Consider the following 57,075-nt stretch of genomic DNA (forward strand, 5'->3'; position numbering starts at 1 on the left):
GGTCCGATATCCGCTCACTCGCAGGCGCCTTGACCTGCCCCACCCTCGCCACACCACAACCAACGAGACACCGACCACAAAGTCACCGGCATTGGATCTAGGCCGGACAGGCCTGGGCCCCCGGCCCTCCGGGCCGCCTACGCCAGCCCCCGGCGGGCGACCGCCGGGGGGCGGGTGCCCCGGATCGAGGCGACCATGTCCAGCACCTGGCGGGTCTCCGCGACCTGGTGGACCCGGTAGACCTGCGCGCCCAGCCAGGCCGAGACCGCGGTGGTGGCCAGGGTGCCGAGCAGCCGCTCGTTCACCGGCCGGTCCAGCGTCTCGCCGACGAAGTCCTTGTTGGACAGCGAGACCAGCACCGGGAAGCCGGTCGCGGTCATCTCCGGCAGCCGCCGGGTGGCCTCCAGCGAGTGCCGGGTGTTCTTGCCGAAGTCGTGCCCCGGGTCGATGATCACCGCGTCCCGCCGCACACCCAGCCCCACCGCCCGCTCGGCCAGCCCGACGGTCACCCGCAGGATGTCCGCCATCACGTCCTGGTAGCCGATCCGGTGCGGCCGGGTGCGCGGCTCGGCGCCGCCCGCGTGCGTGCAGACCAGCCCGACGTCGTGGCGCGCGGCCACCTCGGCGAGCTTCGGGTCCACCCCGCCCCAGGCGTCGTTCAGCAGGTCGGCGCCCACCTCGCAGACCGCCTCGCCGACCTCGTGCCGCCAGGTGTCGACGCTGATCACGGCCTCCGGGTGGCGCTTGCGCAGCTCGGCCACGAAGGGCACGGTGCGCCGCAGCTCCTCCTCCACCGTGACCTCGTCACCGGGCCCGGCCTTCACCCCGCCGATGTCCAGGATCGCCGCTCCCTCGGCCATCGCGCGGTCGGCGGCGGCGAACGCGGCCTCGTCCGCGAAGGTCGCCCCCCTGTCGAAGAACGAGTCCGGCGTCCGGTTGACGATCGCCATGATCACCAGCTCGTCGTCACCGAATTCCCGCGGTCCCAGGCGCAGTGCCACCGATGTCTCCTCCACAGCTGCTGCGGGTGCGATGATGGCCCCCGGCCTCACAGGGACCATGCTGTCATGATCAGTTTGGTCGGGGGCACTTCGCAGCAGGCCGGCCGGGAGTTCGGGAGGACAGCTCGTGTTCTGGGTGATCGTGGTCGCCATGGCCGTGGTGGTCGGCGGCGCCGCGCTGGTGGCGCTCGGCGGGGGCGGCTCGATGCCGGAGGCGGTGCAGGACCGCATCGCCGCCCGGCTGCCGCAGGACCGTCCGCTGAGCAAGGCGGACGTGGACGACCTGCGGCTGCCGATGGCCGTCCGCGGCTACCGGATGGACGAGGTCGACGACGTCCTGGACCGCCTCGGCGCCGAACTCGCCTACCGCGACTCGCGGATCGCCGAACTGGAGGCCGCCGGGCACCTGCGCGGCGCGGTCGAGGCGACCGACGGCCCGGACGCCGGCGCCGAACCGCTGCCCGGCCTGGAGGAGTTCGCGAAGGTGGTCGAACCGGCCGTCGCGCTCACCAAGGAGCGGCCCGAGCAGGAGCGGCCCGAGGACGCGAAGCCGGTGAACGACCGGTGACCGCTCCCGCCGAGGGCGCGGTGCTCGGCGCGGACGGCCTGCGCCGCTGCGCCTGGGGCGAGTCGACCGACGACTACCGCGCCTACCACGACACCGAGTGGGGCCGTCCGGTGCACGGCGACGACGCCCTGTTCGAGCGGGTCTGCCTGGAGGCGTTCCAGTCCGGGCTGTCCTGGCTGACCATCCTGCGCCGCCGGGAGGGCTTCCGGTCCGCGTTCGCCGGCTTCGGGATCGCCGCGGTCGCCGAGTTCGGCGAGGCGGACGTGGAGCGGCTGCTCGCCGACACCGGCATCATCCGCAACCGGGCCAAGATCGAGGCCGCCATCGCCAACGCCCGGGTCGCCCGCGACCTGGACGGCGGGCTGGACGCGCTGATCTGGCGGTTCGCCGGAGCCCCGGACCGGCCGGCCCCCCGCACGATGGGGGAGGTGCCGGCCGTCACGCCCGAGTCGACCGCGCTCGCGAAGGCCCTGAAGAAGGAGGGCTTCCGCTTCGTCGGCCCGACCACCGCCTACGCCCTGATGCAGGCCTGCGGCCTGGTCGACGACCACCTGGCGGACTGCCACGTCCGCACCGCGCGCCCGGTGTGATCCGAAGAGGGCCGCTGGGCGCGCCCTAGCGGCCCAGGTAGGTCGGCTTCTCCTTGGCGATGAAGGCGCGGACCGCGATCCGGTGGTCCTCGCTCTCGCCGGCCAGGGTCTGCAGCTCGTCCTCCTTGTCGAGCAGTTCGTCCAGCGAGTGCGAGGCGCCGTACGCCAGCGACTCCTTGATGGCGCCGTAGGCCACCGTGGGGCCCGCGGCCAGCTCCCGGGCGAAGGCCCGCGCGGTGGTGGCGAGCTCCCCGGCCGGCACCACCCTGGTGGCCAGGCCCAGCTCCAGCGCCTCGGCGGCCTTGACCGTCCGGGGCAGCATCAGCAGCTCGGTGGCCCTGGCGTGCCCGACCAGCCGGGGCAGCGTCCAGGAGGCGCCCGAGTCGGCGGTCAGGCCGATCCCGGCGAAGGCGGTGTTGAAGCCGGCCCGGTCGGAGAGGACCCGGAAGTCGCAGGCGAAGGCAAGCGAGGCGCCCGCGCCGGCCGCCACCCCGCCGACCGCGGCGACGGTCGGCTTGCGCATCCCGGCCAGCGCCCGCACCAGCGGGTTGTAGTGCTCGGCGACGGTGCCCAGCGGGCTCTGGCCGGTCTCCTCGGCCCGCTTCAGCGCCGTCAGGTGCTCGTTCAGGTCCTGCCCGACGCAGAACGCGCGCTCGCCGGCCCCGGTCAGCAGCACCGCCCGCACCGCCGGGTCCGCGGCCGCGGCGGCCACGGTGTCCCGCAGCGCGACCTTGGTCGCGACGTCCAGGGCGTTCATCGCCTCCGGGCGGTTGATGGTGATGACGGCCAGGCCGCCGTCCAGCTCGTACAGCACGGAATCGGACATGGGCGAGGGCTCCCTGTGGTCGGCTCGGTGTCGGTCGTGTGCCAGGATGCCGGAGCGGACGGCCGGGTGGGGAGTGTGAGGTATCGCACCTTTCGACGGCCCGCGCGCCGCCGCCACGCCGGGGCTTATGACGGCAATTGCGGCGCTTGGGGGCGGTCCGGCCGATGTTGCACCGAGAGTGATGTTGGTCATCAGCCCGTGGCATGCGGGATAATGGCTTCCGATCAATGCGTTCGATACCGGCGGTGGACGGACTGCCGGTGCGTAGCTGAGCGGTTGCAGGAAGGGGAACGAGCATGGCGGCCATGAAGCCGCGGACGGGTGACGGCCCGCTCGAAGTCACCAAAGAGGGACGGGGCATCATCATGCGCGTTCCGCTCGAAGGCGGCGGACGCCTTGTGGTGGAGCTCACACCTGACGAGGCCGACGCCCTCGGCGAGGCCCTGAAGAAGGCCTGCGGCTGACCGCAGCGGGTGCTCGTCATCTCCTGGAGATGTGCTGCCGGGCCCGGGTACGACGTCATGTCGGCCCGGGCCCCGCGGCGTTTGGGGCCCTGCGCGTCAGGTGCCCGGTGGCCGCCGTCCGGGGCGGCGGGGCCGCCGCCTGACGGTCCGGCTGCCTGACGGCCCTGCCGCTCGACGGTCCTACCGCTTGATGGCGCAGAGCAGCCCGTCCGAGACCGGCAGCAGCGCCGGCAGCAGCGCCTCGCTCTCCCGGACGTCCCGGACCAGGTCGCGCACCGCGCCCGTCTGGGGGTCCTGCAGCTCCGGCTCGGCCAGCCGGCCCTCCTGGAACACCCCCTCGAAGCAGACCATCCCGCCCGGCCGCAGCAGCCGCATCGCCTCCAGCAGGTACTCCCTGGACTCGGCCGGGTCGCCGTCGCAGAACACCAGGTCGTACTGGCCGTCGGCGAGCCGGGGCAGCACCTCCAGCGCCCGGCCCGGTATGAACCGCGAGCGGTTGGCCGCGAATCCGGCCGCGTGGTACGCCTCGCGGGCCAGTTGCTGGCGCACCGGCTCGGAGTCCACCGTGGTGAGCACGCCGTCCGGCCGCATGCCGCGCAGCAGGTAGACCCCGGAGACGCCCGTCCCGGTGCCGATCTCGGCCACCGCCTTGGCGTCCAGTGCCGCGGCCAGCAGCCGCAGGCACGCCCCGCCGCTGGGCCCGATCGCCCGTATCCCGGTGCGCGCGGACTGCGCCCGGGCGTAGGTCAGCACCGCGTCCTCGCCGACGTAGGTGTCGGCGAGGGCCACACGCGCGGGCCCGAACTCGCTGATGGCTGCCTCTTTCGGAGCCCCGGGTTACGGCCCGGTGCCGAGGGAAGTCGATATTTCCTGGCACAGATTACTGGCCGACCGGGAACCGCGTACGGCGGCGGGCCGTTGTCACGAAGGACCGGGTACGGGAGACCTCCCGGGCACTTTTATCCGGGCTTGACGGGTGAGGTGGATATGGTGGTGGCCCTGCTGGGCAGAAGAGCCGACCGAGGAGGTGTGGCCGAGGGCGACGTCCCCGTGCGGCGGCACTCCCGCGGCACCGCGTCGGCCCGTACGCCGAAGCCCGTGATGAACCAGCCTGCGCACTCCGACCTGGACCAGCCCGCCGCCGCGACGCCGGCCGCCGGTACCACCGAGGCCCCCGCCCTCGCGACCTTCACCGAGGGCCCCGACGCGCAGACCTGGACTCCGCCCTCCTGGGAGGAGATCGTCGAGGCGCACAGCGCCCGGGTCTACCGCCTCGCGTACCGCCTGACGGGCAACCAGCACGACGCCGAGGACCTCACCCAGGAGGTCTTCGTCCGGGTGTTCCGTTCGCTGTCCACCTACACCCCCGGCACGTTCGAGGGCTGGCTGCACCGGATCACCACCAACCTGTTCCTGGACATGGTCCGCCGCCGCCAGCGCATCCGCTTCGACGCGCTCGGCGAGGACGCGGCCGAGCGGCTCGCCTCCCGCGAGCCCAGCCCGGCCCAGCACTTCAGCGACACCCACTTCGACGCCGACGTGCAGCACGCCCTGGACACCCTCGCCCCGGAGTTCCGCGCCGCCGTGGTGCTCTGCGACATCGAGGGACTGTCCTACGAGGAGATCGCCGCCACGCTGGGCGTCAAGCTCGGCACCGTCCGCAGCCGCATCCACCGCGGCCGCTCGCACCTGCGCGCCGCGCTCAAGCACCGTGCCCCCGGCTCGGCCCCCGGGCGCGAGCGCCGCGGCGGCTCGGAGGAGCCGGTGCCGGTCGGCGCCGCCGTCGAGGGCGCGCTCGCGCCGGGTGCGCGCGGACGGAGGCGATCGTGAGCGGAACCGGCCGGTCCGGGCCGGGCCAGCCGGATCCGTCCGGCCGGTCCGCGGCCAGGCGGGGCTGGGCCCTGCCCGGCCGCCGCGGCGGCGACGAACCGGGCGAGCCCGTCCTGCCCGCGCTGCCGCTGCCGGGCGAGACGGCGCTGCGCGCGGTGCCGGTGCGCCCCGCCGAGCCGGCCGCCGAGGAGCACCACCTCGGTGAGCGCCTCTCCGCGTTCCTGGACGGCGAACTCGGCCACGACTCGCGCGATCGCGTCCAGGCCCACCTGGCGACCTGCCCGCAGTGCCTCGCCGAGGTCGACGCGGGCCGGGCCGTCAAGCACCTGCTGACCCGCACCGGCACCCCCGGCCCGTCCTCCGGCCTGATGGCCCGGCTGATGGCCGTCGGCGGCCTGCCCGAGGACGATCCGGCGGACGCCGACTGGCCCGTCCGCCGCGGCAGCCGCGGTGACGACGACGACCTGCCCGGCGGCGGGGTCGCGGCCGGCGGCACGCTCGGCGGCAGCCGGCTCACCGGCGGCTCCTTCGGCCGCGGCGCAGGCGCCTCCTTCGGCGCGGGCGCGCTCGGCGCCGACACCCCGGTGCCCGGGGTCGACCCGCGGGCGTTCGGGCGCGGCGGCGCGGTGCTGCGGCCCCTGATGGGCCGGCGCAACGGCCGCCCCGAGGCCGCGGCCCGCCCCGAGAGCACCGTCCGGCCCCGCCCGGCCGCCGCCGTACGCTCCGCCGCGCCGCGCGGGCGCCGCTTCGTCTTCGCCGCCGCGGGCGCCTTCTCGGTCGCCGCGGTCACGCTCGGCGGGGTCGGCGGCCTCAGCGCGCAGAGCGAGGACCAGCACGGCAACCCGGTCAGCACGGTCGGCAACAGCGGCGGCACGGGCCGCAGCGGGGGCCTGGTCCCGATGACCGCGCAGATCCCGGTGGACTTCCCGGCCCACCCCGTCGCCGCGACCCGCGACGCGACGCCGCCGCCGGCCTCGGAGCGCAACTCGGGCGGCCTGCCCGCACTGCGCCAGCAGACCCGCTAGGCCCTGTCCGTACCTAGAGCCGCTAGGCCCTGTCCGTACCTAGAGCGCCGCTCGCGCCCCGGTCGCGACGATCTCGGCCATCGGCAGGTCTTTACCACGGCTTCATCGCAGCGTGGACCATGGACCCGCCGATGGCCATTACCCTGTAGGGACCGTCGTCCGACGAGCTAGGGAGCTTAGGTGTTCAGCGATGTAGGCGGGCTGGAGATCCTGACCCTGGCCGTGATGGCGATCATCATCTTCGGCCCCGACAAGCTGCCGAAGCTGATCCAGGACACCATGGGCTTCATCCGGAAGGTCCGTTCCTTCGCCGACAACGCGAAGGAGGACATCCGCAGCGAGCTGGGCCCCGAGTTCAAGGACTTCGAGTTCGAGGACCTGAACCCCAAGACCTTCGTCCGCAAGCAGCTCATGGGCGGCGAAGAGGACCCGTTGGGCCTCAAGGAGATGAAGGACTCGCTCGACATCCGCTCGGTCCTGGACGACAAGCCGGCGGCGCCGGTGAACGGCCGCAGCGGCAGCGTCAGCTTCGAGAAGGCCGCCGCCCCGGTGGCGGCCTCCACCGGGGCGCCGTTGCAGCCCGGCGAGCGGCCCCCGTTCGACCCCGACGCGACCTGACCGGCCCCCGGTCACACCCCGTACGACCACGCCACCGCCCCGCCCGGCCGCCCGGCTGAGCGGGGCGGCGGCGTGTGCGCCGCTATTGTGCTGATTGTTCCCGCTGAGCCGTCCGTCACATTCCGCGCTGTCGCGGACCAGGAACGGCTCCCGGGAACGCCGCGGTACGCCACGATGGGAGCGCGCCACGGCAGGCAAACGTGTGTTTGAGGAGGCCCGGGGATGGACGCGACGAGTCAGGCGGTGGGGACGACGGCCACGGCCGGCGGCCCGGTGGTCGGCGGGCAGGCCGGCCCGGCGGACCCGCTGGTGCCCTACCTGTCCGCCGACTTCCCCTGGTACGGCCTGGACGACGGCTGGACCGGCCGCCGCTACCTGATGCAGGCCGGCGCCGGAGGCCCCCGGGCCGGGGCGCCCGGCAGCGTCGATTACGGCAGCCTCGGCCACGGCGAGGAGCCGGCCAGGCAGTACGAGCCGCGCGACATGCGCAGGTTCGCGGTCGTGGTCACGGTGGCCCGCCGGGACAGCCGCCGCAGCGCCGACAACACCGGCACCCTGGAGGCGACCTCCGCCTCCTCCGCCGCCTGGCTGGCCGGCTCGGGCCTGCTCGCCTCGACCTGGCCCGGCCAGCTCGACCGCGCGCTGCGCCAGGACTGGCTGGACCAGCAGAGCACCCTCGCGTGGGACCTCGCCGACGACCTGGCCGGCCCCGGCTGGTCCACCCTCAGCCTCCCGGTGAACGGCCTGCCGCAGCCCTTCCGCTACCGCGAGTCCGAGTACGGTTGGGTGCTCGCCGGCGAGGCCCCGGGCGTCCTGCTCGGCGCCTACGGCCGCGGCGTCAGCGCCTACGGAGCCGGCTTCGCCACCGCCCCCGACCTGACCGCCTACACCCGCCCGTAGGGCGCGAGGGCGCGGCGACGCCGAGTACGCCGAAGGGGCCGGGTGGTCGAACCACCCGGCCCCTTCGGCGACGCGTCGTCAGAACTTGTTCTTCGGGGTCAGCCCGAGGGAGAGCCCGGAGAGGCCGCGCTGGCGGCCGCCGAGCTTGCCGGCGACGGCGCGCAGGGCGGCGCCGGCCGGGGAGTCGGGGGCGGCGAGCACGACCGGGCGGCCGTCGTCGCCGCCCTCGCGCAGGCGCACGTCGATCGGGATCGAGCCGAGCACCGGGACGGTCGCGCCGACGGTGCGGGTGAGCGCGTCCGCGACGGTCTGGCCGCCGCCGGTGCCGAAGACGTCGATCATCTCGTCGCAGTGCGGGCACGGCATGCCGGACATGTTCTCGATCACGCCGACGATCTTCTGGTGGGTCTGCACCGCGATGGTGCCGGCCCGCTCGGCCACCTCGGCGGCGGCCATCTGCGGGGTGGTGACGATCAGGATCTCCGCGTTGGGGACCAGCTGGGCCACCGAGATCGCGATGTCACCGGTGCCGGGCGGCAGGTCCAGCAGCAGGACGTCCAGGTCGCCCCAGTAGACGTCGGCGAGGAACTGCTGGAGCGCGCGGTGCAGCATCGGGCCGCGCCAGACCACCGGGGCGTTGCCCGGGGTGAACATGCCGATCGAGATGACCTTCACGCCGTGCGACTGCGGCGGCATGATCATGTCCTGGACCTGGGTGGGCCGGCCCTCGACGCCGAGCATGCGGGGCACGCTGTGGCCGTAGATGTCGGCGTCCACGACGGCGACCTTCAGGCCGTCGGCGGCCATCGCGGCGGCCAGGTTGACCGTGACCGAGGACTTGCCGACGCCGCCCTTGCCGGAGGCGACGGCGTAGACCCGGGTCAGCGTGCCCGGCTTGGCGAACGGGATCTCCCGCTCGGGGGCGCCGCCGCGCAGCAGCTGGGAGAGCTCCTTGCGCTGCTCGTCGCTCATCACGTCGAGCTCGACCTCGACGCCGGTCACACCGGGCACGCGGCCGACCGCTTCGCGGACCCGGGTGACGATGGTGTCGCGCATCGGGCAGCCGGAGACGGTCAGGTAGACCGCGACGCGCACCACGCCGCCCTCGGCGATCTCGACCGATTTCACCATGCCGATCTCGGTGATCGGGCGGTTGATCTCCGGGTCGTTGACGGTCGCCAGCGCCTGGCGTACGGACTCCTCCGTGACGCCGGCCGCGACCTCTGTCTCGTTGGCCATGCCTTGATGGTACGGCGCTCGGGGGATCCCCCAACCCGACGGTGGCGTGCCGCCGGTCACAGCGTCTCGGAGGGCTCCCGGCGTTCCTCGATCTCCTTGAGCAGGGACTGGAGTTCGGAGCGGATGAAGTCCCGGGTGGCGACCTCGCCGAGCCCGTGCCGCAGTGCCGCGACCTCGCGGGTCAGGTACTCGGTGTCCGCGATGTTGCGGTCGCTGCGGGCCCGGTCCTGCTCCATGTTGACCCGGTCCCGGTTGTCCTGGCGGTTCTGCGCGAGCAGGATCAGCGGGGCCGCGTAGGAGGCCTGGAGCGACAGCACCAGGGTGAGGAAGATGAAGGGGTAGCTGTCGAAGCGCACGTTCTCCGGCAGCAGGGTGTTCCAGGCCACCCAGATGATGATCACCACCGTCATCCAGACGATGAAGCGGCCGGTGCCCAGGAAGCGCGCGATCCGTTCGGAGAGCTTGCCGAACGCCTCCGGGTCGTAGGCGGGCAGCGAGATCAGCCCGGGCCGGGCGGTGCGGGGCTGGTCGAGCCGGGTGCGGGCCGGGCCGGCCACGGAGATCTCGGCGCGCCGCTCCCGGCCGCCCTCCCGGCCGCGCAGTTCGCGCAGCTGGCGCAGTTCCCGCAGTTCGCTCTGGAGGCGTTGGCGGGGGGACTCGTCCCGCCGCCCCTTGCGGTCAGCGTCCACCGTGCACCTCTTCCCTCGTGCCGTCCGTGTCGTCGTGGCCGTGCAGGACGGACTCGCGCCAGTCCTCCGGCAGCAGGTGGTCGAGCACGTCGTCGACGGTCACCGCGCCGAGCAGGTGGTCGGCCTCGTCGACGACCGGCGCGGACACCAGGTTGTAGGTCGCCAGGTAGCTGGTGATCAGCGACAGCGGGGTGTCCGGCGGCAGCGGGTCCAGGTCGTCGTCGACCAGCGAGCCGACCAGCACGTACGGCGGCTCGCGCAGCAGCCGCTGGAAGTGCACGGTGCCCAGGTACTTGCCGGTCGGGGTCTCGTTCGGCGGTCGGCAGACGTACACCTGCGCGGCGAGCGCGGGCTTGTGGTCGGAGACCCGGATGCGGGCGAGCGCCTCGGCCACGGTCGCGTCCGGCTCCAGCACGACCGGCTCGGTGGTCATCAGACCGCCGGCGGTGTTCTCCTCGTACGACAGCAGGCGGCGGACGGGCTCGGCCTCGTCCGGCTCCATCAGCTGGAGCAGCCGCTCGGCCTCGTCGGCGGGCAGTTCGGAGAGCAGGTCGGCGGCGTCGTCCGGGTCCATCGCCTCCAGGATGTCGGCGGCGCGTTCGTCCTTGAGCTTGCCGATGATCTCGACCTGGTCGTCCTCGGGCAGCTCCTCCAGGACGTCGGCGAGCCGCTCGTCGTCGAGCGCGGCGGCCACCTCGGCGCGGCGCTTGGCGGACAGGTGGTGCATGACGCTGGCGAGGTCGGCGGCGCGCAGCTGGTCGAAGGTGGCGAGCAGGTTGGCGGCGCCCTGGTCCTGCTCGGGCAGCGTGAAGCCGGTGACGTCCTGCCAGTCCAGGGTGAGCCGCTCGCCCTTGCCCTTGCGCAGCCGGCCGGCCCGGCCGATCTGGACGAAGACCTTGCTGATCTCCCACTCGCGCATCCGGGTCTGCACCATCCCGACGTCCAGCACGGTGACGTTCTCACCGGTCTTGGACCAGGTGACGGTGCGGTCCAGCAGTTCGGCGAGCACCAGGGTCTCGGACGGGCGCTGCTCGAAGCGTCGCAGGTTGATCACGCCGGTGGCGAGCACCTGGCCGGACTCCAGGCTGGTCACCCGGGTCATCGGCAGGAAGATCCGGCGCCGGCCGACCACCTCGACCACCAGGCCCAGGACCCGCGGCGGGCGGCCGCTCAGCCGCAGCGAGACGACGACGTCACGGACCCGGCCGACCTGGTCGCCGTTCGGGTCGAAGACGGCGAGGGCGGAGAGGTGGGAGATGAAGACCCGGGTGCCTGGCCCTGCCATGAACTCCCTCGACTCGTTCGATGCCGTGCCGGGTACGCCGGGGCGCACCTGCGGGCAAGGCTACCCGCGTGTCGCGAGCCCGGCCCGACGAGGCACGGTACACAGCCGAGGAGTCCCGGGCGTGAATCTTTAGCGGCGCTTGAACAGCAGTTTGGGCAGGCCGGCCGGGACGGGGCGGCGGGTGGTGGCCGCGGTGGGCATCGGCCGGGCGGCGTGCGAGACGTCCGGCATCGCGCCCGGACGCTCGGTCAGCGCACCGGCGGGCTCCAGGCGCAGCACGCGGCACTCGCGGGCCCAGCGGTCGGTGATGGTGTCGGTGTCGGGCGCGTTCAGCCGCTTGCCCTTGAGCTCCTCGACGGCGCCCAGCCAGGCCTCGCCGCCGGGGGCCAGCTCCGAGACCCGGGCGCTCCAGCCGGTCAGCCGGCCGCCCTTGTCCTTGCTGCGGACGGTCACCACCGCGCCGGATCCGGCGGTCAGGCCGTGCAGCGGCTGCTCGCCGCCCTCGCCGACCACCACCACGGCGCCGTCGTGCCAGGCGTGCCAGAGCGGGCGGGCCTGCTCCTGGCCGTCGGCGCGGACCCAGAGGAGGCCGGACTTCTTCGCGGCCTCCTCCAGCAGGGCCTGGTCGAGGAAGTCGTCGGCGGTCGCGGCGGCGGGCGTACGGTCCATGGCGCCCAGCGTACGACCTCCGCCGTCCACGAGTTGTCTCAGCCGTCGGGCGACAGTTCCATCGGATCGCCACGGGCCTTACCGTAGGAGCGCCCGGCCCCGGCCCGGTTCAGCCCGGTCCCCGCCTCGCCCCAGCCCACGTGACCAGCAGAGGAGCGCCGTGCCCGCCGCCCGGCCCGCGACCGCCCCCGCACCAGCCGCCACCGCCACCGCCACCGCCACCGCCACCGCCACCGCCACCGCCACCGAGCCGGCACACCCGCTCCCCACCGCCGACCTGCTACTGCTCGCCGTCTCCATCGCCGGCATCTCGTTGTCCGGCCCGCTGATCAGCGCCACCGCCGCGCCCGCGCTGGCGATCGCGTTCTGGCGCAACGTCATGTCGGTCGGCGTCCTCGGCCCGTACGCGCTGCTGCGCCACCGCGCCGAACTGCGCGGGATCGGCCGGCGGGCGCTGCTGCTCGCGATCGCGGCGGGCGCACTGCTCGCCGTGCACTTCGCGCTCTGGATGCCCAGCCTGCGGATGACCTCGGTGGCCTCGGCGACCGCCCTGGTCACCACCACCCCGCTGTGGACCATCCTGCTGATGCGCCTGCTCGGCGTCCGCGCCCCCCGGATGGTCTGGCTCGGCACGGGCGTGGCCTTCGCCGGCGTGCTGGTGCTGACCGGCGTCGACCTCTCGCTCTCCCCGCGCGCGCTGCTCGGCGACGCGCTCGCCCTCGGCGCGGGCCTGGCCGCCGCCGGGTACATGCTGCTGGGCGCTGAGGTCCGCAAGACCGTCAGCACCACCGCGTACACGCTGGTCTGCTACGCCACCACGGCGGCGGGCCTGCTGGCGATCTGCCTGGTCGCCGGGACGCCGCTGGCCGGCTGGCCGGCCGGGGTGTGGTGGCAGATCGTGCTGCTGATGGTCGCCGCCCAGTTGCTCGGCCACTCGCTGAGCAACCGCGTGGTGCGCACCCTCGGCCCGTCGATCACCTCCACGGCGATCCTGCTGGAGACCCCGGGCGCGGCCCTGATCGCCGCCCTCTGGCTCGGCCAGTGGCCCCCGGTGGCGGCGTATCCGGCGGTGGTGCTGATCCTGGTGGGCCTGGTCCTGGTCGCCCGTGGCGGCCGGCGGACGCCGCGGGCGGCTACAGCCAGCCGTTGCGGCGGAAGCCCCGGTACATCCCGACGCAGATCAGGATGATGGCGGTGAGCACCATCGGATAGCCGTACTTGTGGTGCAGCTCGGGCATGTACTCGAAGTTCATGCCGTACACGCCGGTGATCATGGTGGGCACGGCGAAGATCGCCGCCCAGGCGGTGATCTTGCGCATGTCCTCGTTCTGCGCCACCGAGACCTGCGCCAGATTGGCCTGGAGCAGCGAGTTCAGCAGTTCGTCGAAGCCGTGCACCTGCTCGGTGACCCGGGCCAGGTGGTCGGCGACGTCCCGGAAGTACTTCTGGATGTCCGGGTCGACGAGGCGCTGCAGCGGCTCGGACAGCTGCTGCATCGGGCGCAGCAGCGGCACCACGGCTCGCTTGAACTCCAGTACCTCGCGCTTGAGTTGGTACACCCGGCCGACGTCGGCGCTGCGCCCGCCCTTGGCCGAGAAGACGCCGTACTCGATCTCGTCCACGTCGTTCTGCAGCCGCTCGGAGACCAGCAGGTAGTTGTCCACGACGTGGTCGGCGATCGCGTGCAGCACCGCGGACGGGCCCTTGGCGAGCAGCCCGGACTCGTCCGCGTCGGCCTCCAGCCGGTGCCGCAGCTCCTGCAGCGAGCCGTGGCCGCCGTGCCGGACGGTGATCACGAAGTCCCGCCCGGCGAAGACCATCAACTCGCCGGTCTCCACCACCTCGCTGGTCGGGGTGAGCTGGTCGTGCTCGACGTAGCGGATGGTCTTGAAGACGGCGAACAGCACGTCGTCGTAGCGCTCGACCTTGGGCCGCTGGTGCGCGTGCACCGCGTCCTCGACCGCGAGCGGGTGCAGGCCGAAGCGCTGGGCGATGCCCTCGAACTCGGCCTCGGCCGGTTCGTGCAGCCCGATCCAGCTGAACGAGCCGTCCCCGTCCGGGAGTTGGTGCGCGGCCTTGATCCGGCGGGCGGCCTCGCGGGGGCTGCAGGTCTCGCCGTGGCGCTTGCCGTGCTGGTACACCGCGCAGTCGACGACCGCCGAGCCGGCGCCCGCCGGGACGGCGTCGTACGCGCCGGCCGCGGAACGGCGGCGGTTGGTGCGGACGGCGGCGCGCAGGCTGTTGATCATCGACATGGCAGGCTCCCTGGAACAGGAGCCGCCGCACAGCGGCGTCGGGGTCCCCCCGTCGGAAGGCGGGAGAGGAGCGGGCGGCCGTGGTGCGACGGCGAAGAACACCGGTGAAGGGGGGTGAGGGTGCTCTCCCGGCCGGTTCGTCCGCGTCCGGCCTGCCCGGGCTACCTCGGCTGGATCAGCCGGTTCAGCCTGCGTGGCGAGGGGTACGGGGAAGTCGGGGCCGGGTAGAGCTGCCGGTACTGCATGGTCGGCCGGTATCCACCGCAACCACCTCCTTCGTGCCGCCGCCCCGGGAACCTGAGGATTCCCGGTGGCCAGTCGCTCACCCTAACATCTGACCGACCATCGGCGCCCCGGGCTTTCCCGAGGCTTTGCCCGGGCCGCCCGCACACGGCCGGCCCGCCCCCGGGGGTTACGCTCACCGGCATGGCGCACGACTTCCCGCTCTTCGGCGAACCCCACGGCGGCAGCTCCCCGGCGCTCTCCCGGGAGGCGGTGCTGGCCGCCGTCGAGGCCCGGCTGATCACCACCTTCGGCGAGCCGAGCGGCCGCGCCGCGGTCACCTTCCTCGGCACCGACCGGATCGAGGTGCTGCGCTTCGGCCCGGACGCCGACGGCCTGGTCCGGTACGCGACGCTCGGCATGTCCGCCGCGCCGATGGCCGACCCGACCGCACCGGTGGCCGACCAACTGCGCGGCCCGCGCGCCGAACTGGTGCTGACCGTCCGCGGCGGGCGCGACAGCGTGCTGCGCAGCCTGGCCACCCTGGCCGCGACCCCGCAGGTCGAGGGACTGGTGGTGGCCCCCGGCGGCTCGCTGGACCTCGGCGCCCCGCTGTGGGACGGCGCGCCGTTCACCTCGGTGCTGGCCGCCGAGCCGGGCGGCCTGGTGCCGGACCTGGAGCTGGACGAGCCGGCCGACCCGGTCCGTTTCCTGCCGCTGCTGCCGATGACGCCCAACGAGGCCGGCTGGAAGCGGGTGCACGGCGCGGCCGCGCTCCAGGAGCGCTGGCTGGAGCAGGGCGCCGACCTGCGCGACCCGGACCGCCGCGGCGTCCGGCTGGACTGACCGGGGCTCAGGTCACGGGTCTCCCGTCCTGGCCGCGCGCTCCTACCGCGCCCCCGCACTCCGGCGCGCGGCCCTCAGCCGCCGATCGGCTTCGCGCCGGTGGCCTGCGCCAGCAGCGCCTCGTACACCGCGGGATCGGTGGTGTGCTCGCCGAGCCGGACGGTCTTGCGGCTGCCGTGGTAGTCGCTGGAGCCGGTGACCAGCAGTCCCAGCTCGTCGGCCAGGCCGCGCAGCCGCACCCTGGTCTCCTCGTCGTGGTCGGTGTGGTCGACCTCCAGCGCCGCCAGCCCGGCCGCCGCGAGGTCGGCGATCACCTGGTCCGGGACGGTCCGCCCGCGCTTGACCGCGCCGGGGTGGGCGAACACCGGCACCCCGCCGGCCGCCCGGACCAGCCGGACCGCCTCGATCGGGTCGGTCTCGTGCTTGCGGACGTCCGCCCGGGCGCCGTTGGCCAGCCACTCGGCGGTGAAGGCGTCCGACACGGTGGCCACGACGCCCGCCTCGACCAGCGCGCTGGCGATGTGCGGGCGACCGACCGAGCCGGTCCCGGCGATCCGCTGCACCTGCTCCCAGCTGATGTCCGCGCCGAGTTCGCGGCAGCGCTCGACGATCGCCCGCCCGCGCCGGAACCGGTCGGTGCGCACCAGCTCCCGCTCGCGCGCGAACTCCGGCTCGTCCGGGTCGAACAGGTACGCCAGCAGGTGCATGCTGACGCCGCCCACCACGCAGGACAGCTCGGCGCCCGGGACGACGGTCAGCCGGCTGCCGTCCGGCAGCGCGCGCACCGCCTCGGCGGCCTCGGCGTGGCCCGCGACGGTGTCGTGGTCGGTGAGCGCCACGACGTCGAGGCCCGCGGCCACGGCCGCCGCGACCAGTTCGGTCGGGCTGTCGGTGCCGTCGGAGGCGTTGCTGTGGGCGTGCAGGTCGATGCGCACGGGGCGGACTCCTGAGGGCTCGGGGTGCCGCCCAGGATAGGACAGGGCGCCGGGCCCCGGCCGGACAGGACCTATCCCAGCAGGCGGGGGGAGAGGGCCCCGCAGGGGAGCAGGTCCAGTTCGGCGCCGGCCTCGCGCAGGTCGGTGAGGACGAGTTCGTCGTACATCACCAGGGCGGACTGCTCGGGCCAGGCGACGGCCCAGAGCCAGAGGCCGCGGGCCTCGCCGACGAACACCGCGCGGTCGACCGGGGCGTCCGGGACGTGGAACATCGGGGTGGGCCGCCCGGCGGCCAGCAGTTTGGCGTCGGCGGGCTTGTAGAGGCCGACGGAGTCGCCCGGGTCGGGCCCGGGCATCCCGGCGTAGCGGGCGCCGAGGCCGACCCCCAGCTCCTCGGCGACGAGCACCAGCTCGCCGAAGCCGCCGAGCGGGGCCGGTCCGGAGCAGGCGACGGCGGTGGCCCGGGCGCCGGAGACGTCGTCGCCGACGTGGGCGATGCCGGTGTAGAGCCAGCCGACCGGGAGCGGCCAGGGCAGCCAGACGGGGACCTGCGAGCGGGCGACGGCGACGCCCAGGGCTTCGACGCTCGGTGGCAGCACGGGCTGCATCGGGTGCACCGCTCCGTGCCGGTCGCACTGCCAGGTGTCTGAGAACAGACCGGGGGCGCGGACCCGACCGGCGCACCTCGGGCAGCTTGGCTCGCCCCTCATAGGCGACAACGCTCCTCCCTCCGGACCGCCGCGTCAAGGACGATCACCCGTACGGAGGGCTCGGCGGCACCTGTCGGTGGCGGGGCCCGTTCGGCGCGGGTGGGGCGGCGCGGCACGGGCGGTTCCCGTTGGGGGATGTCCCGTGGCGGGCGGCGGCAAACGTCTACGGGCCCAGGGCCCGGACGCACTGACGCCCTGTCATCGGCGATCGCGGTGACAGGGCGTCAGTCGGGTATCGGAACGTCCGGATCGGACGCTCCCGGCTCGTCGGCGGCGGGTGAGGGCTCCCGGTCGGAGGCGCCGCGCGTGGTCAGACGGTCGGGCACGGGCGGATGAGCAGGCGCTCACCGGTGCGGGCGGCGGCCTGGACGAACTCGCGGACGGTCTCGGCGTCGGCTATCAGGCGGTCGGCGGCGGAGCCGTTGGCGTCGTCCAGTCGGACGATCTCGAAGCGCATGGTCTTCGTCATGGGCGTCTCCTCTTCTTGCCCCGTCGGTCGGGGCGATTGCGGCTGAGTGGGTACCAGCCCTTTCGGGGTCCTGCGGGTCCGGCGGTGCGGCCGGATCGTTCGGTTCGTACGTGCGGCGGTCTGCTGCGGCAAGGGCTCCCCCTGCTTGCCTGGTGCGGCTGGTGCCTCGTGAACCACGGTGACGTGGTGGTGCTTCCGGGCCGTTGCCCGACCGTGAAGTCCAGGTTTCGGCTGATTCGCGCCGACGCGGAGGCCGGCGATGATTCCCGGACAGAATCAAAGATTACCGTAACTAACGACTTTTGTCCTGTGTTGAGGACGGTCGAACTTCGAGAAGTGGTTCAGACCACTCTCCGGGACCGGTGCGGCTCAGGCCCAGAACGCGGCCAGCGCCTCGGCCGTGGCGGCCGGGCGTTCGGCGTTGGGGGAGTGGCCGGCGTCCTCGACGACCACCCGGCGGGCCCCCAGGCGCTCCGCCATCCCGGTCTGCTCCGGCACCGGCCAGGCGTAGTCCCGCACCCCGGACAGCACCAGCACCGGCAGGTCGGCGGTGGCGGCGGCCAGCTCCGCCACCCGGTCCGGCGCGGCGACCAGATGGCCACCGGTGACGCTCAGCGACAGCGGTACGTTGGCCAGCCAGCGACGGTGCAGGAACTCCGCGACGGCCGGCTCCGGGCGCTGCTTCTGGTCCCCGCTGCCCTCCTCCATCTGCCGCATGACCTGCCAGATCTCCTCCAGGCTCATGACCGGCAGCACGTCCAGCAGCAGCTGGGTACGGGCCGCCTCGGCCGGGTCGATCGCGCCCGGGCCGGTGGACATCAGGGTCAGCGAGCGCCACGGCGACGGGCCGTCCGCGGCCGCGGCCAGCACTGCCTCCCGGACCACCTGGCCGCCGAAGGAGTGCCCCAGCAGGTGCGGCGGGCCGTCGTCGGCGGCCACGGCCTCGGTGAGCGCCCGGACGTCCGCGCCCAGCGCCTCGACGGCGTACGCGGCCGGGTCGTCCGGGCCGCCGGTCTCGAACTGGCCGCGCTGGTCGACGGCGGTCACCCGGTAGCCGGCCGCCGCCAGCGGCTCCAGCAGGGCGATGAAGTCCTCCTTGCTGCCGGTGAAGCCCGGCACCAGCAGCGCCGAGCCGCGCACCGGCCCGTCCGGCTCGGCCCGCAGCGCGGCGAACCCGCCGCGGCTGGTCGACAGCCGCAGCGCGCGGGCGCAGCGGGGAAGGGTGAGGAACGGCGGCGTGCTCATGGGCTGCTCTCCTGCGGGCGACTGGCCGGTGACCCCGACCCTATCCAGCCTGTGCCGGAACGCCGGAACGCCGGAACGCCGGAACGCCGGAACGCCGGAACGCCGGAACGCCGGAACGCCGGAGGGGGCGGGCCGGACCGCGAGGGGCCCGGCCCGCCCCCTCCGGGACGGGGTGCGTCAGCTCTCCGGGGTGGCCTCCGGCGCGGCGGCGGCCTTGCGGGCCCGGGTGCGCTTGCGCGGGGCCGGGACCTCGGTCGCGGCGTCGGCGGCCGCAGCCTCCGGAGCCGCCGGGGCGGTCGCGGCCTCGGCCTTGGGCTTGCGGGTGCGCGTCCGGGTGGCGGGCTTCTCCGCGACGGCGGCCTCGACGGCCGGGGCCTCGGCGACGGCCTCGACGGCCTCCGCCTTCGGCTTGCGGGTGCGCGTCCGGGTGGCCGGCTTCTTCGCGACGGCGGCCTCGACGGCTTCGGCGGCTTCGGCGGCCGGAGCCTCGGCCGGGGCCTCGACGGCCTCCGCCTTCGGCTTGCGGGCGGCGCGCGTCCGGGTGCGGGCGGCCGGCTTCTCCGCGACGGCGGCCTCGACGACGGCCTCGGCGGCGGCCACGACGGCCACCGCGGCCGGAGCCTCGGCGACCGGAGCCGCCACGGCCGCCTCGGTCACCGCGACGGCCTCGGCCACCACGGCGGCCTCGCCGGCGGCGGCGCCGCGCGAACGGCGGCGACGGCGGCGCGGGGCCGCCTCGCCCTCGGTGCCCTCGACGGCCGGGGCCGCGGGGGCCTCGACGACGGTCCCGGCCTCGCCCTCGGCGACCGCGGAGCCGCCCCGGGTGCGGCGGCGCTCACGGGTGCGGCGCGGCTTCTCCTCGGTCGCCACGGCGGCCTCGGGGGCGCCGGTGCGGCCGGAGCCGCTGCGCGGGCCCTTGGCCCGGGCGGTGCGCGCACCGCGCCCGCCGGTCTCGCCGAGGTCCTCGACCTCCTCCGCGCCGAGCCCGGCCCGGGTCCGCTCCGAACGCGGCAGCACACCCTTGGTGCCCGGCGCGATCTTCAGCAGCTCGTACAGGTGCGGCGAGGTGGAGTAGGTCTCCTCCGGGTCGTTGAAGGTCAGCTCCAGCGCCTTGTTGATCAGCTGCCAGCGCGGGATGTCGTCCCAGTCGACCAGGGTGACGGCGGTGCCCGAGGCGCCGGCCCGGCCGGTGCGGCCGATCCGGTGCAGGTAGGTCTTCTCGTCCTCGGGGCACTGGTAGTTGACCACGTGCGTGACGCCCTCGACGTCGATGCCGCGGGCGGCGACGTCGGTGCAGACCAGCACGTCGACCTTGCCGTTGCGGAACGCGCGCAGCGCCTGCTCGCGGGCGCCCTGGCCGAGGTCGCCGTGGACGGCGCCGGCCGCGAAGCCGCGCTGGGTCAGCTGGTCGGCGACGTCGGCGGCGGTGCGCTTGGTGCGGCAGAAGATCATCGCCAGCCCGCGGCCGTCGGCCTGGAGGATGCGCGAGACGAGCTCGACCTTGTCCAGCGAGTGCGCGCGGAAGATGTGCTGCTCGATGTTGGCGACGGTGGTGCCGGTGTCGTCCGGGGCGGCGGCCCGGATGTGGGTGGGCTGGCTCATGTACCGGCGGGCGAGGCTGATGACCTGACCCGGCATGGTGGCCGAGAACAGCAGGGTCTGCCGCTTGGCCGGCAGCATGGTGATGATCTTCTCGACGTCCGGCAGGAAGCCGAGGTCGAGCATCTCGTCGGCCTCGTCCAGGACCAGCGAGCGGACCTTGGACAGGTTCAGCTTCTTCTGCCCGGCCAGGTCCAGCAGGCGGCCCGGGGTGCCGACCACGATGTCGACGCCCTTGGCGAGCGCCTCGACCTGCGGCTCGTACGCGCGGCCGCCGTAGACGGCCAGGACGCGCACGTCGCGGACCTTGCCGGCGGTCTGCAGGTCGTTGGTGACCTGGGTGCAGAGCTCACGCGTCGGGACGACGATGAGCGCCTGCGGGCCGTCGGAGAGCTGCTCCTCGGTCGCCCGGCCGGCGTCCACGTCGGCGCGCACGACGCACCGCTCGATCAGCGGGAGGCCGAAGCCGAGGGTCTTGCCGGTGCCGGTCTTGGCCTGGCCGATGACGTCGTGGCCGGTCAGCGCGACCGGGAGGGTCATCTCCTGGATGGGGAAGGGGTGGACGATGCCGACGGACTCGAGCGCCTCGGCGGTCTCCGGGAGGATTCCCAGATCCCGGAACGTCGTCTTGATGGGTTCAGCGGTGGTGGACAGGGTGCTGCCTCTTCCGTGTGAAAGGGGCCGAGAGCGAGCGGCGGGCGGGCAGCCGCACGGCTGCGTACGGGCCTGGCGGCCCTGATGCAGCTGAGCGGACGCACAACCGCGCCGGTCCCTGCGGCCGGCCGGTGCGCGCTGCCCTGTGCGGGGCGCGTCGCCGGCGGCGTCGGGGAGGATTCCCATGAGGGACCTGCGCGGGACCTTCGCCAGGGGGCGCGGTCTCGGCGGCCCTCGCTCGGCCACTGATGCGGTGCCAAGGCTTGAAGTCCAAGCCATGGTCGGAGCCGATCGGCTCTCCGACCGGGCATCCGCGTACGTGAGTACCCGTGGCTCCGGTGCGGACACGTCCGGATGGACGGTGCCGCTTCGGAGCGGGCTTGCGCGGGACACCGAGACGGCGGTGACACCGTGCGAACACGACGGGGCTCCGTACCACCATACAGTCAGGCGACGACTCGAACACGTGACGCGTCTGACATTGCCCCTCCCGACCCGGGCCGGAAGGGGTGTTCCGGCCGGTCACCCGGGCGACCGGCCGACGGCCGGCCAGGGTGGGTCCCCCGGGCCGGCGGGACTAAGGTGGCGGGTCATGGAGACCCATGGTGAGACGCAGGACGCCGCGGCCGGCTCGATCGGGGACTGGGCCGCGTGCTCGGCCGACCCCGGCTACCGGGCGGCGGTGCTGGACCTGCTCGGCGCACTCGCCTACGGCGAGCTGAGCGCCTTCGAGCGGCTCGCCGAGGACGCCAAGCTGGCGCCGGACCTCGCCGACAAGGCGGCCCTGGCCCGGATGGCCTCCGCCGAGTTCCAGCACTACCAGCGCCTGCACGACCGGCTCGCCGAGATCGGCGCCGACCCGCAGGAGGCGATGCGCCCGTTCGTCGAGCCGCTGGAGCTGTTCCACCGGATGACCGCGCCCTCGGACTGGCTGGAGGGCCTGGTCAAGGCCTACGTCGGCGACGCCATCGCGACCGACTTCTACCGCGAGGTCGCCGTCCGGCTCGACGACGACACCCGCGACCTGGTGCTCGGCGTCATGTCCGACACCGGGCACGCCCAGTTCGCGGTGGACAAGGTGCGCCAGGCCATCGAGGCCGACCCGCGCTCCGGCGGCCGGCTCGCGCTGTGGGGCCGGCGGCTGATGGGCGAGGCGCTCAGCCAGGCCCAGCGGGTGGTCGCCGAGCGGGACGCGCTGTCCAACCTGCTGGTCGGCGGCGTCCAGGTGCAGGGCTTCGACCTGGTCGAGGTCGGCAAGATGTTCAACCGGATCACCGAGGCGCACACCCGGCGGATGGCCGCCCTGGGCCTGGCCAGCTAGGGCCTGCCCGGCCCGGGCGTCCGGCCCGGGCGTCAGGCCGGCCGGTGGCGCCGGGTGCGGTGGACACCGGCCCGGTGCGGGTGGTGCCGGTGCGCCGGGGCCCGCCCGGCGGCGAGGTCCGGCCGGGCCAGCGTCGTGGTCAGCACCGCCGAGGCCAGCGCCGCTGCCGCGATCGACGCCGCCGGGTAGCGCCCGTCCAGGCAGAAGTGCGCCACCGTCCCGCCGAGTAGCGCCGCCGCCAGGGCGGTGCCCAGGGTCAGGGTGCGGGCCGCCCGGAAGTACGCGGGCCGCGCCAGCAGTGCGGCCAGGCCCGCGGCCAGGCCGACGAGGGCGAAGGCGATCGACTCGACCAGCAAAACTGCCTCCCGGGGACGGGCGCGCGGCGCCGACGGCCGCACTGTCGCCGTACCCCGGCCGACCCGGCCGTACACGCAACGGTGCCCCGCTCCCTGGGGGAGCGGGGCACCGGGTGAGCAGCTCGGACGACGCCTCAGGCGGTGCCGAAGCCGACCTTGCGGGCGGCCTGCTCGCCGATCTCCACGTACGCCAGGCGCTCGGCCGGGACGATGACGCGGCGGCCGTGCTCGTCGGTCAGCGCGAAGAGCTTCTCCGAACCCTCCAGCGCCTTGGCGATCGCGCTCTGGATCTCATCGGCACTCTGCGTGCTCTCGATCACGATCTCGCGCGGCGTGTTCTGCACGCCGATCTTGACCTCCACGGCTTCCGTCCCTCCGGGGTTGCAGCCTCCACGCGCGGACACCCCGACCGCCTGGGACAAGCGTTCGCGACGACCGCGCCGTACGGCTTCACCATAGAGCACGGGATCACCGCGGCGGCGAAGGTCGGTGGATCACCCCTGCTAGAGGGCCTCTCCGCCCTCCGAGGTGGGGTGCATCGGGAAGCCCTTCAGCCCGCGCCAGGCCAGGCTGGCGACCAGTCGCGCCGCCTCGTCGCGCGGGATGTCCAGGCCCTGCGACAGCCAGTACCGGGCGGTGATCTGGGCCAGGCCGCAGACCCCGGCGGCGAGCAGCTTGGACTCCGCCTCGGGCAGGTCGGTGTCCTCCTGGATCACCTTGCTGACCAGCGTCGCGCTCGCCTCGGAGGCCCGCTCGACCCGCTCGCGCACGGCCGGCTCGTTGGTCAGGTCCGACTCGAAGACCAGGCGGAACGCGCCGGACTCGCTGGAGACGTAGTTGAAGTACGCCTCCATCGTCGCGGCCACCCGGAGCTTGTTGTCGGTGGTCGTCGACAGTGCGTCGCGGGTCGACTCGACCAGGGCGTCGCAGTGCTTGTCCAGCAGCGCCAGGTACAGCTCCAGCTTCCCGGGGAAGTGCTGGTACAGCACCGGCTTGCTGACCCCGGCGCGGTCGGCGATGTCGTCCATGGCGGCCGCGTGGTAACCCTGCGCGACGAACACCTCCTGGGCGGCACCGAGCAGTTGTTCACGGCGGGCGCTTCGCGGCAGGCGGGCACCGCGCGGGCGCTCCTGCGCCTCCTGGATGGCCGTCACGGCGCTCCTCACTTCGGTTGTTCGGGGCTAGCAAGAGGGCCGATTCTACTTTTCGGTAACCGCTTCCGCGTTCGGCGGGAGTGAGAAAAGGACCTCGGCCTCCTTGTCAGGAGCCCACAATACGGCGCTGACCTCGGCGTCGGCAGGGGTGTGACAGGGGCCGGAACGGCCGTCCGGGCCGTCGGAATCCGAACCTCGTGACGCACCGCACCGGCGGCGTCACCGAGCGCGGAGCGCGGGCCGGCATCGTGGACCCGGGGCCCCTCGCGGCGGCGAACAAGGCCACTCCCATCGTCCGCCATGAGGGGGGAGGCCGGCGACCGGCGCCCGGCCGCCGGCACCGCCCGGTAACGGCCCGGTTCGGGGCGAGGTCACGCCCGTTCACTCGTTCAGGTGGCAACCAGGCATGTGACCGATGGATTGCCCGGGCCCGGTCCTACCTTTCTGCTGTCGGACCGAACAGGTGTGGGGGAGGCCGCGGACGCCGGGGAAATCCGGAGGGCGGCCGCACCCAGGGGGCCCGGCGGGTCGGGCCCGACCCGCCGGAACGGGCGTGCGCCCGGGGGAACGGATCGCGGGAGGGGCGCGGCCGGACCGTCGGGCCGGACGGCCGCACCACCGCTCGGTGGTGCCCCGCCCCGGGGGAGCGTCGCGGTGTCGTACCCGGCCGACCGGACTCCTCGCCCCCGGACCGTCCCCGCCGCCGTGCGGGGCCGCCCCGGTGGCCACTCAAGCCGCTCAAGCCATCCGTCGATCCGCCCGCCCGTGATCCGCCCGCCCGTGATCCGCTCTGCCCTGGAGGTCTCCCGTGCGCATCGCCCTGCTCACCGAGGGTGCCGGCCCACATTCCCGGCGCGGCGCCGGAGGCTGGTGCGACCGGCTGGCCGCGGGCCTGCCGGAGCACGAGTTCGGGCTGTACCTGCTGACCGGCCAGGGCGGCCAGGGCACCGCCGAGCGGCTGTCGCCCGCCTGGCGCGGGGCGCGCGAGCTGGCGCTGTGGGGGCGACGGCCGGGCGGCCGGGTGCCCGGCACGCTGCGCGGACGCCAGTACGCCCGGGCGTACGAGGACCTGGTCAGAGCCCTGGTGCTGCCGGGGGAGCGGGCCGGCTTCGGGGCCGGGTTGTACCGGCTGGCCGTCCTCGCCCGGGAGGACGGCAGGCTGCCCGCCTTCCTCGCCTCCGCGCACGCCCGGCGCACCCTGGAGCGGGTCTGGCGGCTGCCGGGCGCGGAGACCTCGGCCGGGCAGCCGCTGGTCCGCGACGTGCTGGTCGCGGCGGACCTGCTGGAGCAGTGCCTGCGGCCGCTGTCCGCGCCCTGGTACGGCACCGGGCCCGACGGCCTCGGCGGCGCCGACCTGTGCCACGTGGTCGGCGGCGGCCCCGCGGCGCTGCCCGCGCTGGTCGCCCGGTACCTGCACGGGGTGCCGTTCGTGGTCACCGAGCACGGCCTGCACCTGCGCGAGCAGTACCTCGGCCACCGCGAGGCGCCGTACCGGTGGCCGGTCCGGGCGCTGCTGCTGGCGTACTTCCGGGCGCTCACCGAGGAGACCTACCGGCAGGCGGCCGTCCTGACCCCCGGCAGCGCCCACGACCAGCAGTGGCAGCGCCGCTGCGGGGCCGACCCGGCGCGCACCCGGGTGGTGTACGAGGGGACGCCCGCGGTGGTCCGCCCGGCGGCCGGGCCCGAGCCCGCCGTGCCGACCCTGGTGTGGGCGGGCGCGCTGGAGCCGGGGCGGGACACCGAGCTGATGCTGCACGCCTTCGCGCGGGTGCGCGCCGACCTGCCGAGGGCCCGGCTGGTGATCCACGGCGAGGAGGCCGCGCCCGGCTACCGGGCGCACTGCGCGGCGCTCGCCGAGCGGCTCGGACTGGCCGCGGCGGTGGACTTCGCCGGGCGGCCCGGCTCGCTCGCCGAGGTCTGGGAGGGCGGCACGCTGGCCGTGTTCTCCGCGCTGTCCCAGCGCAGCCCCCGGCTGCTCGCGGACGCGATGCTCAGCGGCCGGGCCGTGGTGTCCACCGACGTCGGGGTGGCTCGCGAGGTGGTCGGGCCGACCGGGCTGCTGGTGCCCGCCCGGGACCCGCGCGCGCTGGCCGGCGCCTGCCTGGCGCTGCTGCGCGACGAGGAGCGGCGCGCCCGGCTCGGGCTGGCCGGGCGGCTGCGGGCGCAGGAACGCTTCGCCGTGGAGCCGGTGATCGGCGCCTTCCGGGAGATCTACCTGGAGCTGGTCTCGCAGTACCCGGCCTTCCCCGGCGGCGGGGCCGGCGGCGCGGCCGGGGAGCCACCGCGCCCGTTCGCCCGGCCCGCCGAGTACTGGCTCGCCGACGGCCGCCGCGCGCCGGACGGCCCGGGCGGCCAGGGTGCCCCGGACGCGGCGGACGGCCCCGGCGGACGCCACGGCGCCGGGCCGGCCGGGTCCGAGCGGCCGGAGGACGGGGGCGGCGACGCCGGCGCGCAAGAGCGCCCCGGCGCCCTCGCGGAGGCCGTCTGATGGCGGGCGGCGCGGCGCCGGGCGGCCCCGGGAGCCCGGTGGGGGACCCGGTGCGCGAGGTGATGGCCGAGCACCGGGCGCTGTGCGAGCGGGCCGTCGACCCGCTGGAGATCGCCGCCGGACTGGAGGAGGCCGGGCTCGGCCCGCAGGCCGCCGCGCGCTGCCGGCACGCCGACCTGTTCTCGCTCGCCGAGGAGCTGTACGCGCGGGTGCCCCGCCGCCCACCCGTGCCGGAGCCGCCGCGCGGCCGGGAGTGCGCCGCCGCCACCCGGGCGACGCTGACCGCCGCCGCGCTGGCCGCGCTGCCCTGCGCGGCCGTGGTCGCGCTCGGCGCCCGCTGGCCGGTGCTGCTGCCGGCCGCCGTCCCGCTGGTGCTGGTGCCCGCCCTGGCCGCGGACCCCGCCGCCGAGCCCGGCCCGCCGGACACCCGCCCCTGCGGCGCGGTGGACGGGCTGGGCCCGGCGCGGGCGCCGCGGCGGGCCGGCTCCCGGTGGCACCCGGCGGCGCTGGGGCACGGGCTGGGCCTGGCCGCGCTGCTGCTGCTCCCGCTGGCCGCGGCGGACGGGGACCGGCGGCTGACCGCCGCGCTGGTGCTGGCCGGGGCGGTGTCGGCCGGGTCGGCCGAGCGGGCGGCCCGCTGGTACCGGCAGGTCGGCCGCGGCCATCTCGGCGCGGCGGCCACGCTGGCCGAGTTCCGGTCCCGGATGCGGCCGGTGCTCCCGGTGGCGGTCGCCCTGCACCTGGCGGTGCTCGCGGTGCTGACCTTCGCCGCGCTGGCGGTGCTGACCGTCCTCGCGCCGCGCCCCGGGCCGGGCCACGGCGGGGGCCTGCTGCACCTGGCGGCCGAACGGGCCGGCGCCGCTCAGTGGGCGGCGCAGGGCGTGCTGGGCCTGCTGCTGGTGCTGCCCGCGCTGCTGGCCCGCTGCGGCCGGACGGCGGCCGCCGCGGCGGGTGCGCTGGCCGGGCCCGCCGTGGCGCTCGGGCTGCTCGCCCTGGGCCGTTCCGGGCCGACGGCCGGGGTGCTCGGCGGCGGCGCGGTCGCCGCGGTGCTGCTGGCGTACGCCTGGGCCGTGCTCGGCCGGGCCGGTTCGCACCGCTGAGCCCCGCCCGCCGGTGCGGCCCCGGGCGCCGCCCCCTTCTCTCTGCTCTCACTCAGTCCGCTCTTGATTTTCAGTCCGCCAGGTCGTCCCCGACCTCGCTTCGTGGAAGGACGCCCCCGATGAGGGTGCTGCTGCTGGGCGCCGACGGTTTCATCGGCCGCCGGGTCACCGATCGTCTGCTCATGGACCAGGAGTTGCAGGTGACGGTGCTCGGCCGGCGCGACTCGGCCGACATCCGCTTCGACCTGACCACCGGAAGCCCGGGCGCGCTGGCCCGGTTCCTGGACGCGGTCGTGCCGCAGGTGGTGATCAACTGCGCGGGCGCCACCTACGGCAGCTCGCGCACCCTGATCCGGTCGAACACGCTGGCCGTCGCCACCGTCTGCGAGGCGATCCGGCGCAGCCGGGAGCCGGCCCGGCTGGTGCACGTCGGCTCGGCCGCCGAGTACGGCCCGGTGCCGGGCGGGGTGCCGGTGTCGGAGCAGGCCGAGCCGCGGCCGGTCGGCCCGTACGGGGTGTCCAAGCTGGCCGGGACGGAGCTGGTGCTGGCGTCGGGCCTGGACGCTGCGGTGCTGCGGGTGTTCGACGTGGTGGGCCCGGGGGCGCCGACCGCCTCGCTGTTCGGGCGGCTCGCGGAGGGGCTGCGGCGGGCCCTGGAGCGGGACGAAACCCAGGTGCGGATGCCGGACCTGTCCGGATACCGGGATTTCGTGGACGTGCGGGACGTCGCGCGGGCGATTCAGGCGGCGGCGGTGTCGGCCGCCACCGGGGTGGTCAACATCGGCAGCGGGCACGCCGTCCGGGCCCGGGACGCGGCCCAGCTGCTGGTCCGGGCGTCCGGCTTCGAGGGGGCGATCGTCGAGGAGAACCGCCAGGTCCTGCTGCCCGCGCAGGCCGGCGGCCCGGTCGGCGACCACCTGCCGGGCCACCACCTGCCGGGCCACCGGGTGGAGGGCCACCGGCCGGAGGGCCGGGTCGCGGCGGGGGAGCCGGTGCCGTGGCGGCAGGCGGACGTGCGCACCGCCCGGGACCGTCTCGGCTGGCGGACACAGGTGCCGCTGGAGGAGTCGCTCGGGGACGTCTGGCTGGAGACGGCCTGCCGGGTCTGAGCGGCCACCGGGAGCGCCCCGGGCCCGTCGGCACAGGCCCGGGGCGCTTTTCCGGGCTCCGGCGGGCGGTCCCACGATCCGACGCCGGCCGTCTCGCCCATCGGACGAGCTGTCTCGGAATACCGGAGGGGCGTGACACTGTTGGCCTAGGAGCCACCCGCGTGGCGGCGCAGCAACCACCATGAGGCTGGCCCAGGCCACCTGAACCAGACACCCATCGGAGTCCCCGTGTCGTTGCCACCCCTGGTCGAGCCGGCCGACGAGCTCACCGTTGACGAGGTCCGCAGGTACTCCCGCCACCTGATCATCCCCGACGTGGGCATGGCCGGGCAGAAGCGGCTGAAGAACGCCAAGGTGCTGTGCGTCGGCGCCGGCGGCCTGGGCTCGCCCGCGCTGATGTACCTGGCCGCGGCCGGTGTCGGCACGCTGGGCATCGTCGAGTTCGACGTGGTCGACGAGTCGAACCTGCAGCGCCAGATCATCCACGGCCAGTCGGACGTGGGCCGCTCCAAGGCGGAGTCGGCGCGGGACTCGGTCAAGGAGATCAACCCCTACGTCGACGTGATCCTCCACGAGGAGCGCCTCGACAACTCCAACGTCATGGAGATCTTCTCCGGCTACGACCTGATCGTGGACGGCACCGACAACTTCGCCACCCGCTACCTCGTGAACGACGCCGCGGTGCTGCTCGGCAAGCCGTACGTGTGGGGCTCGATCTACCGCTTCGACGGCCAGGCCAGCGTGTTCTGGGCCGAGCACGGCCCCTGCTACCGCTGCCTCTACCCGGAGGCCCCGCCGGCGGGCATGGTCCCCTCCTGCGCCGAGGGCGGCGTGCTGGGCGTGCTGTGCGCGTCCATCGGCTCGATCCAGGTCACCGAGGCGATCAAGCTGCTGGCCGGCGTGGGTGACCCGCTGGTCGGCCGGCTGATGATCTACGACGCCCTGGAGATGAACTACCGCCAGGTGAAGGTCCGCAAGGACCCGGACTGCGCCGTCTGCTCCGAGCACCCGACGGTCACCGAGCTGATCGACTACGAGGCCTTCTGCGGCGTCGTGTCGGAGGAGGCGCAGGCCGCCGCCGCCGGCTCGACCGTCACCTCGGCGCAGCTCAAGCAGTGGCAGGACGACAAGGAGGACATCTTCCTGATCGACGTCCGCGAGCCCGGCGAGTACGAGATCGTCAACATCCCCGGCGCGGTGCTGATCCCGAAGAACGAGTTCCTCATGGGCGACGCCCTGGAGAAGCTGCCGCAGGACCGCAAGATCGTGCTGCACTGCAAGTCGGGCGTGCGCTCGGCCGAGGTGCTGGCCGTGGTCAAGGCGGCCGGCTTCGCCAACGCCGTCCACCTGGGCGGCGGCGTGCTCGGCTGGGTCAACCAGATCGAGCCGCACAAGCCGGTCTACTAGAACGCCGGAACGCACCGGAAGGGCCCGCCTCGGCGGGCCCTTCCGCGTATCCGGTGGACGTCAGAGCGCGCCGCGGCGCTGCAGCACGTTGTAGGAGATCCAGCCCGGCAGCACCGGCAGCCAGAAGGTGAGCGCCCGGTAGAGGAAGACCGCCGGGGTGGCGACCGCCGGCGACACGTCCGCGACCGTCAGGGCGCCGATCAGGGCGACCTCGACCGGGCCGATGCCGCCCGGGGTGGGGATCGCCGAGCCGGCCGCGTTGGCGGTCAGGAAGACCACCGCGACCGCCGAGAAGCTGACGTCGCCGCCGAAGGCCTGAACCGAGGCGTCCAGGCAGGCGGTGAAGGACAGGGTCAGCAGCAGGATGCCGCCGAAGCCGGTGACCAGCTTGCTGGGCGTCTGCATCAGGTCGAGCATCCGCGGCACCACGCCGAAGAACAGCGAACGCAGCCGGCCCAGCACGAACCGGCGCAGCGGCGCGACCGCCGCCACCACGAGGGCGAGCACGGCGGCGGTCAGCACGCCGATGATCACCGCGCGGGAGGCGGACAGGTCGCCGTTGGTCTGGCTGCCGGTGATCAGGCCGAAGCTGAACAGCAGCAGCAGGTGCCCGGCCAGGCCGGCCAGCTGGGAGGCGCCGACCGAGGCCACCGCCTGGCCGGAGCGGATCCCGGCCTTCTGCAGGTAGCGGGTGTTGAGCGCGATGCCGCCGATCGCGGCGGGCGCGACCAGCTTGACGAAGGAGCCGGCCAGCTGGGCCGCGACGGTGCGCCGGAACGGCAGCTTCTCCGGGACGAATCCGGTCAGGCTCATCGCGGCGGCGACGTAGCTGAACGCGGCCGCCAGCAGGGCCGCCGCCGCCCAGACCCAGTCCATCTGGGAGAGCTTGAGCTGGGCCGGCTTGATGGTGGTCAGCGCCAGGTAGGCGGCGAAGGTGAGCGCGATCACCATGATCAGGCTCTTCGGCTTCAGCCGCTCCAGCTTGGCCGGCTCCATCGGCGCCTCGGGGGCGATCTGGAGGATCTGGCCGCGGATGCGGCTCAGCAGGTCCTCGCCGGCCACCGCGATGTCCTCCTCGGCCTGCTGCTGGGTGCGCTCGCCGGCCGCGACCTGCTCCAGCGCCCTGGCCCGGGCGACGGTCTTGCGCTCCTTGGTGAGCCGCGCGAGGTCGACCCTGGTGGAGCGGCTCATCCCGACCGGCTGGAGCAGCGGCAGCGCCTGGGCGACCCGGTCGGCGCCGAGCACCGCGTTGGCGGTGGCGACGGCCCGCTCCGGGCCGATCCGCAGCGCGAAGGTGGTGACCAGCTGGGCGACGTCGATGCGCAGCGTCAGGTCGGTGGCGGCGATGTCGCCGCCGGAGAGGTTGACCAGGCAGGCCGTCTTCTCGTCCACCACCAGCAGCGACTCGCCGGTCAGCCGGCGGTGGGCGATCCGGCGCTCGTGCAGGGCCGCCACCGACTCCCAGAGCGAGGCCATCACCTGGTCGGTGACCTCCTCGTCGGAGAGCTCGTCCAGGATGCGGCCCTCGACCTTGCCGTAGACCAGGATCGCGGCGTCCGGACCCAGCTCGGAGGTGGCGACCAGCTGCGGCGCGCGGGCGCCCGACGCGGCCGCCGCGTAGGCGATCAGGGCCTCCTGCTCCAGCGCCTGGCGCAGCGACTGCGGGCTGCGGCGCACCGCCACCGAGCGCAGCCGCAGCCGCCGCCAGGCCCGGTAGAAGAAGCCGGAGGCCTGCTGCTCGCGGTCGATGATGTGGACGTCCAGCGGCGGGCCGCTCTGCTGGGCGACGTAGTAGCGGCGGGTGCCGCCGGGCGCGTCCGGGGCGCGGTGGGCGCTCTCCGGGGTGAAGCCGACCTTGCGCAGGCCGATCATCAGGTGCTGGCCGGTGGGCCGGATGTTCGGGGAGCCGATCGCGTACAGCGTGCCGTACGCGACGGACCAGCCGATCAGGACGGTGAGCAGCAGCGACAGCGGGGTGGTGTAGCCGCCGAGCAGTTCGGTGATCCCGCTGAAGATCACCACCACCCACAGGGCGACCCGCCACCGGGGGCGGCTCGACATGCCGACCGCGGTCATGTAGGCGATCACCGGGGCGAGGTAGCCGTGCACCGGGTCGGTGAGGGTGCCGTTGCTGTCCATCGGCAGCCTGGTCAGCGCGTCCCGGATGTGGTCGGAGGCGCCTTCGGCCACCCACCAGTCGATGCCCAGCGAGACGCCGTAGGCGAGCACCGAGGCGAGCACGCCGTCGGCGACCCGCAGGCCGTCGCGTTTGATCAGCCGCTCGACCGCGAAGGCCAGCGGCACGGCGAGCACCGCGACGCTGGAGAGCAGGCCGGTGATCGTGGAGAGCACCGCGGAGAAGTGCGGCGCGTTGGTGGCGATGTCCTGTTCGATGCCGGTGGTGGTCGAGGTGGCGATGCCCGCCAGCACGAAGACGGCGACTATGCCGAAGACGCCGGCCAGGAAGCGGATCAGGTCGGACGGGCGGTGCGCCCGGGCGGCGAGCAGGGGCTCGTCGACGTCCAGGTGCGGGGTGCCGTCCAGCGGGTCGTGGTAGTCGGGCAGCGGGCGCCGGGCCGGCGGTTCGGCAGCCGCCGGTCCGGGGACGGCCGGTTCCCCGGGGGCCTCGGCGGGTTCGGCGGGTTCTTCGGAGGCCTCGGCGGGCGCGGGGGTCTTGATCGTCAGGTCCTTGATCAGGGAGACTTCCGGCGTCGGCCCGGTCGCGGGCCCACCACCGGGAGCCGAGGGCACGGCGGCGGCGGACTCGTCGGAGTCCTCGTCCACACCCACGTCAGCCGTCCCGGTCATCTGGTCTTGTCCTCGTATCACCACTCACCGCCCCGAAGATGGTGGCATGCCTCGGCGCCCCGTGCTGGACAGGGGCCGGATCGGGCGCGGCGGATCGTTCGTACGGGGCCGCGGGTGCGCCCCCGTGAGGAAGAATGCCGCAGGTGACGGACGTAACAGACGACGGCCTCCCGGACACCCTGCCGCCCTTCGCCGAACTGGTGCTCGACCTGACCGAGCGGATTCCACCCGGCAGGGTGATGACCTACGGGGACGTCGCCGAGTACCTCGGCCAGGGCGGCCCCCGGCAGGTCGGCCGGGTGATGGCCCTGTACGGCGGCTCGGTCCCCTGGTGGCGGGTCATCCGCGCCGACGGCCGCTTCCTGCCCGGGCACGAGCACCGCGCCCTCGCCCACTACGGCGAGGAAGGCACCCCGCTGCGCGAACTCGCCGACCCGCCCCGGGTCGACCTGCGCCGGGCCCGCTGGGACGGGCGGGAGCCGGGCGCCGCGGAGTGAGGTTGCCGCGGAACGCGCGACGAGGCCGCCGCGGACCGGGGATGCCGCGGACCGGGGATGCCGCGAAACCGCCGCGCCGACGGGAATGACGGGGCAGGATCGTAGGCTCGATACGGGCGGGCCCCGGCGGGCCCGCCCGACCACGCCTCCAGCACAACCCCAGGATCCGCCTCCGTGAGTTCCCCGTACCGGCTCGTGCGCAGCCCGCTCGTCCAGCCCGCCCCACCCGTGCTGGACGAGTACCAGCGCGCCGTGGTCGAGCACGGCGGCGGGCCGCTGCTGGTGCTCGCCGGCCCCGGGACGGGCAAGACCACCACCCTGGTCGAGGCCGTCGCCCGGCGGATCGAGGACGGCACCGACCCCGAGCGCATCCTCGTCCTCACCTTCAGCCGCAAGGCCGCGACGGAACTGCGCGACCGGATGTCCGCCCGGCTCGGCTCCTCCTCGGCAGCCCCCCAGGCCACCACCTTCCACTCCTTCAGCTACGCCCTGCTGCGCGCCCACCAGGACCCGCAGGACTACGCCGAACCGCTGCGGCTGCTCTCCGGCCCCGAGCAGGACGTCATGGTCCGCGAACTGCTGGCCGGCGGGGCCGAGGACGCGAAACTCGGCAGCTCCCGGATCCACTGGCCGCTCGACCTGCGGGCCTGCCTGACCACCCGCGGCTTCGCCGACGAGGTCCGTGCCGTCCTCGCCCGCAGCCGCGAGCTGGGCCTCGGCGAAGCCGAACTGGAGCGCTTCGCCCAGGGCGTCCAGCGCCCCGACTGGGCCGCCGCCGCGCACTTCCTCGCCGACTACCTCGACGTGCTCGACCTGCGCGGCGTCCTCGACTACGCCGAACTCGTCCACCGGGCCGTCCTGCTCGCCGAACGCCCCGAGGTCGCCGAGCAACTGCGGCGGCGCTACGAGGTGGTGTTCGTCGACGAGTACCAGGACACCGACCCCTCCCAGGTCCGGCTGCTGCGCCAGCTGGCCGGCGGCGGTCGCGAACTCGTCGCGGTCGGCGACCCCGACCAGTCGATCTACGCCTTCCGCGGCGCCGACATCAACGGCATCCTCGACTTCCCGCAGACCTTCCGCCGGGCCGACGGCGAACCCGCCGACGTCAAGGTGCTGCGCGTCTCCCGCCGCTCCGGCGCCGTCCTGCTCGCCGCCTCCCGGGAGCTCGCCCGGCGGATGCCGATGGGCCGGCTGCCCGCCGACAAGCTCGCCCAGCACCGCGCGCTGCTGCCCTCCCGCGAGGGCGGCCGGGCCGAGGTCTACACCTACCCCACCCCCGGCGCCGAACTCGACTCGATCGCCGACCTGCTGCGCCGCGCCCACCTGGAGGACGGCGTGCCCTGGGGCGAGATGGCCGTCCTGGTCCGGGCCGGCGCCCGCTCCATCCCCGGCGTACGGCGGGCGCTCAGCGCGGCCGGCGTCCCGCTGGAGATCGACGGCGACGACCTGCCGCTGCGCGAGGAGCCGGCCGTCGCCCACCTGCTGCTCGCCCTGCGGGTCTGCGCCGAGCAGGCCGCCCGCGACCGGCACGGCGACCCCGACACACCCGACCCGCTCACCACCGACCTGGCCTACGCCCTGCTCACCGGCCCGCTCGGCGGCCTCGACGGCTCCGACCTGCGCCGCCTCGGCCGCGCCCTGCGCGAGGAGGAACGCGCCGCCCTGCGCGCCGACGGGGACCCGGCCGCCCCGCGCCCGGCCGGCGACCTGCTGCGCGAGGCCCTCGCCGAACCCGAGCGGCTGATCGCCCTCGACCCCGCCCACGCCCGCCGGGCCCGCGACCTCGGCACCCTGCTGCGCAAGGTCCGCGAACGCCTCGCCGGCGGCTGCACCGCCGAGGAGGCGCTCTGGGAGCTGTGGGACGGCAGCCGCCGCTGGCGCGAGCGCCTGGAACGGGCCGCCCTGCGCGGCGGCGCCGCCGGCCGCAACGCCGACCGCGACCTCGACGCGCTGTGCGCCCTGTTCGAGACCGCCGCCCGCGCCGAGGAACAGGTCACCGGCCACCGCGGCGCCCTCGACCTGCTCGCCGAGCTCGACGCCCAGGACATCGCCGCCGACACCCTCACCGTCCGGGCCGTGCGCCCCGAGGCCGTCCGGCTGATGACCGCCCACCGCTCCAAGGGCCTGGAGTGGCGACTGGTCGTCGTCGCCGGCGTCCAGGACGGCCTCTGGCCCGACCTGCGCCGCCGCGGCTCCCTGCTGGAGGCCGACCGGATCGGCCGCGACGGCCTCGCCGAACCGCTCTCCCCGGGCGCCCTGCTCGGCGAGGAGCGCCGGCTCTTCTACGTCGCCGCGACCCGCGCCCGGGAGCGGCTGATCGTCACCGCCGTCAAGGCCCCCGCCGACGACGGCGACGAGCCCTCCCGCTTCCTGCGCGAGCTCTACCGCGAGGACGTCGACCCGCGCACCGGAAGGGTCGTGCGCCGCACCCCGCCGGTCGTCGTCGAGGACGTCACCCACCGTCCGCGCCGCCCGCTGTCCGTCGCCGCACTGGTCGCCGAACTGCGGGCCGTCACCGTCGACCCGGCCCGCTCGCCCGAACTGCGCCGGGCCGCCGCCGAACGGCTCGCCCTGCTCGCCGCCGCCACCGACGACGAGGGCCTGCCACTGGTGCCCGCCGCCCGCCCCGACCGCTGGTGGGGCCTGGCCGACGCCACCGCCGCCCCCGACCCGCTGCGCAGCGCCGACCTGCCGGTGCGGCTGTCCGGCAGCGGCCTGGAGCAACTGGAGAACTGCTCGCTGCAGTGGTTCCTGGACAAGGAGGTCAAGGCCCGCGCAGCCGGCTCCGCCGCCCAGGGCTTCGGCAACGTCGTGCACGCGCTCGCCGACGAGGTCGGCTCCGGGCGCACCCCCGCCGACCTCGCCGTCCTGATGGAACGCCTGGACACCGTCTGGGACGCGCTGGCCTTCGACGCGCCCTGGAAGTCCCAGCAGGAGAAGACCCAGGCCCGCGCCGCCCTGGAGCGCTTCCTCAACTGGCACGTGCTGGAACGCGGCCGCGACCTCGTCGCCACCGAGCACGGCTTCGACGTCACCCTCGACGCCGGCGGCGTCTCGGTGCGCATCCGCGGCTCGATGGACCGGGTCGAGAAGGACGCGGCCGGGCGCGCCTACGTCGTCGACTTCAAGACCGGCAAGCAGATCCCCACCGACAGGTCGCTGCCCGAGCACAAGCAGCTCGCCGTCTACCAGCTCGCCGTCCGCGCAGGGGCCCTCAACGAGCTGCCCGGCTTCGCCGACCGCCCCCCGGCCACCGGCGGCGCCGAACTCGTCCACCTGCGCGAGCCCGCCGCCAAGGCCGCCCAGGACGCCCCCAAGGTGCAGCGGCAGGACCCGCCGGAGGGCGAGCCGTGGATCGAGAACCTGCTCGCCGACGCGGCCGGCCGGGTCCTCGCCGAGCGCTTCGTCCCGCAGACCGGCGGCGGCTGCGACCGCTGCACCTTCCGCCGCAGCTGCTCCGCCCAGCGGGACGGGGCGCAACTCGTCGAGTGAAGGTTGTCCGCCGCTCCGGTTAACGTTGCGGGGTGACCGCCGTGCTCAGCCATCCCGACCAGCTCAAGGAGCTGCTGGGCATCCCGTTCAACCGGGAGCAGATGGCGGCCATCGGCGCCCCCCTGGAACCGGCCGTGATCGTGGCCGGCGCGGGCTCCGGCAAGACCACGGTGATGGCCGCCCGGGTGGTCTGGCTGGTCGGCTCCGGCGCCGTCCGGCCCGAGGAGGTGCTCGGCCTCACCTTCACCAACAAGGCCGCCGGCGAACTCGCCGAACGCGTGCGCACCGCCCTGCTGCGGGCCGGTGTCACCGGGGAGGACGGCGCGGAGCCGCTCGGCGAACCGGAGATCTCCACCTACCACGCCTTCGCCGGCCGGCTGCTCAAGGAGCACGGCCTGCGGATCGGCATCGAACCCGACGTGCGGCTGCTCGCCGACGCCACCCGCTTCCAGCTCGCCGCCAAGGTGCTGCGCACCGCCCGCGGCCCGTTCCCCGCGCTCACCGGCACCTTCGCCAACCTGGTCGCCGACCTGATCGCCCTGGACGGCGAACTCGCCGAGCACCTGGTCGAGCCGGACACCCTGCGCGCCCACGACGAGGACCTGCTGGACACCCTCGCCACCGCCAAGCTCACCAACGACGACCTGCGGGCCGTCCCCGCCACCGCCCGGGCCCGGCTGGAGCTGCTGCGCCTGGTCGAGGACTACCGGCGCCGCAAGCACGCCGCCGGGCTGATGGACTTCGGCGACCAGATAGCCGCCGCCGCCCGGCTCGCCCAGCAGCGGCCCGAGGTCGGCGCGCTGCTCCGCGGCCAGTTCCGGGTCGTGCTGCTCGACGAGTACCAGGACACCTCGGTCGCCCAGCGGCTGATGCTGGCCGGCCTGTTCGGCGCCGGCCCGGGGGGACCGGGCGGCGGCCACCCCGTCAGCGGCCACCCCGTCACCGCCGTCGGCGACCCCTGCCAGGCGATCTACGGCTGGCGCGGTGCCTCCGTCGCCAACCTCGACGAGTTCCCCCGGCACTTCCCGAAGGCCGACGGCCGCCCCGCCGCCCGCTACGCGCTCAGCGAGAACCGCCGCAGCGGCGGGCGGCTGCTCGCCTTCGCCAACGAACTCGCCGCGCCGCTGCGGGCCATGCACGAGGGCGTCGAGGCGCTGCGCCCGGCCCCCGGCGCCGAGCAGGACGGCTACGCGCGGGCGGCGCTGCTGCCCACCCACGCCGAGGAGGTCGACTGGCTCGCCGACTCGATCGCCCACCTGGTGCGCACCGGCACCGCGCCCGGCCGGATCGCCGTGCTGTGCCGCGGCGGCGCGGCCTTCCCGGACATCCACGCGGCCCTGGTCGCCCGCGAGGTGCCGGTCGAGGTGGTGGGCCTGGGCGGGCTGCTGCAACTGCCCGAGGTGGCCGACCTGGTGGCGGTCTGCGAGGTGCTCCAGGACCCGACCGCCAACGCCGCGCTGGTGCGCCTGCTGATCGGCCCGCGCTGGCGGATCGGCCCGCGCGACCTCGCCCTGCTCGGTCGCCGGGCCGCCGACCTGGTGCGCACCGACCGGCCCGAGGGCGTGGAGGCGCTGACGGTGGCCGTCGCCGAGGCCGACCCCACCGAGGTGGTCTCGCTCGCCGACGCGGTGGAGACCTTCCTCGACGCGGAGCAGCCCGACGAACTGCCCTTCTCCGCCGAGGCCAGGGTCCGCCTGGCCCGCCTCGGCCAGGAGCTGCGCGACCTGCGCCGCTCGCTCGCCGACCCGCTGATGGACGTGCTGCACCGGGTGCTGGCCGTCACCGGCCTGGAGGTCGAACTCGCCGCCTCCCCGCAGGCGCTGGCCGCCCGGCGGCGCGAGACCCTGCACGCCTTCCTGGACGTCGCCGCCTCCTTCGCCGACCTCGACGGCGACCCCGGCCTGGCCGCCTTCCTCGGTTTCCTGCGCGCCGCCCAGGAGTACGAGCGCGGACTGGACAGCAGCCTGCCCGGCGGCGAGGACACCGTGAAGGTGCTCACCGCACACAAGTCCAAGGGCCTGGAGTGGGACGTCGTCGCCGTCCCCGGTCTGGTCAAGGGCTCGTTCCCGTCCACCACCTCGCGCGAGCGCTGGACCAGCAGCAAGCGGGTGCTCCCGCACGCCCTGCGCGGCGACGCGGACACCCTGCCCGACGTGCGCGGCGGGTGGGACGGCAAGGCCATGACCGCGTTCAAACGGCAGCTGGCCGAGCACTCCGGCACCGAGGAACTGCGCCTGGGCTACGTCGCGTTCACCCGCCCGCGCACGCTGCTGCTGGCCTCCGGGCACTGGTGGGGGCCCAGCCAGAAGACCGTCCGCGGCCCGTCCGCCTTCCTGGAGCAGCTGCGCGAGCACTGCGAGCGGCCCGGCGCCGGGGAGGTCGAGCACTGGGCCGAGCAGCCGGAGAAGGGCGCCGAGAACCCGGCGCTGGCCGCCCCCGTCGAGCACCCCTGGCCGCTGCCGCTGGACCCGGCCGCCCAGCTGGCCCGCCGCCGGGTCGCCGAGGTGGTGCACGCCCGGCTGGCCGGCGCGCCCGCCCCCGAGCCCGAGCCGATGGCCGCCGAGGACCAGCGCCAGGCGGCCTCCTGGGACCGCGACCTCACCGCGCTGCTGGGCGAGTTGGAGCGCTCCCGGCGCACCGCCCGCGACGTGCCGCTGCCCGCCGCGCTGTCCGCCACCCAACTGCTGCGCCTGGCCGCCGACCCGGACGGCTTCGCGCGCGACCTGGCCAGGCCGATGCCGCGCCCGCCGCAGCCGGCCGCCCGGCGGGGCACCCGCTTCCACGCCTGGGTGCAGTCCCGGATCGAACCGCTGCTGCTGATCGAGCCGGGCGCGCTGCCCGGCGCGGACGACGACGGCATCGAGGACGAGCAGGACCTGGAGCAGCTCAAGGAGGCGTTCCTGCGCACCCCGTACGCCCAGCGCCGGCCGCACCGGGTGGAGGCGCCGTTCCAGCTGGTGCTCGGGGGGCGGGTGGTGCGCGGCCGGATCGACGCGGTCTACCGGGACGGTGACGTGACGTCAGTAACCGGTGGCGCGTCACGCTACGAAGTGGTGGACTGGAAGACCCACCGCGAGGAGACTGCCGACCCGTTGCAGCTCGCGGTCTACCGGATCGCCTGGGCCGAGCAGGCGGGCGTTCCGCCGGAGCAGGTCACGGCTTCCTTCCTGTACGTCCGCAGCGGGCGGATCGTCCGTCCGGCAGGACTTCCCGACCGAAAAGAGTTGGAACGGCTCCTGATCGGGAACAGTGAAGAATGAGTCACGCAGAGCATTCAAGTCATCACGGCAGCGCCCGAAACCTGTGCGTCATGCACGTTTCGTGCCTATTGTGGGGTCGGTAACCGGTCAACCCCCGTGCTCCGGCCGCCAGCGAGGCCCGCATTCCCTAACCCTCAGTCATCACCGCAGGTGCCCCAGGGCATCGGCGTCTTCTGCTGGAGTAACCGACGTTGAGCGCGACCGGATGGATCAGAGAGCGGTTCACCGGGCCGACCCCGGGACCCGCTCCGGGCACGACCGGCACCTGGCCGAGGACGGCGCTCGCGCTGCCCTTCATCGGCATGGCGCTGATCGTCGCCCTCGACTTCGTCAGCAACACCGAGGTGACGGTCGAGCCGGCCCTCACCGCCGTCCCCGCGCTGGCCGCCGTGGTCAGCCACCGAACCTGGTACCCGCTCGCCATCGGCCTCTTCACCGAGGCGGTGGCCTTCCTGATGGCCTTCCGCAGCGACGCGCTCGACCAGTCCGTGCACGCCGCCAGCGTCTTCGCGATCCTGCTGGTCGCGCTGATCGGCTGGGTCAGCGCCACCCTGCGGCTGCGCCAGGAGCGGGCGCTGGCCGACGCCCAGCTCGTCGCCTCGATCGCCCGCCGGGTGCTGCTGCGGCCCGTCCCCGAGCGGGTCGGCACCGTCCAGGCGGCCGTCCACTACGAGGCCGCCGCCGCGCACGCCAGGATCGGCGGCGACCTGTACGAGGTGGTCAACACCCGGCACGGGGTGCGGGCCGTGGTCGGCGACGTCCGCGGCAAGGGCCTCGGCGCGGTCGAGACCGCCGCCGCCGTCCTCGGCGCCTTCCGCGAGGCCGCGCACCAGGAGCCCGCACTGGACCGGGTCGCCGGCTGGCTGGCCGTCAGCCTCGACCGGGCCCTGCACGAGAACGACCACCCGGGCGTGGAGGAGGAGTTCGTCACCCTGGTGCTGATCGGCGTCGGGGCGGACGGCACCGCGGAACTGGTCAACTGCGGCCACCCCTCGCCGCTGCTGCTGCGCGGCGGGGATGTCCGGCCGCTCGAACTCGCCGAGACCGTCCCGCCGCTGGGCGTCCTCGACCCGGCCGACGTCCGGCCGCCGGTGCACCGGGTGGCACTGCGGCCCGGCGACCGGGTCCTGCTGTTCACCGACGGGGTGATCGAGGCCCGCGACCGCTCCGGCGCCTTCTACCCGCTCGCCGAGCGCCTCCCGCGCTGCGCCGACGGCCGCCCGGCGGACGTCCTGCAGCGCCTGCACGAGGACGTCGTGCGCCACGTCGGCCGCCAACTCGGCGACGACGCGGCCATGCTGCTCCTCCAGTACGCGCCGGCCCCCGCCGCCGGCACCCAACTACCGCACCAGCACGGCGTCCTGGCCCGGCACTAGTCCCGTGCTGGGCCCGTACTAGAGCGAGACCTCCACCAGCAGCGGCCGGTGGTCCGACACCGCCGCGCGCGGCGCCGCCGCCGGGCCGACCGCGGCGCGCGGCACGCCGACCGCCAGCACGTGGTCGAACTGCACCGCCGGGCGGTGCGAGGGGTACGTCGGGGTACGGGCCAGGTCGTACCAGCCCTGCAGGCGGGGGCGGGGCTCGCGCACCCGGCGCCGGCGCGGCTCGGCCAGGGCCGGCCGGGCCCGCCGGGCCGCCCGCAGCTCCCGGACCCGCGCCCGGGGTGCGGTGCGCTCCAGCGCGGTCGCCCCGCCGAGGACGGTGCGCGGCACCGCGCCGACCAGGTTGAAGTCGCCCAGCACCAGGTACGGCTGCGGCAGGTCCGCGATCCACCGCCGGATGCCGGCCAGCTGCGCCATGTTCCACCCGGGGACGAAGGACAGGTGCGCCGCCACCACGGTGAACGGGCCGCGGTCGCCCTCCAGCACGGCCGCCAGCGCCGCCCGCGGCTCGTCCGGCACCGGGGTGAGCCCGCGCCGGCCGGCCACCCGCAGTGGCAGTCCGAACGGGGCCGGGGCGAACCGGCGGGCCCGCCAGTGCCGCACCGGCAGCCGGGTCAGCAGCGCGGTGCCGTACGAGGGCGGGGCGCCGTCGCCGACGTCGCCGGGCCCGTACACCCGCAGGCCGCCGGGCACGGAGGGCTCCGGCACCCAGCCCGCGACCGGCGCCGGGCGCCCGTGCAGGGCGGCGGCGAACCGCCAGTCGGCGGCCCCCATGGCCTTGGCGGCCACCGCGGCCTGGTCGGTGCCGCCGGAGCGGGACTGGTGGCGGTCCACCTCCTGGAGGGCCAGTACGTCGGCGTCCAGCGCGGCCACCGCCTCCGCCAGCGGCCCGCCGGCGTCGGCGGGGTAGGGCCGCGGGGCGCCGTCCGGGGCGAGCGGCTGACCGTGCAGCAGGTTGAAGGTGGCGATGCGCAACTGGCTCACACCGCACGACGGTACCCGCTCGCCGGGGGAGGGGGTGCGGCTTGAGCCTGTGGGGCATACCGGGTATACATACTGAGTATGTCCATCCGACACGGCCTGCTCGCCCTGCTCGACCAGGGCCCGCGCTACGGCTACCAACTGCGCACCGAGTTCGAGGCGCGCACCGGCGCCACCTGGCCGCTCAACGTCGGGCAGGTCTACACGACGCTGTCCCGACTGGAGCGGGACGGCCTGGTCGAGCCCGCCGGAGAGGACGACGAGGGCCACCAGTTCTACGCCGTCACCGAAGAGGGACGCACCGAGCTGCGGGCCTGGTTCGACACCCCGGTGCCCCGGACCAACCCCCCGCGCGACGAACTGGCCATCAAGCTCGCCATGGCCGTCACCGTCCCCGGGGTGGACGTCTCCGCCGTCGTCCAGGGCCAGCGCCGCCACAGCATCAAGGCGCTCCAGGACTACACCCGGCTCAAGGGCCGCGCGCTGGCGGGGGAGTCACGGCCCGGCATCGCGCCCTCCGCGAGCAACGACCTGGCCTGGCTGCTCGTCCTCGACCAGCTGATCTTCCAGACCGAGGCCGAGATCCGCTGGCTCGACCACTGCGAGACCCGGCTCCACCAGCACGCGGAGACCGAACAGGCCCGCGCCGCCGAAGCCGCCCGCGACGGCGGCGCCACGGTCGCCCGGCCCGCCCGCCGCCGCTCGCGCACCTGACCCCGCCCGCCGTCGCCCGCGCACCCGAACCCGCGACGGCCGCCGCTCGCGCACCTGACCGCGACGGCCCGCCCGAACCACCGGCCCGGACCCGACGCCGAGCCCACCACCAGCACAAGGGGGGAACCATGTCCCACACCGACCCGGCCCGGCAGACGCCGGTACTGCACCTGGAGAACGTCACCCGAGTCCACGGCCAAGGCGCCGCGGAGGTCCAAGCCCTGCGCGGCATCGACCTCAAGGTCCACCCCGGCGAGTTCGTCGCCGTCATGGGCCCGTCCGGCTCCGGCAAGTCGACGCTCCTCACCCTCGCCGGCGGACTGGACACCCCGACCACCGGCCAGGTCCTCGTCGAGGGCGTCGCCCTCGGCGGGCTCACCCGCAAGCGGCTCGCCCAGGTCCGCCGCCGCTCCATCGGCTACGTCTTCCAGGACTACAACCTGATCCCCGCCCTCACCGCCGGCGAGAACATCTCGCTGCCGCGCGAGCTCGACGGCCTCTCCGCCCGCGCCGCCCGCCGCGAGGCGCTCGCCGCCCTGGAGGAGCTCGGCATCCCCGAGCTCGCCGACCGCTTCCCCGACGACATGTCCGGCGGCCAGCAGCAGCGCGTCGCCATCGCCCGCGCCCTCATCGGCGACCGCCGCCTCGTCCTCGCCGACGAGCCCACCGGCGCCCTCGACTCCACCACCGGCGAGGCCGTCCTCGCCGTCCTGCGCGCCCGCTGCGACGCCGGCGCCGCCGCCATGATGGTCACCCACGAGGCCCGGCACGCCGCCTGGGCCGACCGCGTGGTCTTCCTGCGCGACGGCCGCATGGTCGACGAGAGCGTCAGCCAGGACGCCGCCAGCCTGCTCGTCAGCGCCGCCACCAACAGCATGAAGGTGGACGAGTGAAGCTCAGCGCCTGGCGGGTCGCCCTGCGCATCGCCCGCCGCGACGCCCTGCGCGCCAAGGGCCGCAGCGCCCTGGTGGTCGCCATGGTCGCACTGCCCGTCCTCGGCGTCACCGGCGCCGACGTGGTCTTCCGCAGCGCCGACCTCGAACCCGCCGAACACGTCCTGCGCGTCATGGGCCAGGCCGACGGCGAACTGCAGATGCTCGAACGCGGCGCCATCGTCCTCCAGGCGCCCGACCCCGACAAGGGAATGTCCACCAGGAGCGCCAAGGACGAGGCGAAGAACGGCGCCGCCCCCCAGTACACCCCCGCCCAGCAGCGCAGCCTCGACACCGAACCCGTCGAACTGGCGAAGCAGCTGCTCCCGCCCGGCACCGTCCTCGTGCCCGAGCGGCAGGGTCCCTACACCGCCGCCGGCAGCTCCCAGGGCCTGCTCAGCACCCGGACCACCGAGCTGGACCTCACCGACCCGGTCTGGAAGGGCCGGGTCAACCTGGTCAAGGGCCGCGCCCCCGCCACCGACGGCGAAGCCGCCGTCACCCGGGACTTCCTCACCCGCTCCGGCCTCAAGATCGGCGACCAGACCGCCGTCCGCGGCCTGGAGGACACCCCCTTCACCATCACCGGCGTCGTCGAGTACCCCGGTGAACTGACGGCCACCGAGATCATCGCCCGGCCCGGCACCCTGATCAGCAAGCTCGCCAAGCTCCCCGGCGCCGACCGCAGCCGCAACGCCGGCACCGACGCGCCCACCCGCTGGCTCGTCAAGCTCCCCGCGGGCACCCTGGACTGGCCCAAGGTCACCGAACTGGGCGGCTACGGCTTCACCCTCGCCTCCCGCGCCGTCCTGCTCGACCCGCCGGCCCGCGCCGACGTCCCCTACTACGTCGAGGCCGACAAGCACGGCGGCCCCACCCCCGGGTACCTCGACCGTACCTCCGTCGTCATCCTCGCCACCGTCGTCGGCATGGCCCTGCTGGAGATCGTCCTCCTCGCGGGCCCCGCCTTCGCCGTCGGGGCCAGGCGCTCCCGGCGGCAGCTCGGACTGCTCGCCGCCGGCGGCGGTGAGCGCGCCAACATCCGCGCCGTCGTCCTCGGCGGCGGCATCGTCCTCGGCATCACCGGCGCCGTCGTCGGCCTCGGACTCGGCATCGGCCTGGTCGCCCTGCTGCGCACCCGGGCCGAGGAGTACGCCGGCCAGCGCTTCGGCCACTTCAACCTCCAGCCGCTCGACCTGCTCGGCGTGCTCCTGGTCGGCCTGGTCACCGGCCTGCTCGCCGCCGTCGTGCCCGCCGTCCAGGCCTCCCGCCAGGACGTCGTCGCCGCGCTCACCGGCCGCGACTCGCTCAAGCCCCCGAGCCGCAAGCTCGCCCTGCTCGGCCTGCTGATGCTCGGCGGCGGCTCCGCGCTCGCCCTGCTCGGCGCCACCAGCGGCTTCGCCAACCGCAGCCTGTCCGTCCTCGGCGGCTCGGCCGTCGCCGAACTCGGCATGGTCGCCCTGACGCCCTACCTGGTCGGCCTGTTCGGCCGGCTCGGCCGCTGGCTCTCGCTCGGCCCCCGGCTCGCCCTGCGCGACTCGGTGCGCCACCGCGGCCGCACCGCGCCCGCCGTCGCCGCCGTGATGGCCGCCGTCGCCGGCACCGTCGCGGTCAGCGTCTACCTCGCCAGCTACGACGAGGGGAACCGCCGCGAGTACACCGCCGCCGCCCCCTCCGGCGCCGTCATGCTCGGCAGCGGATGGCTGCCCGCCGCTGAGGGCAAGCTGCTGCCGCAGATGCGCGACGCGGTGGAACGCAACATCCCCTCCCTCGGATCGCGCGCCGACATCCAGCGCGTCAACTACAAGGGCGACTGCGCCGACGGCGGCAGCGGCTGCGGCTACATCCAGGTCGAACTGCCCGAGGAACTGCGCTGCCCCGCCCTCGACGACACCGAGCGCAGCACCGACGAGACGGAACGCATCCTCGGCACCGACCCGCGCTGCCAGGGCATCGGCCACCGCGGCAACCACTTCAGCAACCTCTCCGCGGGCGACGCCACCCTGCTGCACAACCTCTACGGCGTCACCGACCCGGCCGCCGGGCAGGCCCTCGCCGCCGGCAAGGCCGTGGTCTTCGACGCGAAGTACCTCAAGGACGGCAAGGTCGCGATCGGGCTGAACGACCCGATGGAGGAGACCGACGGGCCGTCCCCCCGGAAGCGCGGCCACACCGAGATCTCCGTCGACGCCGTCCTCGCGTCCGCGGTGGTGCCGGCCAGCGGCCAGGCCGTGATCAGCCCCGACACCGCCACCCGGCTCGGCCTCACCACCTCCCCGGCCGGCTCGGTCTGGCTGCCCGACAGCTCACCCTCCGACGGCGCCCAGCAGAAGGCCAACGGGGCGCTGGCCAAGCTCACCGACCAGGGCGTCCTCGTGATCGAGCGCGGCTACCAGTCCAGGTCCGACCTGATCGGCCTCGGCCTGTCGATCTTCGCCGGCATCGTCGCCCTCGGTGCGGCCGGCATCGCCACCGGACTCGCCGCCGCCGACTCCCAGCGCGACCTGACCACCCTCGCGGCGGTCGGCGCCGAGCCCCGGATCCGGCGCACGCTCTCCGGCTTCCAGTGCGGGGTGATCGCCGCCATGGGCACCCTCCTCGGCACCGTCTGCGGGATCGTGCCGGCGGTGGCCCTGCGCAAGGTCCAGGGCGCGGCGACCTCCGTCCCCGGGATGAGCGCCGAGACGATCGCCAACAACTCGGTCGTGGTCCTCCCGTGGCTCACCATCGCGGTCACCGTGGTGGCGCTGCCGGTGCTCGCGGCGGGCCTGGCCGCGCTGCTCACCCGCTCGCGGATCTCCCTGCTGCGCCGCTCCGGCTGAGGTTCGCGCACCCTCCCGTCACCCCCGTCCGCGCCCCCTCCACTCCGGGGGCGCGGGCGGGGGTGACGGAGGTTACAGCCCCGACGGCGCCCGGCAGCCGGACGGCCGGGGCGGGCACCCGCACGGGCGAACTAAAGTCGTCCGTATGACGAGAACTCCGGACAGCGTCGTCCGCTCCTTCATCGACCAGCACCAGGCCGGCTTCCTCGCCGACCTCTCCGAGTGGCTGGCCATTCCCTCGGTCTCCGCCGACCCGGCCCGCGCCGGTGACGTGCGGCGCTCCGCCGAGTGGCTGGCCGCCAAGCTGCGCGACACCGGCTTCCCGGTGGCCGAGGTGTGGGAGACCGACGGCCTGCCGGCGGTGTTCGCCGAGTGGCCCTCCGGGGACTCGTCCGCGCCGACCGTCCTGGTCTACGGGCACCACGACGTGCAGCCCGCCGCCAAGGAGGACGGCTGGGACACGGAGCCGTTCACCCCGACCGTGGTCGGCGGACGGCTGTTCGCCCGCGGCGCGGCCGACGACAAGGGCCAGGTGTTCTTCCACACCCTGGGCGTGCGCGCCCACCTGGCCGCGACCGGCCGCACCGCGCCGGCCGTCAACCTCAAGCTGCTGATCGAGGGCGAGGAGGAGTCCGGCTCGCCGCACTTCGCCGACCTGGTCCGGCGCGAGGCCGGGCGGCTGGCCGCCGACGTGGTGGTCATCTCGGACACCGGCATGTGGTCCGAGACCACGCCGACCGTCTGCACCGGCATGCGGGGCCTGGCCGACGCCCAGATCGACCTGTACGGCCCGGACACCGACATCCACTCCGGCTCCTTCGGCGGCGCCGTCCCCAACCCGGCGCAGGTCGCCGCCGAGCTGGCGGCCGGCCTGCACGACGCCGACCGCCGGGTGGACATCCCGGGCTTCTACGACGGCGTGATCGAGCTGACCGACCGCGAGCGCGAGCTGTTCGCCGAACTGCCCTTCGACGAGGCGCAGTGGCTCAGGGTCGCCAAGTCGTACGGAACCCGGGGCGAGGCCGGCTACTCCACCCTGGAGCGGGTCTGGGCCCGCCCGACCGCCGAGGTCAACGGCCTCTGGGGCGGCTACACCGGCCCCGGCGGCAAGACCATCGTGCCGTCCTCGGCGCACCTCAAGCTGTCCTTCCGGCTGGTCGCCGGGCAGGAGGTGGAGAAGGTGCGCGAGGCCGTCCGGGAGTGGGTGGCCGCGCGGGTGCCCGAGGGCGTCCGCCACGAGCTGACCTTCCCGGGCGCGACCCGGCCCTGCCTGACCCCGCTGGACCACCCGGCGCTGCAGTCCACCGTCCGCGCCATGGGCCGGGCCTTCGGGCAGAAGATCCTCTTCACCCGCGAGGGCGGCTCCGGCCCGGCCGCAGACCTCCAGGACGTGCTCGGCGCGCCGGTGCTGTTCCTCGGCATCTCGGTGCCCTCGGACGGCTGGCACTCGGTCAACGAGAAGGTCGAACTGGACCTGCTGGCCAAGGGCGTGGAGACGGCCGCGTACCTGTGGGGGGACCTGGCCGAGAACTTCCGGCCCGGCGCGTGACCCCGCGCGGGCACACCATGGCAGTCAGATCACTCATCCGGATGATTCATCACGTGGGGATGGAACGAAGTGAGCACCGTGCCTGAGACCGAACGCCCACTGAACCTGGCACTGGCCCGGGCCGGGGTGGACCGGGCGGCCGAGCACCGGCTCGACGAGCCCTGGCTGGCCGCCGCCTGGAGCCACCCGGCCACCCGGGTGCTGCCGATCGCCGGCGGAGAGGCGTTCGTCGTCGACACCGCGCAGGGCACCGAACTCGTGCTGATGCCCTCCTTCGAGGCGCCGCAGACCGGGGACCGGTACTTCCTCGGCACCGACGAGGACGGCGTCTCGTACTTCGCGCTGGCCGGTGAGAGCCTGCCCGGGCGGCTGGACGGCGACGCCCGCCCGGCCGGGCTGCGCGAGGTCGGCGCGCTGCTGTCGGACCGGGACGCCGGACTGCTGGTGCACGCCGTGGCGCTGGAGCACTGGCACCGGCTGCACAGCTTCTGCTCGCGCTGCGGGCACCCGACCGAGAAGGCCGGCGCCGGGCACGTGCGGCGCTGCACCTCCTGCGCGGCCGAGCACTACCCGCGCACCGACCCGGCGGTGATCATGGTGATCACCGACGAGCAGGACCGCTGCCTGCTCGGCCGCCAGGCGCTGTGGCCGGAGGGCCGCTGGTCCACCCTGGCCGGCTTCGTCGAGCCGGGGGAGTCGATCGAGCAGGCGGTGGTGCGCGAGGTGCACGAGGAGGCCGGCGTGCGGGTCGGCGAGGTGCGCTACGTCGCCAGCCAGCCCTGGCCCTTCCCGTCGAGCCTGATGCTCGGCTTCACGGGCCGGGCGCTGCCGGGCGGCACGGCGATCACCGTGGACGGCGAGGAACTGGCCGAGGCGCGCTGGTTCTCCCGCGAGGAACTGCGGGCCGGGATGGAGGCGGGGGAGATCCTGCCGCCCTCCGGGATCTCGATCGCGCGCCACCTGGTCGAGCTCTGGTACGGCGGACCGCTGCCGTCGGCGGCGCGCTGGTAATCCCCGACGAATGGGGGGCGTGCGGGTTATCCCGTGCGCCCCCGTTTTTCTTTTCCCTTCCTTTCCGAATCCGCCACGACCTGATGTTCGTGGCCGGACGGGCCAGTTCTGCTACCGCCGCCCGCCGTCCCGAAGCCGTCGTCAACCCGCGCGGACGACATTGCCGGAAACGGCTGAAACCCCGCCATCGCGCTCGCTACATTCACTCGGGTGACAATCCCCCGGGGCACCGCCCAATCCCCCAAATACCAGCGTCTCGCCGCCGACCTGCGCCGCCGGATCGCCGAGGGCGAGTTCACCGCCGACGCCGCACTCCCGGTCGAGAGCGAACTGGAACGCCAGTACGGAGTCGCCCGCAACACCGTCCGGCTCGCCGTCGACGTCCTGGTCAACGAAGGCCGCCTGGTCCGCCTCCAGGGCAAGGGCACCTACCTGCGGGAACACCCCGTCCTGGACCACCGCGCCTACGGCCCCACCCTGGCCCCCGCCCCCCGGGACTGCCTGGCCGTGCCCTCCGCCGTCTACCTCGGCGAGGCCGCCGAGGCCGGGCGCGAACTCACCACCGACTTCGAGATGATGATCGTCCGGGCCCGGGTCGACATCGCCGAACGGCTCGGACTGCGCCCCGGCGAGGCCATCGTGGTCCGCCGCCAACTGCGCCTGCTCGACCGCGAGCCGTACTCCATCGAGGAGAGCCACTACCGGGCCGGACTCGCCGCCGGCACCCCGCTGATGGAACCCGACCCGGTCGAGGGCGGCGACGAGGCCGTCCTCGACGAACTCGGCCGCACCGAGATCGGCGCCGTCGACCACCTGGTCGCCCGGATGCCCGGCCCCGAGGAGGCCCAGTGGTTCCAGGGCGGCCCCGGCGTGCCGCTGATGGTCCAGACCCGCGTCACCTACGACCGGCGCGGGCCCGTCAGGGTCATCGAGACCCGCTACTCGGCCGACCGCAGCCGGCTCGTCTACGGCATCGGCGACCTCGGCGCGCGTGCCACCCTGCCCGCGCCCGCCGCACCCGTCGACCCCGCCAGGGCCGACGCGCAGTGACGCGCGCCGGCCCGGACCCCGGGCCGGCCCGCCCGGGCCGTTCGGGTCATGCAGGCCACTCAGGCCACTCAGACTCCGAGGGCCTTCTTCACCTGGAGCAGGCTCGGGTTGGTCATCACGACCCGCTCGCCGCCGGCGTTCGGCGTCACCAGCACCGTCGGCACGGTCTGGTTGCCGCCGTTGACCGACTCGACGAACGACGCCGACGCCGGGTCCTCCTCGATGTTGACCTCCGTGTAGCCGATCCCCTCCCGGTCCAGCTGGCTCTTGAGTCGGTTGCAGTACCCGCACCAGGTCGTGCTGTACATCGTCACGCTGCCGGACATCGAGGAGGCTCCTTCAGGAAGAGGGCGTACGGTCTCAGGGCAGGAACGCCCACCGCGCGACGGTCATTCCGCACGGCCACGCTCCGTCGCACCACGACGGCGCCCGAACGGCCCCGCGCGCCCCGGTGCGCAGCGATCATCCTGCGATCACACCGGGCCTGTGGACAACCCCGCCCCCGTTGTCCCAGCGGGCTGAGAGGATGGAAAGCATGCAGGAAGACCTCTTGAGCGGCAGCCCGTCCGACGGCCCCCACGGCTCCCTCTGGGCCGACCCCACCGCCGCCACGGGCCCCGACGCCGTGCTCGCCGGGCTCGACCCCGAACAGCGCGCCGTCGCCACCGCCCTGCACGGGCCCGTCTGCGTCCTCGCCGGCGCCGGCACCGGCAAGACCCGCGCCATCACCCACCGGATCGCCTACGGCGTGCGCAGCGGCGTGTACCAGCCCCAGCAGGTCCTCGCCGTCACCTTCACCGCCCGCGCCGCCGGCGAGATGCGCGGCCGGCTGCGCCAGCTCGGCGCCGACGGCGTCCAGGCCCGCACCTTCCACGCCGCCGCCCTGCGCCAGCTCCAGTACTTCTGGCCGCGCGCCGTCGGCGGCCCCGTGCCCCAGCTGCTCGAACGCAAGGTCCAGCTCGTCGCCGAATCCGCCGGCCGCTGCGGCCTGCGCGTCCAGCGCACCGAACTGCGCGACCTCACCGCCGAGATCGAGTGGGCCAAGGTCACCCAGCTCGGCCCCGACGACTACCCCGCCGCCGTCCAGAAGTCCGGCCGCGACGCCCCCCGCGACCCGGCCGAGACCGCCCAGGTCTACCGCGTCTACGAGGAGACCAAGAGCCGCCGCGGCGTCATCGACTTCGAGGACGTCCTGCTGCTCACCGCCGCCATCCTGGAGGACCGCCCCGACATCGCGGACCAGGTCCGCTCCCAGTACCGGCACTTCACCGTCGACGAGTACCAGGACGTCTCCCCGCTCCAGCAGCGGCTGCTCGACCAGTGGACCGGCCCCGGCGGCGGGGCCAGCCTCTGCGTCGTCGGCGACGCCAGCCAGACCATCTACTCCTTCACCGGCGCCACCCCCGACTACCTGCTCAACTTCCGCACCCGCCACCCCGAGGCCACGGTCGTCAAGCTGGTCCGCGACTACCGCTCCACCCCGCAGGTGGTCCACCTCGCCAACGGACTGCTCAGCCAGGCCCGCGGCGAGGCCGCCCGCCACCGCCTCGAACTCGTCTCCCAGCGCGAGGCCGGCCCCGAACCCGTCTACACCGAGTACGAGGACGAACCCACCGAGGCCGAGACCACCGCCCGCCGGATCAAGGACCTGCTCGCCACCGGCGTGCGCGCCAGCGAGGTCGCCGTCCTGTTCCGCACCAACGGCCAGTCCGAGGTCTACGAGCAGGCCCTCGCCGACCTCGGCGTCCCCTACCAGCTCAAGGGTGCCGAGCGGTTCTTCGAACGCCCCGAGGTCCGCGACGCCGGCGTCCTGCTGCGCGGCGCCGCCCGGGCCGGCGCCGACCCGCTCACCGCCGACGCCCCCGACCTGGCCGGCCAGGTCCGCGCCGTCCTCGCCGCCCGCGGCTTCACCGCCGAACCGCCCGCCGGCTCCGGCGCCGTGCGCGACCGCTGGGAGTCCCTCGCCGCCCTCGTCCGGCTCGCCGAGGAGTTCGAGCGCACCCGCACCGCCGTCGGCCACAGCGCCGACCTCGCCGCCTACGTCGCCGAACTCGACGCCCGCGCCGCCGCCCAGCACGCCCCCGCCGTCGAAGGCGTCACCCTCGCCTCGTTGCACGCCGCCAAGGGCCTCGAATGGGACGCCGTCTTCCTCGTCGGCCTCACCGAGGGCACCCTGCCGATCATCTACGCCAAGACCGACGAGCAGATCGAGGAGGAGCGCCGACTCCTCTACGTCGGCGTCACCCGGGCCCGCAAGCACCTCTCCCTCTCCTGGGCGCTCAGCCGCTCCCCGGGCGGCCGGGCCAGCCGCAAGCCCAGCCGCTTCCTGGACGGGCTGCGCCCCGGTTCCAGCGCCCCCGGCGCACGCACCGGCGGGCGGGGCGGGCGCGGGGGCGTGGAGCCCGGCGAGCGCTCCGCCGGACGGCGGGTCCGCGGCCCGGTCAAGTGCCGGGTCTGCGAGAAGGTGCTCACCGAGGCGGTCGAGCGCAAGCTGCGCCGCTGCGAGAGCTGCCCGTCCACCATGGACGAGGCGCTGTACGAGCGGCTGCGCGAGTGGCGGGCCAGCCAGGCCAAGAAGCAGGGGGCGCCGGCCTACGTGGTGTTCACCGACGCCACGCTGATGGCCATCGCCGAGGACGTGCCGGCCGGCCGCCAGGAGCTGGCCGTGATCTCCGGGGTCGGCGCGATGAAGCTGGACAAGTACGGGGCGGCCGTGCTCTCGTTGTGTGCGGGGGAGGAGCCCGAGGAGGATCCGGACGGCGTCGAGGACGGCGAGCCGGTCGATCCGGCGTGAGCCGGTCCGGGCGCGGTCCAGGGGAGTCTCCCGGGGGCCGCTCGGGGGACATCCGAACCCGCCGTGAAAAATAGTTTGCGCGGCATACCGGGAGCGCAATAGCCTGCCGGAGCGGTCAAGGGGACGAGATCGCACGGGGTGACACCTGTGCCGAATCCCCTGCACCCAACAGCTTCACCGAGACAGACATCCGAACATTCGGAACCGGGGCGACCTGGCTCCGCGAGACGCCGAGAGGAGGCGATGACAGTGGGAAACATCATGATCACCAAAATGACTGGCCAGACCGTTGTTGCTGCCTCCCTGCGTGCCGCCCGTCTGCGGGCGCTCGCCGAGCTCGGTGGAACCGGTCTGGGTCTCGACACCACCGGTGTCTCCGTCGTCCCCGCTGTCAGTGGCCTTGGACACACTGATGTCTGCGCCGCGGGCGGCAGGAACGTCGAAGGCACCTCCGTCGAGGCCGGTCTGTCCGGCGACTGGGCGTCGTTCGGCACGTCGCGCTCCCTGCGTGATGAGCGACCGACCCAGGCACCGAAGGCAGTCGTAGCAGCCGCCATGCATGGCGACTATGCGCAGGTCGTCGGTGCCGGAAGCACCCAGAAGCAGAACGAGCAGCAGATTAACCAGGCCATGGCCGCCTTTGCGGGCGCCACGGCCATCCGGATGCGGGCCTTCCGCGGGCCTGAACCCTGGAGAGAACGAACCTGAGTAGGCCTCAGGTCGGCACCTCCAGGGCCGCGGAACCCGTCACACCGGGATCCGCGGCCCTTCTGTTTTGTCCGGTACGCAAGACCACCCAGGCCCCCCGGGGCCTCCGGCCCAGACCCACCAGCCATCTGGGCCGGAACCACTGAGAAGACGAGGAAGACGCCACAGTGTCCACGGTCATCACGCCGCCCATCCCGTCCGTACCGCCGACAAGCCAGATCACCAAGGCCGACCAGGCCGACCCCCCGGAGGTTCCTTCCATGCAGATCAGCTCCATCGAGCAGGCCGAGGCGCTCGGGCTCCCCATCCCCTGCCGCGCCTTCGACCCCGAGGTCTTCTTCGCCGAGACGCCCGCCGACGTCGAGTACGCGAAGTCCCTCTGCGGCACCTGCCCGGTCAAGGACGCCTGTCTGACCGGTGCGCTGGAGCGGCGCGAGCCGTGGGGCGTCTGGGGTGGCGAGCTCTTCGTCCAGGGCGTCGTCGTGGCCCGCAAGCGGCCGCGTGGCCGTCCGCGCAAGACCGAGGTCATGGCGTGAACCCCGCCCACGGCGCCAGGGCCGTCCGCCGGGGAGAGCAGCCCCTGCTGGACAGCTCCCTCCGCCGTTCCGTCCGGATCGCCGCCGCCAAGGCCGACGCATCCCGGCCAGCCCCCTTCCCGAGCACGCACCACGAGCAGGACCACCACATGACCGCCGCCGCCATCGATCCGACCGTCCGCGCTGAGCAGACCACCGAACTTCAGATCCAGAACAGGACCCTCGAAATGCAACTCCTCCACGAATCCCTGGCCCGGGCCCATATGCAAGAGCGCCTGCACGAGGCCGAGCACCAACGCCTCGTCACCCGGGTTGCCCGGGCCCGCCGGCTCAAGCAGCGGGCCGAGCGCGCCTCGCTGCGGGCCCGCAAGGCGATCGCCGTCGCCCTGATGTAGTCGCGGCTGTCGTCGCGTGCGGGGCCTCCCCGCGTTCCACCCCCGTCGTGCCGCAGGCCGCCCCCCGTCACGGGGAGCGGCCTGCGGTCGTCGGGGGCGGCGTTCCGGTCAGCTCTTGCGGGTGCGGCTGGCGGGCTCGCCGCCTGCCGGCCTGCGACCGGCGGGCTTCGCCGTCCCCGCTGGGTTGGCCGGCTTCGCCGGCTCCCGACCGGCGAACTGGGGCAGCCACGCCAGCATCTCCGCCCGGAACGGCGCCTGGGCGCCGAGCTGGCAGAGCACCCCGATGGTGCTCAGCGTCACCCGGTGGATCAGCAGGTACGCGGGCGGCAGGTTCAGCTGCTTGCCCAGGTTGTAGGCGGGCGAGCGCGGATCGGCGATCCGGGCCGCCTGCGCGCGCATCCAGGCCCGGGTGAAGTGGAAGCTGTCCACGGCGGCCGGCTCGATGATCGGCCGCAGGTAGTCCAGCACCGCGTCCGGGTCCAGCTCGATCGAGGGCTTGACGAAGCCCTCCTCGCGCAGCATCTTCAGCACGCCCGCCGCGTCGCCGTCCAGGGCCATCCGCAGCGACGCCCCGATCGGCGCGGGCAGCCCGCCCGGCAGCCGGTCCACCGTTCCGAAGTCCAGCACCCCCAGCCGCCAGCCCGACGCCGGGCCGTCGTCCTTCAGCAGCCGGAAGTTGCCCGGGTGCGGGTCCGCGTGCAGCAGGCCGGTCCGGGACGGGCCCGCGAACAGGAACCGGGCCAGCAACTGTCCGGCACGGTCGCGCTCCTCCTGGGTGCCGTCCGTGATCACCTCGGCCAGCGGGGTGCCGTCCATCCACTCGGTGACGAGCACCTGGTCGGCCTGCGCCACCACGCCGGGCACCACGATGTCCGGGTCGCCGGCGAACTCCTCGGCGTGCCGGCGCTGGGCCTGCGCCTCCAGCTCGTAGTCCAGTTCCTCCGACACCCGTTCACGCAGCTCGGCGATCAGCGGCTTGATGTCCAGCCCCGGGATCAGCGGGCCCAACAGCCAGGCCACCCGGCTCAGTTGCGTCAGGTCGGCGAGCAGCGCGTCACCCGCGCCCGGGTACTGCACCTTGACCGCGACCCGGCGCCCGTCGTGCCAGACGGCCCGGTGCACCTGCCCGATCGAGGCGGCCGCGGCCGGCCGGTCGTCGAACTCCCGGAACAGCTCGCGCCAGCCGTCCCCGAGCCGCTGGGCGAGCGCGGTGTGCACCTTGGCGGCGGGCATCGGGGGAGCGGCGTCCTGCAGCTTGGTGAGCGCGGCCCGGTACGGCCCGGCGACCTCCTCGGGCAGCGCGGCCTCGAAGACGGACAGCACCTGCCCGAACTTCATGGCTCCGCCCTTGAGTTCACCCAGGACCTTGAACAGCTGGTCGGCGGTGGCCTGCTGGAGCTCGGCCGTCACCACCTCGGCGGAGCGGCCGCCGATGCGCTTGCCCAGACCGAGCGTGGCGCGTCCGGCTATCCCCAGAGGCAGGGCGGCGAGCCGTGCCGTGCGGGTCACTGCCTTGCGCGGAAGATCGCTCACCCGGGCCTCCATTCCCTGGCCCCCCGACACCGGACGGCCCACCATCACTAGGCCATTGTGCCCGCTCCCCACCCCGCGACCGCCGGTATTTCGCCAGGCGGGGAAGGGGCGCCCGCACGTGGGACGCGACCGCTGTCCCTTTGCGGGGGAGTTGGACGGCTTGGTCCGGTCGGCCCGGCGTGGTGGGCGGACGGCGGCTGCGCGCTGAGTGGAGTGGCCGGGGGTCGTCCGACCGGAGGGTCAGCGGGGCAGGCGGAGGGCCAGGCCGTCCAGGACCACGTCGAGGCCGTAGGCGAACTTGGCGTCGCGCGTGGCGGCCGGGTCCGGGTCCGCGGAGACGGTCGAGTAGGCGTCGGCGAGGTGGGCGAAGCCCGCGGTGGCCTCCCGGGCGGCGGGCATCAGCCGGGCGATGAACGCGGCCTCACTCTCGCCGGCCCGGGCGACGGTGGTGAGCCAGGCCGCCTCCGTGGTGCTCATGCCGACGACGTAGGAGATGACCGTGTCGATCGCCCGGACCGGCTCGGGGAAGCCGGCCGAGGTGAAGAAGGCGGTCAGCCGCTCGCCGTAGGACATCAGGTTGGGGCCGAGGTAGGCGAGGCCGGCCTGGCCGAGGACGGACGACAGCCAGGGGTGGCGCAGGGCCGTCGCCCGGAAGGCGCCGGCGGCCTCGGTGGCGGCGGCGCGCCAGTCGGGGCTGTCGGCGGGCGGGAGGGTGATCTCGCCGAAGACCTCGTCCACCGCGAGCTCCATCAGCTCGTCCTTGGTCGCCACGTGCCGGTACAGGGAGGTGGCGCCCGCGTTCAGCCGGGTGGCCAGCTTGCGCATGCTCAGGGCCTCGATGCCCTCGGCGTCCAGCATGGTGATCGCCTCGCGGACGATCGCGGCCCGGCTGAGTGCGGGCTGGTCGGGCTCGCGCTGCCGACGGGCCCACACGGACGGGATCGGGTTCGTTTCGGCGGCCATGGCGGCTCCCCTTCCCTCTGCTCCTGCTTCGCTGCGTACAGCGTTCGCATTGAGCGTACAGGAGTCGGGTGTTG

At 74.6% G+C, this 57,075-nt stretch carries 49 protein-coding genes; 28 read left to right on the plus strand and 21 right to left on the minus strand.

The window, feature by feature from the left end; genetic code table 11:
* Nucleotides 1–137: 137 nt before the first annotated feature.
* Nucleotides 138–950, minus strand: coding sequence for a dihydropteroate synthase (folP, locus tag ACIO9K_RS35545; RefSeq protein WP_363586766.1), 813 nt, complete (start codon nt 948–950; stop codon nt 138–140).
* A 178-nt stretch (nt 951–1,128) separates the two neighbouring features.
* Between folP and ACIO9K_RS35550 the strand changes: the two genes are divergently transcribed.
* Both ACIO9K_RS35550 and ACIO9K_RS35555 read left to right on the plus strand, forming a co-directional pair.
* Entirely contained in the window at nt 1,129–1,569 is a 441-nt protein-coding gene (locus tag ACIO9K_RS35550; protein WP_363586755.1) for a DivIVA domain-containing protein, read from the plus strand.
* Nucleotides 1,566–2,159 carry a DNA-3-methyladenine glycosylase I gene (locus ACIO9K_RS35555; protein WP_363621455.1) on the plus strand — a complete coding sequence of 198 codons (594 nt, stop codon included), beginning with the start codon at nt 1,566–1,568 and terminating at the stop codon, nt 2,157–2,159. The genes ACIO9K_RS35550 and ACIO9K_RS35555 overlap by 4 nt, the downstream gene beginning before the upstream one ends.
* A 25-nt stretch (nt 2,160–2,184) precedes the next feature.
* Here ACIO9K_RS35555 and ACIO9K_RS35560 read toward each other — a convergent pair whose 3' ends face one another.
* Complete coding sequence (locus tag ACIO9K_RS35560) at nt 2,185–2,985, minus strand: enoyl-CoA hydratase-related protein (RefSeq protein WP_400335957.1); 801 nt, start codon at nt 2,983–2,985, stop codon at nt 2,185–2,187.
* Nucleotides 2,986–3,281: 296 nt separating this feature from the next.
* On the opposite strand from ACIO9K_RS35560, the gene ACIO9K_RS35565 reads away from it, so the two are divergent.
* Nucleotides 3,282–3,449: a DUF3117 domain-containing protein gene (locus ACIO9K_RS35565; RefSeq protein ID WP_014137929.1), complete on the plus strand. Its 168-nt coding sequence runs from the start codon at nt 3,282–3,284 to the stop codon at nt 3,447–3,449.
* Nucleotides 3,450–3,629: 180 nt separating this feature from the next.
* On the opposite strand, the gene ACIO9K_RS35570 is transcribed toward ACIO9K_RS35565, so the two are convergent.
* Nucleotides 3,630–4,238, minus strand: coding sequence for a class I SAM-dependent methyltransferase (locus ACIO9K_RS35570; RefSeq protein WP_350879900.1), 609 nt, complete (start codon nt 4,236–4,238; stop codon nt 3,630–3,632).
* 312 nt (nt 4,239–4,550) lie between these two features.
* Between ACIO9K_RS35570 and sigE the strand changes: the two genes are divergently transcribed.
* The 4 genes from sigE (at nt 4,551) to ACIO9K_RS35590 (ending at nt 7,822) form a co-directional block, all read left to right on the plus strand.
* A complete protein-coding gene (sigE, locus tag ACIO9K_RS35575; RefSeq protein WP_371522687.1) occupies nt 4,551–5,279 on the plus strand; it encodes an RNA polymerase sigma factor SigE in 729 nt (242 codons plus the stop codon).
* Nucleotides 5,276–6,304, plus strand: coding sequence for a zf-HC2 domain-containing protein (locus ACIO9K_RS35580; protein ID WP_363586752.1), 1,029 nt, complete (start codon nt 5,276–5,278; stop codon nt 6,302–6,304). The genes sigE and ACIO9K_RS35580 overlap by 4 nt, the downstream gene beginning before the upstream one ends.
* A gap of 180 nt (nt 6,305–6,484) precedes the next feature.
* Nucleotides 6,485–6,922 carry a sec-independent translocase gene (locus ACIO9K_RS35585; RefSeq protein WP_363621459.1) on the plus strand — a complete coding sequence of 146 codons (438 nt, stop codon included), beginning with the start codon at nt 6,485–6,487 and terminating at the stop codon, nt 6,920–6,922.
* A gap of 222 nt (nt 6,923–7,144) precedes the next feature.
* Nucleotides 7,145–7,822: a hypothetical protein gene (locus ACIO9K_RS35590; RefSeq protein ID WP_063347930.1), complete on the plus strand. Its 678-nt coding sequence runs from the start codon at nt 7,145–7,147 to the stop codon at nt 7,820–7,822.
* Between the two features lie 78 nt (nt 7,823–7,900).
* Here ACIO9K_RS35590 and ACIO9K_RS35595 read toward each other — a convergent pair whose 3' ends face one another.
* The 4 genes from ACIO9K_RS35595 to ACIO9K_RS35610 form a co-directional block, all read right to left on the minus strand.
* Nucleotides 7,901–9,061, minus strand: coding sequence for an Mrp/NBP35 family ATP-binding protein (locus ACIO9K_RS35595; protein ID WP_363621460.1), 1,161 nt, complete (start codon nt 9,059–9,061; stop codon nt 7,901–7,903).
* Between the two features lie 56 nt (nt 9,062–9,117).
* Complete coding sequence (locus tag ACIO9K_RS35600) at nt 9,118–9,690, minus strand: DUF1003 domain-containing protein (RefSeq protein WP_371522685.1); 573 nt, start codon at nt 9,688–9,690, stop codon at nt 9,118–9,120.
* A gap of 49 nt (nt 9,691–9,739) precedes the next feature.
* Nucleotides 9,740–11,035, minus strand: coding sequence for a magnesium transporter MgtE N-terminal domain-containing protein (locus tag ACIO9K_RS35605; protein ID WP_363621462.1), 1,296 nt, complete (start codon nt 11,033–11,035; stop codon nt 9,740–9,742).
* Between the two features lie 129 nt (nt 11,036–11,164).
* Nucleotides 11,165–11,704 carry a hypothetical protein gene (locus ACIO9K_RS35610; RefSeq protein WP_400335960.1) on the minus strand — a complete coding sequence of 180 codons (540 nt, stop codon included), beginning with the start codon at nt 11,702–11,704 and terminating at the stop codon, nt 11,165–11,167.
* A gap of 160 nt (nt 11,705–11,864) precedes the next feature.
* Here ACIO9K_RS35610 and ACIO9K_RS35615 point away from each other — a divergent pair, with 160 nt between their 5' ends.
* Nucleotides 11,865–12,893 (plus strand): DMT family transporter, encoded by a 1,029-nt coding sequence (locus ACIO9K_RS35615; RefSeq protein WP_400335963.1) that lies wholly within the window; start codon nt 11,865–11,867, stop codon nt 12,891–12,893.
* On the opposite strand, the gene corA is transcribed toward ACIO9K_RS35615, so the two are convergent.
* Entirely contained in the window at nt 12,838–13,959 is a 1,122-nt protein-coding gene (gene corA, locus ACIO9K_RS35620; protein WP_400335966.1) for a magnesium/cobalt transporter CorA, read from the minus strand. The genes ACIO9K_RS35615 and corA overlap by 56 nt on opposite strands.
* Nucleotides 13,960–14,385: 426 nt before the next feature.
* Between corA and ACIO9K_RS35625 the strand changes: the two genes are divergently transcribed.
* On the plus strand, nt 14,386–15,027 hold the full coding sequence (locus ACIO9K_RS35625; RefSeq protein ID WP_363586745.1) for a suppressor of fused domain protein: 642 nt from the start codon (nt 14,386–14,388) through the stop codon (nt 15,025–15,027).
* A gap of 74 nt (nt 15,028–15,101) precedes the next feature.
* Here ACIO9K_RS35625 and ACIO9K_RS35630 read toward each other — a convergent pair whose 3' ends face one another.
* The 5 genes from ACIO9K_RS35630 to ACIO9K_RS35650 form a co-directional block, all read right to left on the minus strand.
* Complete coding sequence (locus tag ACIO9K_RS35630) at nt 15,102–15,962, minus strand: PHP domain-containing protein (RefSeq protein ID WP_363586744.1); 861 nt, start codon at nt 15,960–15,962, stop codon at nt 15,102–15,104.
* A gap of 71 nt (nt 15,963–16,033) precedes the next feature.
* Nucleotides 16,034–16,672: a DUF6758 family protein gene (locus tag ACIO9K_RS35635; protein WP_363586743.1), complete on the minus strand. Its 639-nt coding sequence runs from the start codon at nt 16,670–16,672 to the stop codon at nt 16,034–16,036.
* Between the two features lie 310 nt (nt 16,673–16,982).
* Nucleotides 16,983–17,141 (minus strand): hypothetical protein, encoded by a 159-nt coding sequence (locus tag ACIO9K_RS35640; protein WP_159398440.1) that lies wholly within the window; start codon nt 17,139–17,141, stop codon nt 16,983–16,985.
* Nucleotides 17,142–17,510: 369 nt separating this feature from the next.
* On the minus strand, nt 17,511–18,386 hold the full coding sequence (locus ACIO9K_RS35645) for an alpha/beta fold hydrolase (protein ID WP_363621466.1): 876 nt from the start codon (nt 18,384–18,386) through the stop codon (nt 17,511–17,513).
* Nucleotides 18,387–18,563: 177 nt separating this feature from the next.
* Entirely contained in the window at nt 18,564–20,525 is a 1,962-nt protein-coding gene (locus tag ACIO9K_RS35650) for a DEAD/DEAH box helicase (protein ID WP_363621468.1), read from the minus strand.
* 706 nt (nt 20,526–21,231) lie between these two features.
* Between ACIO9K_RS35650 and ACIO9K_RS35655 the strand changes: the two genes are divergently transcribed.
* Nucleotides 21,232–21,960, plus strand: a complete 729-nt coding sequence (locus ACIO9K_RS35655) for a ferritin-like fold-containing protein (protein WP_063347921.1) — start codon at nt 21,232–21,234, stop codon at nt 21,958–21,960.
* A gap of 32 nt (nt 21,961–21,992) precedes the next feature.
* Here the strand turns inward: ACIO9K_RS35655 and ACIO9K_RS35660 are convergent, their stop codons facing one another.
* The 3 genes from ACIO9K_RS35660 to ACIO9K_RS35670 all read right to left on the minus strand — a co-directional run bounded on the left by ACIO9K_RS35660 (nt 21,993) and on the right by ACIO9K_RS35670 (nt 23,470).
* On the minus strand, nt 21,993–22,316 hold the full coding sequence (locus ACIO9K_RS35660) for a hypothetical protein (protein WP_363586741.1): 324 nt from the start codon (nt 22,314–22,316) through the stop codon (nt 21,993–21,995).
* Nucleotides 22,317–22,450: 134 nt separating this feature from the next.
* The gene (locus ACIO9K_RS35665; RefSeq protein ID WP_063347919.1) at nt 22,451–22,678 is read right to left on the minus strand and encodes a DUF3107 domain-containing protein; all 228 of its coding nucleotides are present in this window, start codon (nt 22,676–22,678) and stop codon (nt 22,451–22,453) included.
* A 141-nt stretch (nt 22,679–22,819) separates the two neighbouring features.
* On the minus strand, nt 22,820–23,470 hold the full coding sequence (locus ACIO9K_RS35670; protein WP_363586740.1) for a TetR/AcrR family transcriptional regulator: 651 nt from the start codon (nt 23,468–23,470) through the stop codon (nt 22,820–22,822).
* An 808-nt stretch (nt 23,471–24,278) separates the two neighbouring features.
* Here ACIO9K_RS35670 and ACIO9K_RS35675 point away from each other — a divergent pair.
* From ACIO9K_RS35675 to moeZ, 4 genes are all read left to right on the plus strand, one after another.
* Entirely contained in the window at nt 24,279–25,958 is a 1,680-nt protein-coding gene (locus tag ACIO9K_RS35675; RefSeq protein ID WP_400335975.1) for a DUF3492 domain-containing protein, read from the plus strand.
* Nucleotides 25,958–27,058 (plus strand): hypothetical protein, encoded by a 1,101-nt coding sequence (locus ACIO9K_RS35680; RefSeq protein WP_400335978.1) that lies wholly within the window; start codon nt 25,958–25,960, stop codon nt 27,056–27,058. Before ACIO9K_RS35675 ends, ACIO9K_RS35680 begins: the two co-directional genes overlap by 1 nt.
* Nucleotides 27,059–27,177: 119 nt before the next feature.
* Complete coding sequence (locus ACIO9K_RS35685) at nt 27,178–28,167, plus strand: NAD-dependent epimerase/dehydratase family protein (RefSeq protein ID WP_363621473.1); 990 nt, start codon at nt 27,178–27,180, stop codon at nt 28,165–28,167.
* 228 nt (nt 28,168–28,395) lie between these two features.
* Nucleotides 28,396–29,574: an adenylyltransferase/sulfurtransferase MoeZ gene (gene moeZ, locus ACIO9K_RS35690; protein WP_363372596.1), complete on the plus strand. Its 1,179-nt coding sequence runs from the start codon at nt 28,396–28,398 to the stop codon at nt 29,572–29,574.
* Nucleotides 29,575–29,634: 60 nt separating this feature from the next.
* On the opposite strand, the gene ACIO9K_RS35695 is transcribed toward moeZ, so the two are convergent.
* A complete protein-coding gene (locus ACIO9K_RS35695) occupies nt 29,635–32,382 on the minus strand; it encodes a flippase-like domain-containing protein (protein WP_400335982.1) in 2,748 nt (915 codons plus the stop codon).
* A gap of 134 nt (nt 32,383–32,516) precedes the next feature.
* On the opposite strand from ACIO9K_RS35695, the gene ACIO9K_RS35700 reads away from it, so the two are divergent.
* The 4 genes from ACIO9K_RS35700 (at nt 32,517) to ACIO9K_RS35715 (ending at nt 41,007) form a co-directional block, all read left to right on the plus strand.
* A complete protein-coding gene (locus ACIO9K_RS35700) occupies nt 32,517–32,879 on the plus strand; it encodes an MGMT family protein (protein ID WP_400335984.1) in 363 nt (120 codons plus the stop codon).
* Nucleotides 32,880–33,053: 174 nt separating this feature from the next.
* Nucleotides 33,054–36,371 carry an ATP-dependent helicase gene (locus tag ACIO9K_RS35705; protein WP_400335986.1) on the plus strand — a complete coding sequence of 1,106 codons (3,318 nt, stop codon included), beginning with the start codon at nt 33,054–33,056 and terminating at the stop codon, nt 36,369–36,371.
* A gap of 32 nt (nt 36,372–36,403) precedes the next feature.
* On the plus strand, nt 36,404–39,631 hold the full coding sequence (locus ACIO9K_RS35710) for a UvrD-helicase domain-containing protein (RefSeq protein ID WP_400335988.1): 3,228 nt from the start codon (nt 36,404–36,406) through the stop codon (nt 39,629–39,631).
* Nucleotides 39,632–39,822: 191 nt separating this feature from the next.
* The gene (locus ACIO9K_RS35715; RefSeq protein WP_400335990.1) at nt 39,823–41,007 is read left to right on the plus strand and encodes a PP2C family protein-serine/threonine phosphatase; all 1,185 of its coding nucleotides are present in this window, start codon (nt 39,823–39,825) and stop codon (nt 41,005–41,007) included.
* 18 nt (nt 41,008–41,025) lie between these two features.
* On the opposite strand, the gene ACIO9K_RS35720 is transcribed toward ACIO9K_RS35715, so the two are convergent.
* Nucleotides 41,026–41,997: an endonuclease/exonuclease/phosphatase family protein gene (locus ACIO9K_RS35720; protein WP_363621483.1), complete on the minus strand. Its 972-nt coding sequence runs from the start codon at nt 41,995–41,997 to the stop codon at nt 41,026–41,028.
* Between the two features lie 78 nt (nt 41,998–42,075).
* On the opposite strand from ACIO9K_RS35720, the gene ACIO9K_RS35725 reads away from it, so the two are divergent.
* The 6 genes from ACIO9K_RS35725 to ACIO9K_RS35750 all read left to right on the plus strand — a co-directional run bounded on the left by ACIO9K_RS35725 (nt 42,076) and on the right by ACIO9K_RS35750 (nt 50,072).
* A complete protein-coding gene (locus ACIO9K_RS35725) occupies nt 42,076–42,708 on the plus strand; it encodes a PadR family transcriptional regulator (protein ID WP_363621485.1) in 633 nt (210 codons plus the stop codon).
* Nucleotides 42,709–42,836: 128 nt separating this feature from the next.
* Nucleotides 42,837–43,601: an ABC transporter ATP-binding protein gene (locus ACIO9K_RS35730; RefSeq protein WP_400335992.1), complete on the plus strand. Its 765-nt coding sequence runs from the start codon at nt 42,837–42,839 to the stop codon at nt 43,599–43,601.
* Nucleotides 43,598–46,462 carry an FtsX-like permease family protein gene (locus ACIO9K_RS35735; RefSeq protein ID WP_400335994.1) on the plus strand — a complete coding sequence of 955 codons (2,865 nt, stop codon included), beginning with the start codon at nt 43,598–43,600 and terminating at the stop codon, nt 46,460–46,462. Before ACIO9K_RS35730 ends, ACIO9K_RS35735 begins: the two co-directional genes overlap by 4 nt.
* A gap of 145 nt (nt 46,463–46,607) precedes the next feature.
* Complete coding sequence (locus tag ACIO9K_RS35740; protein WP_350879873.1) at nt 46,608–48,011, plus strand: dipeptidase; 1,404 nt, start codon at nt 46,608–46,610, stop codon at nt 48,009–48,011.
* Between the two features lie 69 nt (nt 48,012–48,080).
* A complete protein-coding gene (gene nudC / locus ACIO9K_RS35745) occupies nt 48,081–49,022 on the plus strand; it encodes an NAD(+) diphosphatase (RefSeq protein ID WP_350879872.1) in 942 nt (313 codons plus the stop codon).
* 210 nt (nt 49,023–49,232) lie between these two features.
* The gene (locus tag ACIO9K_RS35750; protein ID WP_363586727.1) at nt 49,233–50,072 is read left to right on the plus strand and encodes a GntR family transcriptional regulator; all 840 of its coding nucleotides are present in this window, start codon (nt 49,233–49,235) and stop codon (nt 50,070–50,072) included.
* Nucleotides 50,073–50,140: 68 nt separating this feature from the next.
* Here ACIO9K_RS35750 and ACIO9K_RS35755 read toward each other — a convergent pair whose 3' ends face one another.
* Entirely contained in the window at nt 50,141–50,398 is a 258-nt protein-coding gene (locus tag ACIO9K_RS35755; protein ID WP_363586726.1) for a mycoredoxin, read from the minus strand.
* Nucleotides 50,399–50,598: 200 nt separating this feature from the next.
* Here ACIO9K_RS35755 and ACIO9K_RS35760 point away from each other — a divergent pair, with 200 nt between their 5' ends.
* The 4 genes from ACIO9K_RS35760 to ACIO9K_RS35775 all read left to right on the plus strand — a co-directional run bounded on the left by ACIO9K_RS35760 (nt 50,599) and on the right by ACIO9K_RS35775 (nt 54,505).
* The gene (locus ACIO9K_RS35760; protein ID WP_400335997.1) at nt 50,599–52,866 is read left to right on the plus strand and encodes an ATP-dependent DNA helicase UvrD2; all 2,268 of its coding nucleotides are present in this window, start codon (nt 50,599–50,601) and stop codon (nt 52,864–52,866) included.
* A gap of 249 nt (nt 52,867–53,115) precedes the next feature.
* Complete coding sequence (locus ACIO9K_RS35765; protein WP_363586725.1) at nt 53,116–53,574, plus strand: hypothetical protein; 459 nt, start codon at nt 53,116–53,118, stop codon at nt 53,572–53,574.
* A 167-nt stretch (nt 53,575–53,741) separates the two neighbouring features.
* Nucleotides 53,742–54,110: a WhiB family transcriptional regulator gene (locus ACIO9K_RS35770; RefSeq protein WP_400335999.1), complete on the plus strand. Its 369-nt coding sequence runs from the start codon at nt 53,742–53,744 to the stop codon at nt 54,108–54,110.
* Nucleotides 54,111–54,259: 149 nt separating this feature from the next.
* Nucleotides 54,260–54,505: a hypothetical protein gene (locus tag ACIO9K_RS35775; protein WP_079136258.1), complete on the plus strand. Its 246-nt coding sequence runs from the start codon at nt 54,260–54,262 to the stop codon at nt 54,503–54,505.
* A gap of 108 nt (nt 54,506–54,613) precedes the next feature.
* Here ACIO9K_RS35775 and ACIO9K_RS35780 read toward each other — a convergent pair whose 3' ends face one another.
* The gene (locus tag ACIO9K_RS35780) at nt 54,614–56,038 is read right to left on the minus strand and encodes an ABC1 kinase family protein (RefSeq protein ID WP_400336001.1); all 1,425 of its coding nucleotides are present in this window, start codon (nt 56,036–56,038) and stop codon (nt 54,614–54,616) included.
* A gap of 240 nt (nt 56,039–56,278) precedes the next feature.
* The gene (locus tag ACIO9K_RS35785; protein WP_400336003.1) at nt 56,279–57,001 is read right to left on the minus strand and encodes a TetR/AcrR family transcriptional regulator; all 723 of its coding nucleotides are present in this window, start codon (nt 56,999–57,001) and stop codon (nt 56,279–56,281) included.
* Nucleotides 57,002–57,075: the final 74 nt, after the last annotated feature.

The sequence above is a fragment of the Kitasatospora sp. NPDC087271 genome (genome assembly GCF_044744605.1).
GTDB lineage: Bacteria > Actinomycetota > Actinomycetes > Streptomycetales > Streptomycetaceae > Kitasatospora.

Coding starts and splice junctions, on each gene's coding strand:
- ACIO9K_RS35605 (WP_363621462.1), bottom strand. CDS start 11,035: ATGGCAGGGCCAGGCACCCGGGTCTTCATCTCCCACCTCTCCGCCCTC.
- ACIO9K_RS35725 (WP_363621485.1), top strand. CDS start 42,076: ATGTCCATCCGACACGGCCTGCTCGCCCTGCTCGACCAGGGCCCGCGC.
- ACIO9K_RS35755 (WP_363586726.1), bottom strand. CDS start 50,398: ATGTCCGGCAGCGTGACGATGTACAGCACGACCTGGTGCGGGTACTGC.
- ACIO9K_RS35590 (WP_063347930.1), top strand. CDS start 7,145: ATGGACGCGACGAGTCAGGCGGTGGGGACGACGGCCACGGCCGGCGGC.
- ACIO9K_RS35785 (WP_400336003.1), bottom strand. CDS start 57,001: ATGGCCGCCGAAACGAACCCGATCCCGTCCGTGTGGGCCCGTCGGCAG.
- ACIO9K_RS35740 (WP_350879873.1), top strand. CDS start 46,608: ATGACGAGAACTCCGGACAGCGTCGTCCGCTCCTTCATCGACCAGCAC.
- folP (WP_363586766.1), bottom strand. CDS start 950: ATGGCGATCGTCAACCGGACGCCGGACTCGTTCTTCGACAGGGGGGCG.
- ACIO9K_RS35645 (WP_363621466.1), bottom strand. CDS start 18,386: ATGAGCACGCCGCCGTTCCTCACCCTTCCCCGCTGCGCCCGCGCGCTG.
- ACIO9K_RS35560 (WP_400335957.1), bottom strand. CDS start 2,985: ATGTCCGATTCCGTGCTGTACGAGCTGGACGGCGGCCTGGCCGTCATC.
- ACIO9K_RS35760 (WP_400335997.1), top strand. CDS start 50,599: ATGGAAAGCATGCAGGAAGACCTCTTGAGCGGCAGCCCGTCCGACGGC.
- ACIO9K_RS35640 (WP_159398440.1), bottom strand. CDS start 17,141: ATGACGAAGACCATGCGCTTCGAGATCGTCCGACTGGACGACGCCAAC.
- ACIO9K_RS35625 (WP_363586745.1), top strand. CDS start 14,386: ATGGCGCACGACTTCCCGCTCTTCGGCGAACCCCACGGCGGCAGCTCC.
- ACIO9K_RS35655 (WP_063347921.1), top strand. CDS start 21,232: ATGGAGACCCATGGTGAGACGCAGGACGCCGCGGCCGGCTCGATCGGG.
- ACIO9K_RS35775 (WP_079136258.1), top strand. CDS start 54,260: ATGACCGCCGCCGCCATCGATCCGACCGTCCGCGCTGAGCAGACCACC.
- ACIO9K_RS35565 (WP_014137929.1), top strand. CDS start 3,282: ATGGCGGCCATGAAGCCGCGGACGGGTGACGGCCCGCTCGAAGTCACC.
- ACIO9K_RS35650 (WP_363621468.1), bottom strand. CDS start 20,525: ATGACCCTCCCGGTCGCGCTGACCGGCCACGACGTCATCGGCCAGGCC.
- ACIO9K_RS35680 (WP_400335978.1), top strand. CDS start 25,958: ATGGCGGGCGGCGCGGCGCCGGGCGGCCCCGGGAGCCCGGTGGGGGAC.
- sigE (WP_371522687.1), top strand. CDS start 4,551: ATGAACCAGCCTGCGCACTCCGACCTGGACCAGCCCGCCGCCGCGACG.
- ACIO9K_RS35695 (WP_400335982.1), bottom strand. CDS start 32,382: ATGACCGGGACGGCTGACGTGGGTGTGGACGAGGACTCCGACGAGTCC.
- ACIO9K_RS35685 (WP_363621473.1), top strand. CDS start 27,178: ATGAGGGTGCTGCTGCTGGGCGCCGACGGTTTCATCGGCCGCCGGGTC.
- ACIO9K_RS35610 (WP_400335960.1), bottom strand. CDS start 11,704: ATGGACCGTACGCCCGCCGCCGCGACCGCCGACGACTTCCTCGACCAG.
- ACIO9K_RS35730 (WP_400335992.1), top strand. CDS start 42,837: ATGTCCCACACCGACCCGGCCCGGCAGACGCCGGTACTGCACCTGGAG.
- corA (WP_400335966.1), bottom strand. CDS start 13,959: ATGTCGATGATCAACAGCCTGCGCGCCGCCGTCCGCACCAACCGCCGC.
- ACIO9K_RS35595 (WP_363621460.1), bottom strand. CDS start 9,061: ATGGCCAACGAGACAGAGGTCGCGGCCGGCGTCACGGAGGAGTCCGTA.
- ACIO9K_RS35700 (WP_400335984.1), top strand. CDS start 32,517: ATGCCGCAGGTGACGGACGTAACAGACGACGGCCTCCCGGACACCCTG.
- ACIO9K_RS35635 (WP_363586743.1), bottom strand. CDS start 16,672: ATGAGGGGCGAGCCAAGCTGCCCGAGGTGCGCCGGTCGGGTCCGCGCC.